The following is a 57,034-nucleotide window of genomic DNA, read 5'->3' as shown; positions in this document are numbered from 1 at the left end:
CGCATCGGCCGACACGGTCGCCGACATCAACGGCCTGCCGGTGCAGACCGTCAACGGCGCGACGACCTACCTGCGCGAAGTCGCGTCGGTGCGCGACGGCTTCGCGCCGCAGACCAACGTCGTGCGCCAGAACGGCCAGCGCGGCGTGCTGATGTCGATCCTGAAGACCGGCGACGCGTCGACGCTGAAGGTCGTGTCGGACCTGAAGGCGCTGCTGCCGAAGGTGATCCCGACGCTGCCCGAAGGGCTCACGATCACGCCGCTGTTCGACCAGTCGGTGTTCGTCAACGCCGCCGTGCAGGGCGTGATCCACGAGGCGCTGATCGCCGCCGTGCTGACCGCGATGATGATCCTGCTGTTCCTCGGCAACTGGCGCAGCACGCTGATCATCGCGATCTCGATTCCGCTGTCGATCTTCACATCGCTGATCGCGCTGGCCGCGCTCGGCGAGACCATCAACATCATGACGCTCGGCGGGCTCGCGCTCGCGGTGGGGATCCTGGTCGACGACGCAACCGTCACCATCGAGAACATCGAGCGGCACCTGCATCTCGGCACCAACCTGCACGACGCGATTCTCGAAGGCGCGGGCGAGATCGCGGTGCCTGCGTTCGTGTCGACGCTGTGCATCTGCATCGTGTTCGTGCCGATGTTCTTCCTGACGGGCGTCGCGCGCTTCCTGTTCGTGCCGCTCGCCGAAGCGGTGGTGTTCGCGATGCTCGCGTCGTACGTGCTGTCGCGCACGCTCGTGCCGACGCTGGCGATGCTGCTGTTCCGCCCGCAGCAGGCCGGCACCGGCCCCGAGCACGCGACGTCGCGTTTCGCGCGGCTCCATCACGCGTTCAACGCCGCGTTCGAGCGGCTGCGCGCGTGGTACATCGTGCTGCTCAGCATCCTGCTGGTGCGCCGCCGCTTCTACGCGACGTGCTTCCTCGGCTTCTGCGTGCTGTCGACCGGCCTCGTGTTCGTGCTCGGCCGCGATTTCTTCCCGAACGCCGATTCCGGCAACATCCGGCTGCACATGCGCGCACCGACCGGCTACCGGATCGAGGAAACCGCGCGCCTCGCCGATCAGGTCGAGCGCGTGATCCGCGAAGTCGTGCCGCCCGACGAACTCGGCGCGATCGTCGACAACCTCGGGCTGCCGGTGAGCGGCATCAACCTGTCGTACAGCAACAGCGGCACGATCGGCACGCTCGACGGCGAACTGATGATCGCGCTGAAGCCGGGCCACCGCTCGACCCAGCACTACGTGCAGACGCTGCGCGCGCTGCTGCCGCAACGGTTCCCCGGCGTCGAGTTCTTCTTCCAGCCGTCGGACATCATCACGCAGATCCTCAACTTCGGTCAGCCGGCCGCGATCGACGTGCAGGTGCTCGGCAACGATCTCGCGAGTAACATGGCTATCGCGAGCAGCCTGATGAAAAAGATCAGGCAAATCCCCGGCACCGTCGATGTGCACGTCCTGCAGCGCAACGACGAACCGACCCTGGTGGCCGACATGGACCGTACGCGCATGCAGCAGCTCAGCCTCTCCGCGCAGAACGTCGCGCAGAACATGCTGATCTCGCTGTCCGGCAGTTCCCAGACGACCCCGTCGTTCTGGATCAACCCGCGCACCGGCGTCCAGTACCCGCTGCAGATCCAGACCCCGCAATACGACATCGCGTCGATCGACGACCTGCTCGGCACGCCGATTTCCGCGAGCGGGCGCACGGGCATGCCGCTGCAGCTGCTCGGCAACCTCGTGCAGATCCATCCCGTCTCGAACCCGGCCGTGATCACGCATTACAACATCCGCCCGGCGATCGACCTGTACGTGAGCGTCGAGGGCCGCGACCTCGGCTCGGTCGCGGGCGCGATCGACCGGATCGTGTCCGACGCGCGCGCGACGCTGCCGCGCGGCACCGACCTCACGGTGCGCGGCCAGGTCGAGACGATGCGCACGTCGTACATCGGTCTCGGCGCGGGCGTCGCGATGGCGATCGTGCTCGTCTACCTGCTGATCGTCGTGAACTTCCAGTCGTGGCTCGATCCGCTGATCATCATCAGCGCGATGCCGGCCGCGCTCGCCGGCATCGCATGGATGCTGTTCATCACCGGCACGCACCTGAGCGTGCCCGCGCTGACGGGCGCGATCATGACGGTGGGCGTCGCGACCGCGAACAGCATCCTGGTCGTGTCGTTCGCACGCCAGCGCCTCGCCGCCGGCGCGCCGCCGCTCACGGCCGCGCTCGAGGCCGGCGCGACGCGGATCCGCCCGGTGCTGATGACGGCGCTCGCGATGATCATCGGGATGGTGCCGATGGCGCTCGGTCTCGGCGAAGGCGCCGAGCAGAACGCGCCGCTCGGCCGCGCGGTGATCGGCGGCCTGCTGTTCGCCACCGTTTCGACGCTGCTGTTCGTGCCGCTCGTGTTCGGCGGCGTGCATTCGCGGCTGGCCCGCCGGCGCGCGCGCCAGGCCGGACACTGATTTTCGCCCCTAGCCTTTAGACCCGGTCAATTCATGGAAGAGAAACATCACAGCTCCGTCGGCATCCAGGTGGACGAACACGGCATGCACCTGCCGACGCGCACGTCGGTGTCGCGGCGCGGGCGGGTCGTGCTGATCGTGGTCGGCGTGCTGCTGGCCGCGGGCGCCGCGCGCACGATCGTCGTCAACGTGCTGAATCGCAACCGGCTCGACGCGGTGGCCGAGCAGAACACGCGCCAGTACGTGAACGTCGTGCATCCGGTCGATGCGGCCACGGGCGGCAAGCTGACGCTGCCCGGCTCGCTGCGCGGCTTCGTCGAGGCGCCGATCTATGCGCGCGCGAGCGGCTACGTGCTGCGCTGGCAGGCCGACATCGGCGCGCACGTGAAGCAGGGGCAACTGCTCGCCGAGCTCGACACGCCCGAGCTCAACCAGGAACTCGCGCAGGCCACCGCGCAGCGTCAGCAGGCGCAGGCCGCGCTCGCGCTCGCGAAGACGTCGTTCGACCGCGCGCAGCAGCTGCGCCAGCGCGATGCGGTGTCGCAGCAGGAACTCGACGACCGGCAAGGCGCGTTCAACCAGGGCAGCGCGAACCTCGCCGCGGCCGACGCGAACATGCGCCGGCTCACCGAACTGAAGGGCTTCCAGCGCATCGTCGCGCCGATCGACGGGATCGTCACGCAGCGCAACGTCGACGTCGGCGACCTCGTCAATTCCGGCAACGCGGGCCGCTCGCTGTTCACGGTCGTGCAGGCCGACCAGTTGCGCCTGTACGTGCAGGTGCCGCAGGCGTACGCGCAGCAGGTGAAGGTCGGCCAGCACGTGAGCGTCGCGCAGGCCGAGCTGCCCGGCCAGACCTTCGACGGCACGATCACGCGCACGTCCCAGGCGATCGACGTCGCGACGCGCTCGCTGCAGATCGAGATCACGCTGCCGAACCCGGACGGACGGCTGCTCCCCGGCTCGTATGTGCAGGCGACGCTGCCGATGACACCGGTCGGCCGCCTGCAGATTCCGGCCAACACGCTGCTGTTCCGCGCCGAAGGGCCGACCGTCGCAGCCGTCGACGCGAACGGCCAGGTGCGCCTGAAGGCGGTGACGATCGCGCGCACGATCGGCCAGACGCTCGAAGTCGACGGCCCGCTCACGCCGAACGACCGCCTCGTCGCGAACCCGAGCGATGCGCTCGCGAACGGCGACACCGTCATCGTGCAGGCGCCGCCGGCCGTGAAGCCGGCGTCCGCCGCCGCGGGAGCGAAGTCGTGAGCGCGAGGTGCACCCGCCTGCGCCCCGCCGCGGTCCTGGCCGCCATTGCGGTCGTGGCCCTTGCCGGCTGCACGGTCGGCCCCGACTACCGGCGCCCCGCCGTCGAGACGCCGGCCGCGTGGCGGCTCGACCCGGCCGACGCGTACTGGCACCCGGCCGCGCCCGCCCGTGCGCCGCTCGATCCGGCCTGGTGGACCGCCTTCGGCGACGCGCGGCTGGACACGCTTGAAGCCGACGCGTTGCGCAACAACCAGAACCTGAAGGCCGTCGCCGCACGCTACGACCAGGCGAAGGCGACGCTCGCGTCGGTCGCGTCCGCGCAGTATCCGGCCGTCGGCCTGAACGCGAGCGGCCAGCGCTTCAAGATCTCCGCCGACCGGCCGCAGACCAACTACGCGACGCGCAGCATGTCGACCGTGCAGAACGACATCCAGGTCGCCGCAAGCGTCAGCTACGAACTCGACCTGTTCGGCCGCGTGCGGCGCAGCGTCGAATCCGCGCAGGCCAGCTCCGAGCAGGCGCGCGACGATTTCGCGAACGCGCGCCTCGTGCTGACCGCCGATCTCGCGTCGAGCTATTTCGCGCTGCGCGAGCTCGACAGCGAGATCGACGTCGTCAAGCGCTCGATCGACCTGCAGCAGAAGGCGCTCGACTACGTGAGCGCGCGCCACGACCTCGGCGCGGTGTCCGGCCTGGACCTGCTGCAACAACGCGCGCAGCTCGACGCGACGCGCACGCAGGCGCAGCTGCTGATCCAGCAGCGCGCGCAGGTCGAGACCGCGATCGCGACGCTGGTCGGCACGCCGGCCCCCGAATTCTCGCTGCCGCCGCGCGTGGTGCCGATCAACGCGCCCGCGCTGCCGACCGGGATGCCGAGCGACCTGCTGCAGCGGCGCCCGGACGTCGCGTCGGCCGAGCGCGCGATGGCCGCCGCGAACGCGCAGATCGGCGTCGCGCGCGCCGCGTACTTCCCGCGCATCGCGCTGTCGCCGGACATCGGCTGGGACGCGACGCGCTTCTCCGGGCTGTTCACCGTGCCGGCGCTGCTGTGGTCGATCGGCGCGTCGATCAGCCAGCCGCTGTTCGAAGGCGGCAAGCTGAAGGCCGGCGTCGATTTCGCGCAGGCCGGCTACGTGGCCGCGCAGGCCAGTTACCGGCAGACCGTGCTCACCGCGTTCCAGGAGGTGCAGAATGCGGTGACGGGCCTGGCGGTGCTGGCCGAAGCCGCGCAGCAGGCGTCGGCGGCCGTCGACGACGCGCGCAAGCTCGTGTCGCTCGCGCAGGACCGTTATGCCGGCGGCCTCACGCCGTTCATCGACGTGCTGACGGCCCAGCAGCAGTTGCTGACGAGCGAGCGCCAGGCCGTGCAGATCCAGGGTCAGCGTGCGGCGCTCGTCGTGTTTCTCGCGAAGGCGCTCGGCGGCGGCTGGGACGGCGGCGCGACAGGCGGCGCCACGCCGACCGACGTCGCGGCGGCAACCCTCCGGCCCGCCGCGAGCGTCGGCCCCTAACCCGGTTACAAGGACACACCCATGAAGGTCCTGATCGTCGAAGACGAACCGAAAGTCGTCGAATACCTGAAGAGCGGCCTGACCGAGGAAGGCTGGGTCGTCGATACCGCGCTGGACGGCGAGGACGGCGCGTGGAAGGCCGTCGAATTCGAATACGACGTGGTCGTGCTCGACGTGATGCTGCCGAAGCTCGACGGCTTCGGCGTGCTGCGCGCATTGCGCGCGCAGAAGCAGACGCCCGTGATCATGCTGACCGCGCGCGACCGCGTCGACGACCGCGTGCGCGGGCTGCGCGGCGGCGCCGACGACTATCTGACCAAACCCTTCTCGTTCCTCGAACTGATCGAGCGGCTGCGCGCGCTTACGCGCCGCGCGCGCGTGCAGGAATCGACGTTGATCTCGATCGGCGACCTGCGCGTCGACCTGATCGGCCGGCGCGCGTCCCGCGACGGCACGCGCCTCGACCTGACCGCTCAGGAATTCCAGCTGCTCGGCGTGCTCGCGCGGCGCAGCGGCGAGGTGCTGTCGAAGACGACGATCGCCGAACTCGTGTGGGACGTGAACTTCGACAGCAACGCGAACGTCGTCGAGACGGCGATCAAGCGCCTGCGCGCCAAGCTCGACGGCCCGTTCGCGGAGAAGCTGCTGCACACGATCCGCGGCATGGGCTACGTGCTCGAAGCGCGCGAGGACGCCGACAGCGAGAGGCACGCATGAAACGCTCGATCACCCTGCGTCTGTCGGCGATGTTCGGCATCGTGTCGCTGCTTGTGTTCACGCTGGTCGGCTGCGGGCTGTTCGTGATGATGGAGCGCCAGCTGTTTGCCGAACTGCGCGCGACGATCGACACGCGCGCGAAGGTCGCGCAGATGATCGTGTCGCACGCGACCACCGCCGCGCGCGGCCGCCTGATGCAGGAAAAGCTCGCCGATCTCGAACCGCCCGACGGGTCGACGCGTTACCAGATCGACAGCCCCGACGCCAACTTCCGCTTCGGTCATCCGGTCGACGGCGTGCCCGTCGGCAAGCCGTTCGGTGCGTTCCAGCAATACGCGCTCAACCACAGCAGCTACGACGTGATGACGAAGACCGTCCCGATCGCGGGCAGCGGCGAGCGCCCCGACCTGAAGCTGATCGTCGCGTCGTCGTGCGAGCGCACGCAGCGGATGCTGCGCCGTTTCGTATGGACGCTCGCCGCGCTGATCGCGATCGCCACCGTCGTCACGCTGCTGCTGAGCCGCGCGGTCGCGCGCTTCGGGCTCGCGCCGCTCGAACGGCTGTCGCAGGACGCGGCGGCGATCAATGCCACCGACCGCCGCCAGCGGCTGCACACCGACGCGTTGCCGACCGAGCTGCGCGATCTGGCCGCGTCGTTCAACGGCGCGCTCGAGCGCATCCAGCAGACCTACGCGCGGCTCGAGGCCTTCAACGCGGACGTCGCGCACGAGCTGCGCACGCCGATCAGCATTTTGATCGGCCAGACCCAGGTCGCGCTGACGAGCCGCGACCGCTCGGTCGACCGGATGCGCCAGACGCTGCAGTCGAACCTCGAGGAGTTCGAGCGTCTGCGCGTGATCATCAACGACATGCTGTTCCTGTCGCGCAGCGATCGCGGCGAGCGCGCGACCGACCTGAAGCACGTGTCGCTCGCCGACGAAGTGCGGCGCATGCTCGACTTCCTCGAGATTCCGCTGGACGAGGCGCAGTTGCGCGCCGAACTGCACGGCGATGCGCGCGCGGCCGTCGACCCGTCGCTGTTCCGCCGCGCGATGACCAACCTGCTGATCAACGCGATCCAGCATTCGGCGCCCGGGGCGACGCTGAACGTGACGATCACGCCGCGCGACACGCTCGTCGACGTGTCGGTCGCCAACCCCGGCGAGCCGATCGACCCCGTGCAGCGCTCGCACGTGTTCGAGCGCTTCTACCGGCTCGAGGAAGCGCGCGCGAACAGCAAGGAGAACCACGGGCTCGGGCTATCGATCGTCAAGGCCGTCGCGGAAATGCACGGCGGCAGCGTGTTCGTCGCGTGCTCGGGCGGCGTCAATACGTTCGGCTTCTCGGTGTCGACGCAGGCGTGCAGCGTCGGCCCGATACGCTCAGCCGAGGCCGCCGACGCGGGCGACCCGCACGCGCTGCGACCGACGCACGCGCCGCGCGCGATGCACTGACGGCACCGCGCCGCCCAGGGCAGTTTTCTTCAATACGGACACGCGCGGCTTCTTTAGTCTCGATGCGACTTTCACATTCGCATGGAGACACATGATGAGCATGCTGGTTTCGATGGCCGCGTTCGCGCTGGCGTCGTCGATCACGCCCGGTCCCGTCAATATCGTCGCGCTCGGCGCGGGCGCGCGCCACGGCCTCGGCGCGAGCCTGCGCTATGCGGCCGGCGCGACGCTCGGCTTCGTCGCGCTGTTTCTGCTGATCGGCCTCGGGCTGCACGCGGCGCTCGCGCGCTGGCCAATGCTGACCACGGCCACCCAATGGTCGGGGATCGCGTTCCTGCTTTACCTCGCGCTGCGGCTGGCGCTCGACGACGGCCGGCTGTCGACCGATCCGGCCGATCCGGACGCGCCAAACGTCGCCGGCCCGTCGGCGGCGGCCGGCGCGGCGATGCAATGGCTGAATCCGAAGGCGTGGCTTGCATGCGTGGCCGCGATGGGCGCGTATGCGGCCGATGGCGGTCGCGCGCAGGTGTGGCAATTCGCGGCGCTGTATCTGGTGATCTGCTTCGCGTCGATCTCGTGCTGGGGGTATGCGGGTGCGTCGCTGCGGCACTGGCTCACGAACGCGCGGCGGATGCGGCTGTTCAACCGCGCGATGGCGCTGCTGCTCGCGGGCAGCGCGCTTTATCTGCTCGACGTCTAGCGGCGTCGCTTCGAACGGGTGTTGCTGCGGGCGGCGGGCAGCGAGCCGTCGCCGGCCGCTGCGGCGCCGCCATCGTGCCGGCCCTTCCCCCGCTCAGTTCGCGGCGCTTCGATATTGGCCCGGCGTGGCGGCCGCGATGCGCCGGAACGCGCGCTGGAAATGCGCCTGGTCCGCAAAGCCCGCATCGAGCGCGACCTCGGCGATCGGCCGGCCGCGGCGCAGTTCCGCGCGGCCGTACTGCACGCGACGGTCGACCAGGAACGCATGTGGCGTCATCCCGTAGCGGGCGTTGAACGCGCGGATCAGGTAGGACGGCGACAGGTCGGCGGCCGCGCAGATCGCATCGAGCGTGACGGCCTGACGGCAATGCGCGGCGATGTAGTCGGCCGCGCGCGCGAGCTTCACGTTGTCGGTCCCGCGCCGCGTGTCGACGGGCAGCTCGCGATCGAGCGTGCCGTGCAGCCGCGTGAAGAATTCGACGGCCGCACTTTCCTTGCCGAGCGGATCGACGCCGGGTGCCACGAGCGTGCGGTAAAAGCCGCCGAACTGCGCGAACAGGTCGCGCCGCTCCGTCAACTTCGGCGAAAAGCCGTGAAAATCGCTGTTCGGGTCGCGTCCGAGCGCATGCTGCAGCCGCGCGAGCCAAGGCACGTCGACATAGACCATCCGGTACGCCCACGCGTCGGGGCCATACGGATTGCACGCATGCACCTGCTCCGGATCGATGATCACGAGCACGCCGCGCCCGACGTGTTCCTTCGTCGCGCCGTTCAGGTAAGTGCTCGTGCCGCCGACGATCGCGCCGAGCGAAAACGTGTCGTGCGTGTGCTTCGCGTAGCAGATCGTCCGGCCGTCGTCGACGGTGCGCGCCTCGATGAACGGCAGCGCGGCGTCGCGCCAGAACGGCGATGGCACGACGAGGGGGGTGGCGGAACGGCTCACGCGACGGGCTCCCGGATCGGATGGCGAACGCACACCGTACAAGACTGCGCGACGCGATGCAACCGCGAACCGACGCTTCGCGGCCGGATCGCCTAAGCTTTGATTTCGGCCGCCGCGGCAGACGCGGCGGGTTCCGTTTCCCTCTTCCAACCGGTACATTCATGCACATCGATCTGACAGGCAAAACCGCGGTCGTCACCGCTTCCACCGCCGGCATCGGGCTGGCGATCGCCGAAGGGCTCGCGCAGGCGGGCGCACGTGTCGTCGTCAACGGACGCAGCGACAAGTCGGTCGATGCCGCGCTCGCGCAGCTGCGCAGCGCGGTCCCCGGCGCGGACGTCGACGGCGTCGCCGCCGACCTGTCCGATGCCGCCGGCGTCGCGCGCGTCACGCAGCACACGCCGGAGGCCGACATCCTCGTGAACAACGCGGGCATCTACGGGCTGAAGGCGTTCTTCGACATCGACGACGACGAATGGGCCCATTACTTCCAGATGAACGTGATGTCCGGCGTGCGTCTCGCGCGGCACTACCTGAAGGGGATGCTCGCGCGCAACACGGGCCGCGTCGTATTCATTTCGTCGGAATCGGGCCTGAACATCCCGGTCGACATGATTCACTACGGGTTCACGAAAACCGCGCAGCTCGCGATCGCGCGCGGCCTCGCGAAACTCGCGGCCGGAACCAACGTGACCGTCAATTCGGTGCTGCCGGGGCCGACGATGTCGGAGGGCGTGCGCGCGTTGCTGAAGGAAACGGCCGACGCGACGGGCCGCAGCATCGACGACGTCGCAGTGGATTTCGTGCGCAGCGAGCGCGCGAGCTCGATCATCCAGCGGCCGGCAACGACGGAGGAAGTCGCGAATCTGGTCGTGTACGTCTGCTCGCCGCAGTCCTCGGCGACGACGGGCGCGGCGTTGCGCGTCGACGGCGGCGTGGTCGACACGATCGCGTGACGACTGCGTGACACGCGCGCGCGGCGCATGGCGGCCGCGCTATCGCGAAGCCGCCTTGTCCGACTGAAGCGTGCCCTTGCGGTCGGCGTCCATGCAGGTATCAAAGCCGTATTGCGTGACGGCCCCGGCCTTGTCGAACACGACGAAGTACGCCCGGTGATCGTTGCCGTGCTCGATGAAGTAGTTGTAGCAGACGCCGCTGCCGTTACGGACCATCCACACGCTGCGCGGGTTGCCGCCCGCGCGGACAACGTCGGCGCGCGTCGCGCCGTGCCGCGACGCGGCCCGCGCCAGCGGCGTGCGCGAATAGGAGAACGGCAGCCACGAGTCGAACCACGCGCAACCGTGCAGCATCAGGCAGCTGGCGGCCAGCGACAGCGTCGCTGCGGGACGGGACATCGGAATCAATCGCATGCTTGGAAAAATCTGCCGCGCCATGCCGGCGTGATCGAAAGCCCCATGCTACTAGACCTTTGGGTCCGGATCGAAAAGAAATGTAGAGACTTGTGTCCGACGCCGCGCTCGGCGCGGCCCGGCGCGCGCCCGATCGTCGCGAACCGTGACGGCGCCGCGCGGGCTCGCACACGCGTCGATGCCGTTGCGCCGATGGCCCGGATCGGCACAACGAGCCTCGCCGTCACGCGACCCACTCGGCCCACAGCATCGTCAGCACCGTCATCAGCGCCGGGCCGACGAACAGTCCGATCAGGCCGAACGTCTCGGCGCCGCCGAGGATGCCGAACAGCACGAGCAGGAACGGCAGGCGGGTCGAGCTGCCGATCAGCACCGGCCGCACGAAATGCTCGGCGACGAACACGACCACGAAGCCGAGCGCCAGCACCACGACGGCCCACGCGGTCGCACCCTGCACGAACAGCCAGAGCGCCGCGCCGCAGAACACGATCGGCGCGCAGAACGGCAGCATCGCGGCGACGGCCGTGACGAGGCCGAGCAGCGCCGCGTGCGGAACCCCCGCGAGCGCATACGCGACGCCGAGAATGGCGCCCTCGCCCAGCCCGACGACGACCAGCCCCGTCACCGTGCCGTACACGGCCGCGACCATCCGTTCGATCAGGTGCGCGCCGCCGCGGCCGAACGCACGCCGCGCGCCCTGCAGCAACGCACCCGACAACTTGTGCCCGGCGCGCATGATCACGAACAGCGTGACCAGCATGAAGCCGAATTCGAGCAGCGCATGCGCGAGCTTCGTGCCGAACTGCCGCCCGAACGCGATGAACTTCTCGCCGCTCGCGCCATGCATCGCGGTGCCCGCGTGCAGCGGATGACCGAGATTGGCCTGCCACCACTCGGTGACCTGCGCGGCACCGTACGGCAACCGGCCGACGACGTCCGGCAGCGGAATGCCGTTGTCCTGGATCGAGTGCAGCCAGATGCGCAGGTCATGCGCCTGCGAGATCGCCTGGCCCAGCGCGATGGCGACCGGCAGCACGACCAGCAGCGACACGCCCGCGGTGATCGCGGTCGCGATCAGGGTTGGCCGGTCGCGAAACCAGCTGTCCGATTCGAAGCGTTTCAGCAACGGCCACAACGCGATCGCGATCACGCAGGCCCACGCGATGGCGGGAAGAAAATCGCGGATGACCCACAGCGCGAGCACTAGCAGCGCCGCATACAGCACGGCGCGGGCGATCTGCTGGGCACGCGGCCGCGCGGCGGATTCCTGGGAAGGCGAGACATGTGCGCGCATGGCACCTCTGTCGAAATGAAAAAATGGCGGTTCGCGCGGCCCGAGGGCCGGTGCGAACCGCCATTCTATCCATCGATACCGCCACGGCACGCGGACGCGATGCCAAGCATTGTCAAATGCATGGCGCGAACGTCGCGCGGTGCGACGCGCGCTCAAGCCACCTTGTCGGCGACGCGATAGCGTTCGAGCCAGTGCGCGTACGGCGCAGGCAGCGTCCACGACGGACGCTCGACGCCGAGCTGCTTGGCCGCGTAGTACGGCCAGTGCGGATCGGCCAGATGCGCGCGGCCGACCATCACGAGGTCGAGCTGCTGTTCGGCGACGACGCGCTCGGCCAGTTGCGGCGTGTCGATCCCCCATGCGGACGACACCGGCAAGCCGGCCTCGCGGCGCACGCGTTCCGCGATCGGTGCGAGGAACGCCGGGCCCCACGGAATGCGCGCGTCGGGCGTCGAGAAGCCGACCGACACGCTCAGCATGTCGAGGCCTTCCTGCTTCATCCGCTGCGTGAGCGCGATGGATTCGGCGAGCGTTTCCTCATCGCGGCCGTCGTATTCGATCACGCCGAGACGCGCGGTCAGCGGCAGATGCTCCGGCCAGACCTGGCGGACGGCCTTCAGCGTGTCGACGAGGAAACGGCCGCGGTTTTCGGCGGAACCGCCGTACTCGTCGTCGCGCCGGTTCGAATGCACGGAGAAGAAGCTCTGGCCGAGATAGCCGTGCGCGAAGTGCAGTTCGAGCCATTCGAAGCCGAGGTCGCGGGCACGCTTCGCCGACGCGACGAAGTCGGCCTGCACGCGTGCGATGTCGTCGTGCGTCATCGCGCGCGGCGTCTTCGGCAAATGCGCGCCGAACGGCACGGCCGACGGTGCGATGGTCTGCCAGCCGCGCGGATCGCCGTCGGCGATGTGGTCGTCGCCTTCCCACGGACGGTTCGCGCTCGCCTTGCGGCCCGCATGCGCGATCTGGATGCCCGGCACCGCGCCGGCCGCCTTGATCGCCGCGACCGACGGCGCGAACGCCTCGGCCTGCGCATCGGTCCACAACCCGGCGCAGCCCGGTGTGATGCGGCCTTCCGGCGACACGGTCGTCGCCTCCGCGATCACGAGGCCCGCGCCGCCGCGCGCGATACCGGCCAGATGCACGTGATGCCAGTCGTTGACGACACCGTCTTCGGCGACGTACTGGCACATCGGCGGCACCGCGATGCGGTTGCGCAGCGTGACATCCTTGAGTTTGAACGGTTCGAACAGGGCAGACATCCACCACTCCTTTGCTTGGTTCTACGAAACGACTGGATGAGCCGTCGTGCGGTGCGCACGACGGAACGGTTCGGGCCGTCGCCGGGCCGGATGCGCCCGACGACGGAAACGGCCAGGTGCCGGTCATGCCGGCACCGCGCCGGCTTACTGACGGCCGAGCTTCGCGAGCAGCGCCTCGGCAGCAGGTTCCGACGACGCGGGGTTCTGCCCCGTGATCAGCAACCCGTCGGTGACGACATGCGGCGCCCAGTCGGCGCTGCGCTCAAACTGCGCGCCGTTGGTCTTCAGCATGTCCTCGACGAGGAACGGCACCACTTCCGTCAACTCGACGGCCGCTTCCTCGCTGTTGGTGAAACCCGTCGCACGCTTGCCGCGCACGACCGATTCGCCGGTCTTCGGATCCTTCACGTGGCGCAGCACGCCCGGCGCGTGGCACACGGCCGCGACCGGCTTGCCCGCCGCCAGCGCGCGCTCGATCAGGCCGATCGAGTGCAGGTCCTCGGCGAGATCCCACAGCGGGCCGTGCCCGCCCGGATAGAACACCGCGTCGTAATCGTCGACCGACACGTCGGCCAGCTTGCGCGTGGCCGCGAGCGCGGCCTTGGCCGCCGGATCGGCGTCGAAGCGGCGCGTGGCGTCGGTCTGCGCGGCCGGATCGCTGCTTTTCGGGTCGAGCGGCGGCTGGCCGCCCTTCGGCGATGCGAGCGTCAGCTCGATACCCGCATCCGTGAACGCGTAGTACGGCGCGGCCAGTTCCTCGAGCCAGAAGCCGGTCTTCTTGCCGGTGTCGCCGAGCGTGTCGTGCGAGGTCAGGACAACCAGAATCTTCATGATCGGACACTCCTTCGAAATGGGGGAACGGGGCCGCGTCGCGGCGGCAGCCCACGCGACGCACGCCGCGTGCCGGCGACGACGGCGCGCCTGCCGGTTAGGCCGCCGGCACGCGTCAACGTGCCGGCTCCGTGCCAAAAATATTGATCGGGCCTATTAGACCAGTCGTCTAGAATCGGCTCGAAAAAAAGACGGCATCTCCTGCACCACCAGCATCGCAGCGCGATATGGCATCTTCGCGTCCGTTGGCAGGAACGACGTCGCATTCATGAGGCTGGATGATAGCCCCGGATTAGACCGGTCGTCTAGAAACCTGGCATTCAGCCCTGCCGGCGTCATGGCTTTTGCGCCGGAGCGCGCCCCGCAACGTGCGTTGCCGATCGCGCCCCACGGGGGCGTGCCGCCGAAACGGCTAGCCGTGCACCGGCCCGTCCGTATCGCCTGCCTCGATCATCGGCATCTCGAGCCGATGGCCGCGCACGCCGTCGGCGAGCAGGCCCAGCATCAGGTCCGCCAGCGCACGCCCGGTCGCATGCCCGGTCGGCTGCACCACGGCCGTTACCCGATGCGGACACGCGACCTCCGGCGGCACCCCGTCATAGACGATGAGCGACATGTCCCGCCCCAGGCGCAAGCCGCTGTCGACCAGCGCCCGGAACGCGCCGCCCCCCGAAATGTTGTTGTCGACGAGCAGCGCAGTCGGCCGTTCGGCCTGTGCGAGCAGCGCCTGCGCGCCCTGCTGGCCGCCGTCGCGCGTAAACGGACACTCGACCAGCAGCGCCGGATCGGGTTCGATGCCGGCCTCGCGCAGCGCCGCGAGATAGCCGGCGCGGCGCTGCATCGCGAAATTCAGCGACAGCGGCGCACTGATCATCGCGATCCGCCGATGACCGAAGCCGATCAGGCGCCGCACCGCATCGCGCGCGCCCGCTTCGTTGTCGAAATCGAACCACGCGTAAGGCTCGGCGGTTTGCGTACGGCCATACGCGACATACGGAAACGCATTCGAGCGCAGGTACGCGAGGCGCGGGTCGTCGACCAGCGTGCGCGCGACGATCAGCCCGTCGACGAGCCGGCCGTCGACGAGCCGGCGATACGAGTCGAGTTCGGCGTTCGGCCGTGCGGCCGCGATGATGAAGTCGAGATTGCGCTCGCCAAGCCGCTCGGTGATGCCCGCAACGACTTCACCGAAGCGCGGGTCGCCCAGATCGCCGGCTCCGAACGGATACACGATGCCGATCGCATCGGCACGCCCCGTCGCCAGCCGCCGTGCGGTCGGATCCGCGACATAACCGAGTTCGCGCGCAGCCTTCATCACGCGCTCGCGGGTCGCCTCGCTCACATCGTCGTAGCCGTTCAGCGCCCGACTGACCGTCGTGCGCGACAGTCCGAGCGCATCCGACAGCGCCTTCAGATTTACCTTCACGTCGCTCCTCGCGTTGTGCATGCCATTCGTTCAATCCGCGTGCAGCGGCAATTATTTCCGAATGGTAGTTATTACCGTCAAATATTTATCTTTTGACGTCCAAACCGGTTTGAAATAGCATCCAAACCGGTTTGGATATCAACGCCACCTCAGCAGTTCCTTTTCACCGTCAACGGAAACAATGCCGACATGACTTACTTTCCTTTTTGCCGCGCGACCGCGGCCAAACGTTTGCTGTTCGCTGGCGCGGCACTGGCCGCCTTCGCGTCCGCGTCATCCGTCGCGCACGCGCAAAGCACCGGCGCCCCCACGCCCACGCCGCATACGCAGCAGGCCTACGATCCCGAAGGCAACTTCACGATGCGCTGGACCCGCGCGGACATCCGCCAGATCGTCGCGCAGTCGCACACGGCCGGCGCGGACAAGAACTCGCTGCCGCAGTCGCTGACGATGCCGGACATCCCGCAGGATTTCCCGCTGATCAACTCGAACGTGTGGGTCTGGGATACCTGGCCGCTGGCCGACCTGCGCGCGAACCAGCTCAGCTACAAGGGCTGGGAAGTGATCTTCTCGCTCACGGCCGATCCGCACGCCGGCTACACGTTCGACGATCGTCACGTCCATGCGCGCATCGGCTTCTTCTATCGCCGTGCCGGGATTCCCGCGTCGCAGCGTCCCGCGAACGGCGGCTGGACCTGGGGCGGCCACCTGTTCCCGGACGGCGCGAGCGTCAAGGTGTTCGGCACGTCGCCGATGACCAACAACGCCGAATGGTCGGGCTCCGCGCGCCTCACGCAGGGCGACAACGTCAGCCTCTACTACACCGCGACCTCGTTCAACCGTTCGGCCCCCGGCGGCGCGGACATCACGCCGCCGCAGGCGATCATCACGCGCGCCGACGGCCACATCCATGCCGACGACAAGCACGTGTGGTTCAGCGGCTTCGACGATCACAAGGCGCTGCTGCAACCGGACGGCAACTACTACCAGAGCGGCCAGCAGAACACGTATTTCTCGTTCCGCGATCCGTTCGTGTTCACCGACCCCGCGCACCCGGGCAAGACCTACATGGTGTTCGAAGGCAACACCGGCGGCCAGCGCGGCGCCCGGACCTGCACCGAGGCCGACCTCGGCTACGCGCCGAACGATCCGTACCGGGAAGACCTCAACGCCGTCATGAACTCGGGCGCAGTGTATCAAAAGGCCAACGTCGGCCTGGCGGTCGCGACGAACCCGCAACTGACCGAATGGAAGTTCCTGCCGCCGATCCTGTCGGCGAACTGCGTCGACGACCAGACCGAGCGCCCGCAGATCTATCTGAAGGACGGCAAGTACTACCTGTTCACGATCAGCCACCGCACGACGATGGCCGCGGGCGTCGACGGGCCGGACGGCGTCTACGGCTTCGTCGGCAACGGCATCCGCAGCGACTTCCTGCCGCTGAACGGCGGCAGCGGCCTCGTGCTCGGCAACCCGACCGACTTCTCCGCACCGGCCGGCGCGCCGTATTCGCAGGACCCGAACCAGAACCCGCGCGAATTCCAGTCGTATTCGCACTACGTGATGCCGGGCGGGCTCGTCGAGTCGTTCATCGATGCGATCGGCCCGCGTCGCGGCGGCACGCTCGCGCCGACGGTGAAAGTGAACATCAACGGCACGTCGACGGCGGTCGACCGCACGTACGGACGTAGCGGCCTCGGCGGTTACGGCGACATCTCGGCAAACCTGCCGGCGACGGGCGCCGACCACAACGGCGGCCCCGGCACCCGTCCGTAACGGGTCCGCTACGGACGCGGCGGGCATCGCCCGCCGGCGTCGAGGCGGCGCACATCGCGCGTGTCGCGTGCGTGCCGCCTCCCTCCTTCGCAGAATCGCGCATGCTGCCGTCGCAAGCGGCATGCGCCTCCTTTCCCGCTTCGCGCGCCGAAGCACGGAACCCCGCATGAGATCGACGTTTCTTCGCTTTCCCCGCCTGATTACCCGGCTGCTGCTCGCGTGTGCGGCAAGCGCGGCCTGCACGCACGCCGCCGCCGCCGCGCCCTGCGACGCACCGCCCGGGCACGGCACGCCGCAATGGCGGCCGGCCGTGCACTACACGCCGCAACGCAACTGGATGAACGATCCGAACGGCCTCGTCTACGAGAACGGCCGCTATCACCTGTTCTATCAGTACAACCCGCTCGGCCACGACTGGGGCAACATGTCGTGGGGCCATGCGACCAGCACCGACCTCGTCCACTGGCGCGAGCAGCCGGTCGCGATGCGCGCGAACGCGACGGAGGAAATCTTCTCCGGCTCGATCGTCGCCGACACGCACAACACGTCCGGCCTCGGCGCGCCGGGCGAGACGCCGCTGGTTGCGCTTTACACGAGCGTCTACAAGGACGGCTCGGGTCACGCACCGGGCACGCAGGCGCAATCGCTCGCGTACAGCCTCGACCACGGCGCGACCTGGCGGCCCTACGCGCACAACCCCGTGCTCACGCTCGATCCCGAATCGAAGCAGTTCCGCGACCCGAAAGTGTCGTGGTACGCGCCTGGCGGCTACTGGCTGATGACGACCGTCGTCGCGGACGCGCAGGTCGTGAAGCTCTATCGATCCGCCGACCTGATTCACTGGTCGTTCCTGAGCGACTTCACGCTGCCGGACGTGCCGCATGCGGGCGTGCTGTGGGAAATGCCCGACCTCGTGCCGCTGCCCGTCGACGACGATTCGCGACACGTCAAGTGGGTGATGATCGTCAACGTCAACCCGTGGTCGGTCGCCGGCGGCTCCGGCGCGATGTATTTCGTCGGCGACTTCGACGGTCGCACGTTCACGCCCGACCACGTCGCGCCGGCCGGTTCCGATCCCGCGCGATTCCGCTGGGTCGATCACGGCGCCGACTTTTACGCCGCCGGCACGTTCTCCGGCGCCCCGGGCGCGCGGCCTGTCGCGATCGCATGGATGAGCAACTGGGATTACGCGGCGAAAGTGCCGACGGCGCCCTGGCGCGGCGCGACGACGTTGCCGCGCGAGTTCGCGCTGAAGACGATCGGCGGCGAACCGACGCTCGTCGTGACGCCGGCCGCCGCGTTCGATGCGTGGGCCGACGGGCGGCCCGCCGTGCACGAAGGCAACCTGAACGTCGAGTCCGCCACCCGCGCGCTGTCGGACGCGACGCGCGGTGTCGTCCAGCGCATCACGGTGACGATCGCGCCGCGGCACGCGGCACGCGCGGGTCTGATCGTGCGAGGATCGGCGGATGGCTCGATCGGCACCCGGATCGTGTACGACACGGCGAAGCGCACGCTGACGCTCGACCGCTCGCGCGCCGGCTCGACGGATTTCGCCGGCACGTTCAGCCGCGAGCACATCGTCGATCTGCCGCTCGATCATGGGCAACTGCGGCTCGAAATCGTCGTCGATCGCGGGTCGGTCGAGGTGTTCGCGAACGGCGGCCGCGTCGCGCTGACGGATCTGATCTTTCCGCCGCTCGACGCGGACCGCGTCGCCGTGTTCGCCGAGCACGGCAGCGCGACGTTCTCGGGGCTTACGGTGACGCAACTCCACGGACGCGATCGGGCCGACGAGGTTCGCGACGCCTGTACATCGCGCTAGCGATGCGATCGCCCGGCGGGGCTGCGCCGCCCGACGTCGCGTCGGGTCGTGCGGCCCCGCCGTCATCCGCTCAAAGCAAGCCCATCCCGCCCGACGCGATGATTTCCGCGCCGACGATGAACGCGGATTCCGGCGCGCTCAGATGCAGCACCGTCGACGCGATTTCGTCCGGCGTGCCGAACCGGCCGATCGGGACGAGCCGCTTGATCTTCTCGGCCGTCTCGTCGAGCGTGGCCGCGTCGAGCCCGAGCTTGCCGTACAGCGGCGTCTGGACCGGGCCGGGGCTCACCACGTTCACCCGCACGCCGTGCGGCAGCAGCTCCGTCGACAACGTCTTCGCGAACGAATTGACGGCCGCCTTGCTCGCCGCGTACAAGGACGAGCCCGGCATCCCGATATGCGCGTTGATCGAGCCGTTGATCACGATCGACGCGCCGCGGTTCAGCAGCGGCACGAGCGACTGGATCTGGAAATACGCGCCCTTCACGTTCGTGTCGAACACGAGGTCCCACAACGCCTCGTCGATATCCGCGAACGGCGCGAGTTTCGCGACGCCGGCGTTGACGAACACGGCGTCGAGTCGCGCGCCGGAGGCCGCGATCGCGTCCGCCAGCGCCCGCGCCGACGCGACGCTGCCGGCCTCGTTGCGGATCGCGAGCGCGCCGTCGCCGAGCGACGCGCGCGCGGCGGCGAGCGTCTGCTCGTCGCGACCGGTGATGATGACCCGCGCGCCTTCGGCCGCGAATGCCCGTGCGGCCGCCAGGCCGATGCCGCTGTTGCCGCCCGTGACGAGGACCGTTTTTCCTTCGAAGCGTTGCATGATGTTCTCCTGTGATCCGGTGAGTTGACCGTGAACACAGGATGCGCTCGGCGCCCGCCCTTGCCGTACGACCGGCGCGGCGGACACGTTCGAAATCTTCGAACGTGTTTGTCGGGACCTGTCCGTCCGTTGCACGGCTGACGCACTCAGCCCGTCACGTCGATCCCGGCGAGCAGGCGCTGCGCGAGCCGCGGTTCGCGCAGTTGCTCCAGCCACCATTGCAGCGCGCGGCCGTCGCGGTCGCCGCGCCACGCGACGTACAGCACGTTCGGCTCGCGCGGATCGGCCGTTTCCTTCTCGACGAGCTCGCCGCGCGCGAGCAGCGAAGCAACCCGCCGGCGCGGCACCCAGCCGACGCCGAGCCCGTCGCGCTGCGCGAGGATCTTGGCGCGCATCGACGGCACCGCGAGCACCGCCTGCCCGCCGAGCAGCCCGTACGCGCGGCCGACGGCCCGCCGCGACGAATCGGCGACGACGACCGCGCGATGCGCGCAAATCGCGTCGCGGGTCAGCCGCTCGCTTGCCGCGGCCAGCGGATGGCGCGGCGATACGGCGAACACCCATTCCATCGCGCCGAGCTCGAACCATTTGAAACCCGGAATCGCCGGCGGCTCGTTGGTCGCGCCGACGACCAGATCCGCGCGACCGTCGCGCAGCGCTTCCCAGGTGCCGCCGAGCACTTCGTGCGTGAAGCGCAGCGACACGCCCGAATCGAGCGCATCGAATGCGCGGACGACCGGCAGCAGCGTATCGAACTCCAGCACCTCGTCGCTGACGATCCACAGCCGGTCCTCCCAGCCGCTCGCGACCTGCCGCACGCGCTGCGTGAGCCGCGCGACGTCCAGCGCGAGGCGCGACGCCTCGTCGGTCAGCAACTGGCCGGCCGGCGTGAGCTGCAGCCGGTAGCCGCGCCGGTCGAACAGCAGCGCGTCGAAGCGCGTTTCGAGCTGCCGCGCCGCGTGCGAGATGGTCGACGGCGCCTTGCCGAGCCGCGCGGCCGCCCGCGACAGGCTGCCGGTGGCGCGGATCGCATCGAGCAGCGCGAGTTCGTCTTCGGACAGCATGGGGGCACTCCGGTCGGGGATTGTGATGGATCGTAAGGCACCGGCGGGCGGCGGTCCAATCGAATGGCGCCGTGCCGCTGCGTTCGGCGGATGCCGGGCCGGCCGTGAACTTCCGGTATGCTCATCGGCATCAAATTTCCTTATTCGAGGTAACCACTGCGATGGACATCGCGATCCGCATCGAAGGCCGTCACGACCTCACCGGGCAAATCTTTCGGCAGCTGCGCACCGCGATCGTCGACGGGCGGCTCGAAGGCGGCGCCCGGCTGCCGTCGACGCGCGACCTCGCCAGGCAGCTCGGCGTGTCGCGCAAGACGACGCTCGACGCGTTCGAGCGTCTCGTCGCCGAGGGCTTCCTGAACACGCGCGCGGGCGACGGCACGTTCGTCGCCGACGGCCTCGCGCGGGTGCCGCACGCGGCAGACTCGACGCCGTCGCTCGTCGAGGCCGCACGGCCCGTCCATGCCGTCGACGCACGCGCACTGTGGGACGAACTGCCCGACGCGCTCGCGATGCCCGCGCCGCAGGACACGCCCGCGTTCGACTTCCGCGGCGGCGTGACCGACAAGACGCTGTTCCCGTTCGACGCGTGGCGCCGCTGCCTGCATCACGCGTTGCGCCAGCAGGCGCGCGGCCCCGGCCAGTACCACGATCCGGCCGGCGATCCGCAGTTGCGCGGCGCGATCGCGCGCTACATCGCGTTCAGCCGCGCGGTCGCGTGCGGCTGGGACGACGTGCTCGTCACGCAAGGCGCGCAACAGGCGCTCGACCTGATCGCGCGCGTGGTCGTGCGGCCGGGCGATGTCGTCGCGGTCGAGAATCCCGGCTATCCGCCGGCGCGCGCGGCGTTCGCGTCGCTCGGCGCGACGGTGATCGGCGTGCCGGTCGATGCGCACGGCCTCATCATCGAGCGGCTGCCCGACGACGCGCGCCTCGTCTACGTGACACCATCGCACCAGTTCCCGCTCGGAATGCCGATGACGCTGGACCGGCGCGTCGCGCTGCTCGAATGGGCGCAGCGACGCCGCGCGGTGATCATCGAGGACGATTACGACGGTGAATTCCGCTTCGAAGGCCGGCCGGTGGAGTCGCTGAAGAGCCTCGACCGCACGGGCCTCGTCGCGTACGTCGGCACGTTCTCGAAGACGATCTTTCCCGAACTGCGGATCGGCTACGCGATTCCGCCACGCGCGCTGCGCGGCGCGCTCGCCAAGGCGAAGCAGATCGTCGACTGGCATACCTGCACGCTCACGCAGGCGGCGCTCGCGCGCTTCATGCACGAAGGCGATTTCGCGCGACACCTGCGGCGCGTGCAGAAGCACTACGACGCGCGCCGCAAGATGCTGCTCGCGCATTTGCGCGGCAACCTCGGGCCGTGGTTCGACCCGATCGTGCCGACCGCCGGCATCCACCTCGCCGCGCACCTGAAACCGGGGCTCGACGAAACCGCGCTGGTCCGCGCCGCCCGCGAGCACGACATCGGCCTGTACGGGATCTCGGCGTTCCACGTCGGCTCGGCGGCGCGCCCGGGGCTGCTGTTCGGCTATGGCGGGATCGACGCGCTGCGCATCGACGCCGCGCTCGCGAAACTGGCCGCGCTGCTGGACTCGGGCAACATCGGCGGTGCGACACTGGTTACCTGAATTTTCCCGGAATTGGCCATTCAAGCAGGCCAGTGCCACGCTTAAAGTGGGTCCTGTCGCGCCACCGTGCGCATCAACCGGAAAAAGGACCTGCCATGCAACCGCGCCTGAACTTCTATACCGCCAGCCCGAACGCCATCAAGGTGATGCGCAACGCCGAGGAATTCATCGCGAAAAGCTCGATCGAGAAGCCGCTCGCCGAACTGGTCCGGCTGCGCGCGTCGCAGATCAACGGCTGTGCGTTCTGCGTCGACATGCACACCACCGATGCGCGCAAGGGCGGCGAGACCGATCGCCGCCTGGCGGCGGTCGTCGTCTGGCGCGAAACGCCGTTCTTCACCGAGCGCGAACGCGCGGCGCTGGAGTGGACCGAAGCGCTGACGCTGATCGCCGACAACCACGTGCCGGATGCCGTCTGGGAAGCCGTGAAGCCGCACTTCAACGACACGGAGCTGTTCGAACTGTCGATGCTGATCGCGACGATCAACACGTGGAACCGCTTCGCGATCGCATTCCGCAAGATGCCCGAGTAAGGAGATGACGATCATGCGCTCCCGCTTCACGCTCCGCCGCGCGATGCTGTGCACGTCGCTCGCGCTCGTCGCCGCGCTGCCGGCCGCCGCCATTGCGCACGACGCCGGCGACAACGTGCGCGCGATCATGCAACAGGCCGTGCCCGAAGCGCCCGGCAAGTTCGCCGTCGTCGCGACCGTCGACTATGCGCCTGGTCAGGCATCCGAAGCACACAAACACCTCGGCTCGGTGTTCGCGGTCGTGTCGAAAGGCGAAGTGCTGTCGCAGGTGAACGACGGCCCGGTGCGCCGCTATCGCGCAGGCGAAGGCTGGTACGAGCCGCCCGGTTCGCGCCACCAGGTGTCGCGCAATGCGAGCGCGACCGAGCCCGCGCAACTCGTCGTGTTCGGGCTGACGGGCGAGCACCAGCCGCTGAAGTCGCCGATCGATCAGTGACGACGTTCGGGGTGCGTGCCGTGTCGGGCACGCACCCGTGACGCACGGCGTCCTCGCCAGCCTCGGGCGCTTCTCCCCCCGGTTCCCCGTGGTTTCCCCATTAGCCGCTTCCTACATTCCGCCACTGGCATACGCCCCGTCGTCACGCCGCCGCCCCGTTCGTCCGCACCGCCGTTCGATGCACGCCTGATCTCGATCAACGCGGGCGAAAACCCTTCCTTGAAATTAACTAACCCGTCAATTAGCGTCGTCTGCATGAACGCGAAATCCACCGTCGCCAGGCCGCGCGGGCGCCGCCCGTCGGTGGACGACTTCGACCTGCGCGACCACATGCTCGACGTCGCGATGCAGTTGTTCGCCGAGCGCGGCATCGCGGCGACGACCGTCGCGCAGATTGCCGCGGCCGCGGGCGTCACGTCGGCGATGGTCCATTACTACTTCACGAATCGCGAGCAGCTGCTCGACGCGATCGTCGAGGAGCGGCTTGCGCAGGTCATCGCGTTCGTGTGGCGGCCAACCGCCCCGCAGATCGAAAACGATCCGTTCGCGCTCGTCGCCGAACTCGTCGACCGGTTCTTCGACGTCACGCATCGCATGCCCTGGCTGCCGTCGATCTGGCTGCGCGAGATCGTCCACGAAGGCGGCCTGCTGCGCGAGCGGATGATCCGGCGCATTCCGCTCGAGCACGTCGGCCGCTTTGCCGAGCGCATCCGCGCCGCGCAGCAGGCCGGCACGCTGAACCCCGCGCTCGAACCCGCATTCCTGTTCCATTCGATCATCGCGCTCGTGATGCTGCCGCTCGCCACCGCGAAGCTGTGGCAAAGCGCGCGCGGCCTGCCGCCGGTCGATCGCGACGTGCTGCATCGCCACGTCCGCGCGCTGCTCGGTTCCGGCTTGCAGCCGCCCGCCGCCGTGCCGGATGCCGGCGCACATTCGCCCCGGAGGCCGTCGTGAACGTGTCCCGCCCGCCGCCGCTCGCCCTGGCCGCCGCCGCCGTCGCGCTGCTCGCCGGCTGCGGACGGCCGGCGAACGACGTGGCGACTTATCAAGGCTATGTCGAAGGCGAATTCGTGTACCTGTCGTCGTCGCAAGCGGGCACGCTGACGCAGTTGTCGGTCGAACGCGGCCAGGCCGTCGCGGCCGGCATGTCGGTGTTCTCGCTCGAAGCCGTCAACGAAACGGCCGCATTGCTGCAGGCGCAGCATCAGCTCGCGGCCGCACGCGCGCAACTTGCCGACCTGCAGACCGGCAAGCGTGCGCCGGAAGTCGCGGTCACGCGGGCCCAGCTCGCGCAGGCCACCGCACAGGCCGCGCGTGCCGCCGCGCAACGCGCGCGCGACGAGCGCCAGTACGCGGCCGGCGGTCTGTCGAAGCAGCAGCTCGACGATTCGCGCACGTCCGCGCAGACCACCGCCGCGCAGGTGCGCGAGTTGCAGAACCAGGTCGACGTCGCGCGCCTGCCGGGACGCGCGCAGCAGGTGGCCGCCCAGGCCGCGCAGGTCGATGCCGCGCAGGCGGCCGTCACCGAAGCACAATGGAAGCTCGACCAGAAGCGCGTCGCCGCGCCCGCCGCCGGGCGCGTGTACGACACGCTGTACCGCGTCGGCGAATGGGTGCAGGCCGGCAATCCGGTCGTGCAGATGCTGCCGCCGCAAAACCTGAAGGTGCGGTTCTTCGTGCCGGAAGCCGCCCTCGCATCGATCGCCCCGGGGCGCACCGTCGCGATCCGCTGCGACGGCTGCCCCGCCGACGTCCCCGCGCACGTCACCTACGTGTCGCGCGAGGCCGAATACACGCCGCCCGTGATCTACAGCAACGAGAGCCGGACCAAGCTCGTGTTCATGGTCGAAGCGCGCCCCGCCGTCGCCGACGCGCCGAAGCTGCACCCGGGCCAGCCCGTCGCCGTGAGGATGCGATGAACGCGCCCCCCGCTCCGTACGCGATCGACGTCGACCGCCTGAACAAACGCTTCGGCGACAAACACGTCGTGAAGGACGTGTCGTTGCGCGTCGCGCGCGGCGAGATTTTCGGCTTTCTCGGGCCGAACGGCAGCGGCAAGACGACGTCGATCCGCATGATGTGCGGCCTGCTCACGCCCGACTCGGGCAGCGGCACCTGCCTTGGCTACGACATCGTGCGCGACAGCACGCAGATCAAGCGGCGTGTCGGCTACATGACGCAGCGCTTCTCGTACTGGGAAGACCTGTCGATCCGCGAGAACCTGGATTTCGTCGCACGCGTGTACGGGATGCCCGATCGCCGGGCGGCCGTCTCGCGCGCGCTCGACGGGCTCGGCCTCGCGAGCCGCGCGGACCAGCTCACGGGCGCGCTGTCGGGCGGCTGGAAGCAGCGTCTCGCGCTCGCCGCGTGCATGCTGCACGAGCCGGAACTGCTGCTGCTCGACGAACCGACGGCCGGCGTCGATCCGGCCGCGCGCCGCGACTTCTGGGAAGAACTGCACCGGCTGGCCGCGCAAGGCATCTCGGTACTCGTCAGCACGCACTACATGGACGAAGCCGAACGCTGCCACAAGCTCGCATACATCGCATCCGGCGAACTGCTCGCGCAGGGCACGTCCGAGGAAATCGTCGCGTCGCAGCACCTGTCGACACGCTCGGTCACCGGCGGGCATCTGGCCGAACTGTCCGCGCGCCTGCGCACGATGCCGGGCGTCGACCAGACGGTCGTGTTCGGCTCGACGCTGCACGTGAGCGGCCGCGATCGCGCGCTGCTCGACGCAACGCTCGCGCAGGTCGCGTCGCAGGCCGACGCACAGACGGACGGTCGCGCACCGCTGCAGGTCGCGCCGATCGACACCGGGCTCGAAGACGTCTTCATCTACATGATGGGCCGCGCGTCCGGGCCGCCCGGCGGAGCGGCGACATGAACGCGTGGACGGGCCTGCGCGAATCGTTCTCGGTCGCGCGCTGGTGGAGCATCGTGCTGAAGGAATTCCTGCAGCTGCGCCGCGACCGCGTGACGTTCGCGATGATCGTCGGCGTGCCGATCATCCAGCTCGCGCTGTTCGGCTTCGCGATCAACACCGACCCGAAGCATCTGCCGACCGCGGTGATCGTCGCCGACTCGAGCCCGTTCGCGCGCAGCTTCATCGCCGCGATGCGCAATTCCGCGTACTTCGACATCGTCGCGACGCTGCCCGACGAATCGGCCGGCCGGCATGCGCTTGCCCGTGGCGACGTGCAGTTCGTGCTGAGCGTGCCGGCCGATTTCTCGAAGCGGCTGCTGCGCGGCGAGCGCCCGGCGCTGCTCGTCGAGGCGGACGCGACCGATCCCGTCGCGACCGCGTCGGCGATCGGCGCGCTGCCGGGCCTCGTGCAACCCCTCGCCGACAAGGACCTGACCGGCCCGCTCGCGCACCTGAACGGCCGCCCGGCCGCGTTCGACGTGGTGCTGCACCGCCTGTACAACCCCGAAGGCATCACGCAGTACAACGTCGTGCCGGGGCTGATGGGCGTGATCCTGACGATGACGATGGTGATGATGACGGGCCTCGCGATCACGCGCGAACGCGAGCGCGGCACGATGGAGAATCTGCTGGCGACGCCCGTGCGGCCGCTGGAGGTGATGACCGGCAAGATCGTCCCGTACGTGTTCATCGGGCTGATCCAGGTGTCGATCATCCTCGCCGCCGCGCGCTACGTGTTCGACGTGCCATTCGTCGGCGGCGTGTTCGCGATCTACCTGTCCGCGCTGCTGTTCATCGCGGCGAACCTCACGGTCGGCATCACGCTGTCGTCGCTCGCGCAGAACCAGCTGCAGGCGATGCAGCTCGCGGTGTTCTACTTCCTGCCGAACATCCTGCTGTCGGGCTTCATGTTTCCGTTCGCCGGGATGCCGCGGTGGGCGCAATTCATCGGCAACCTGCTGCCGCTCACCTACTTCAACCGCCTCGTGCGCGGCATCCTGCTCAAAGGCAACGGCTGGGCCGACCTGTGGCCGTCCGTGTGGCCGGTCGCGCTCTTCACGCTCGTCGTGATGGGCATCGCGCTGCGCTTCTACCGGCGCACGCTCGACTAGGGGCCGCGCGATGAAACCGGCTTCGCGTCACGCCTCCCACTCCGCCCGCGGCAGCGCATTGGCGGCCGTTGCGCTGCTCGTCGCCGGATGCGCGGTCGGGCCGGATTTCCACACGCCGGACGCGCCGGCCACGCAGCGTTACACACGCGACGAAGCGCCCGCGGCGACGGCGGCGGCCAGCGACGCGCAGACGTTCGCGCTGGCCGCGCACACGCTGCAACGCTGGTGGACGCGGTTCGATTCGGCGCCGCTGAACCGGCTCGTCGATACCGCGTGGCAAAACAGCCCGACGCTCGCCGAGGCCCGCGCACGGCTCGACGAAGCGCGACAGAACCATGCGGCGCAAGCCGGCGCGACGATGCTGCCGCGCGTCGACGCGAACCTGTCCGCCACGCGCCAGAAGGTCGACGTCGCCGCGTTCGGGCTGCCCGCCAACGTGCCGAATCCGGGGCCATTCACGCTGTACGACGCGTCGGTGAGCGTGTCGTACGTCCTCGACGTGTTCGGCGGCAACCGGCGCGCGCTCGAAGCGCTGCGCGCGCAGGTCGACTATCAGGCATACACGCTCGACGCCGCGCGCCTGACGCTCGCGGGCAACGTCGTCGCGACCGCGATCCTGCGCGCGTCGCTCGCGCAGCAGATCGCGCTCACACGTCAGCTCGTCGACGCGCAGGCGCGGCAGTTGCGCATCGTCGAAGCGCGCTTCGCGGCGGGCGGCGTATCACAGGCCGACGTGCATGCGCAGCGCACGCTGCTCGCGCAGACGCAGGCCTCGCTGCCGCCGCTCGCGGCCCGCTTCGCGCAGGCCGGCCACCGGCTCGCGATCCTGCTGGGCGCGCCGCCGTCCGACGCCGCATTGCCCGACCTCACGCTCGATGCGCTCGCGCTGCCGCACACGCTGCCGGTCGCGCTGCCGTCGACGCTCGCGCGCGAACGGCCCGACATCCGCGCGGCGGAGGCCGTGCTGCACCAGGCGAGCGCGAACGTCGGCGTGGCGACCGCGAACCTGTATCCGCGTTTTTCGATTTCGGCGGGGATCGGTTCGGAACGCACGCGCATCGCGGATATCGTGAGCGGGCTCAATGTCTGGAATGTCGGTCTCGGCCTGACGCAGCCGCTCTTTCACGGTGGCGAACTGCGCGCGAAAAAGCGCGCGGCCGAAGCCGCATACGACGCCGCGTTCGCAAGCTATCGGGAAACCGTGCTGCTGGCGCTCCAGCAGGTCGCCGACGCGATGCGCGCGGTCGAACACGATGCGGCGGAACTGGAGGCGCGAGACACGGCCGCACGGGAAGCGGCGGCAGGCAACGCGATTGCCGGCGACCGTTACGCGGCAGGCGGGATCAGCACGTTCGCGCTGCTCGACGCGCAGCGGCAGGCACTGCAGACCGCGCTCGACCGCACACGCGCGCAGGCCGACCGGCTTGCCGATACGGCGGCGCTGTTTCAGTCGCTGGCGGGGAACTGGTCGGACGATTCGAGCCGCTGACGATCGGGACGGCTTGGGCATACGCCGTCGGACGCTGCTCGGCCGACGACGGCACCCGCGCCACGCGTGCGGCGCGCACCCACGAAAAAAAACCGGCCCGAAGGCCGGTTTTTTCATACCGCATGCCGTGAGCGGCGCTCGCGCGCCGCGCGACATCAGAAGCGGTGGATCAGGCCGACGCCTGCAGCGATCTGGTTCTGCTTCGAACCCGCGCCCACGCCGTCGCCGATCGACGTCGTTGCGTTGACGATGCCGCCGGTCAGGCCGCTGATCGTGTTGCCGCTAGCGTGCTGGTACGCTTCAACCGCGTACAGGCCCGTGCGCTTCGACAGGCTGTAGTACTGCGACAGCGTGACCTGGTGGTACTTGGCCGCGCTCGAGACGCCGTTCGATTGGGTCGCACGCGTGTACGAGTAGCCTGCCGCGAAGTCCCACTGCGGCGCTGCCTTCCAGTGCAGCACTGCGCCCGCCGTGTTGAAGATCGCCGTATTGTGGAATGCCGACAGGTTGCCCGGGATGTACTGGACGTTCGAGTACGACACCGAGATGTCCCACGCCGGCGTGAACTGGTAACCGGCCGTCACGGCGACACGTTGCTGCGACTGTGCCGTCTTGTAGCCGCCGTTGATCGACGACACGGCCTGCTCGGCACCGTTGCCGTTCGAATCCAGACCGTTTTGCGCGGTCGAGTTCGCGCCCCACACGCCGCCGCCGAGCGTCGCGTTGTTGATGCGCTGATAGCCGACCGCGATGCCTGCCGGGCCGTTCAGGTACTGGATCGCCGCGCTCCAGGTCGAGCCGCGGTTGAAGCTGCCTGCCACGCCGCCGAGCGAGTACGAACCGCCGACCGTGAAGCCGTAGAACTTCGGCGACATGTAGACGAGCGAGTTGTTCGCGCGGTAGCTGGTGTCCAGCGAGTCGATATCGCCCGGGTGCGCGCCGTAGTAACCGGTCAGCCAGGTCGTCGGGCTATACGGCGACAGCAGCGTGTAGTACGCGGTGTACTGGCGGCCGGCCGTCAGCGTACCGTACGTCGGGTTGGTCAGACCCACCCACGCCTGACGCGTGAAGATGCCGTTCGCCCATTGCGACGAGCCGTTGTTCGCGTTGAAGCCGGCTTCCAACTGGAAAATCGCTTTCGTGCCGCCGCCGAGATCTTCGCTGCCCTTCAGGCCGAAGCGGCTGCCTGCCCAAATGCCGGTGGCCATCTGCACCTTCGAGTGACCGCCCGTGGTCGCGCCGACCGCCGACGAGTTGTTCTGCCAGGCGATGGCGTTGTCGACGATACCGTACAGGGTCACGCTGCTCTGGGCGTGGGCGGCGGTAGCGGCTGCGAGACCCACTGCCGTCATGGCGAAAGCGACGCGCTTTTTCATTGATTCTCCGTCCTCAAAGAATGATTTCTTTTCTGGTGTGGTTTTATGACTGACACATGTGCGAGTACATGCCGGTGCGATTCTGACGGATTACCAATCGTTTCCCAACATGTGCAGTCGGTCATCGTATGATCGACGCAACGCAGGGGTTCACCAAACGGTTACATAACACCTGAAAACGCTTACGCGGTGGGCCTTTCCGGCATTTCCCGGTGAAAACCCTAGCTTTACATTTTTACTGGTGCATCGCGACCGTCCAATGTCGTCAGACGCCTTCGGCAATAACCTTCTTACAAATGCGCGACCGCGGCGGCTGCCACGATTCAACGCCGCCGCGCAGGATCGCTGACATTCATGACACCCACGTTTCGGAAAGCGAAATCGTGAAAACGTTTCAGTGCGTGTGGGGAGAATCGGACGGAAGCGGCCCGGCGAATGCGGGCCGAGGGGCGATGCCCGCGCCTGTCGCGCCGGCATCGTTCAGCGAGAATCAGCGCGCGGACGGTTGCTCGATCCGCGCGTTCACCGCATCGACGAGCGCGTTCATGCGCGCACGGATCGCCGCGTTCGAGCCGACGAGCGCGAGCGACGACGCCATGATCCGGTAGATCCGCTTGCGCGGCACCTTCGCCGGCCTCGCCGGATCGAGCCACGCGTCATGGCCGGCCAGCCGTTCGAGCGTTTCGAGGCCGATCATGATCGGCCACAGACACGCGAGCCGCAGACGCACGAAACGGCGCGGAATCGCCAGCGTGTACCGGCACGCGTCGCGATACTGATCGAGCGCCACGCGCAGCAGGTCGACCAGCACGCCGCGCGCGCGCGCCGACGCATCGGGCGACATCAGGTCGGCGACGCCCACGCGGTGCGCGGCCAGCACGTCGTCCGGCAGGTAGCAGCGGCCGATCCGCAGGTCCTTCGCGCAGTCGCGCAGGATGTTGGTCATCTGCAGCGCCTTGCCGAAACGAATGCCCTTCTCGCGCATGTCCGCCAGGTCCCAGCCGCGCGCGGCCCGCGTGTGCGCGCCGGTCATGTCGGTCCAGAATTCGCCGACGCAGCCGGCGACCAGATACGTGTAGCGATCGAGCATGTCGCGGTCCGGCAACGACGCGACCTCTCCCGACTGTTCGTCGGGGAACGTGCGCAGGTCGAACTCCATCCCCGACGTCAGCGTCGCGACGACCTTGCGGATCGATGCGCGATCCGCCTCCGGCTGCGCGCGCAGCAGCGCGAGCATCGGCTGCATCGAGCCGAGCAGCACGTGCTCGTGCGAATCCGTCTGCATTCGCGTCACGTCCTCCAGCGCACGCGACAGCGCCGCGCCGTCGCCGAGCCGCTCGACCTCGTCGCGCAGGTCGGTCAGCAGCGCCGCGCGGCGATCGGGCGCGACGAGCGCCGTGTCGGCGATCGTGTCGGCCGCGCGCGCGAGCAGGTAGGCCAGGCCGACCGGGTCGCGCATGCCGTCGGGCAGCACGCGCAGCGTCAGGTAGAAGGAGCGGGAAACGTTCTTCAGCAGGTCGCCGAGCAGGTAGGCGGGATCGGTATGAGTCGTCATGGGTCGGTAAAAATCGGCCGGCGCGGGCCCCGGACGCACACGGGCGCCGGGCGCCCGCGCCGGCCCGCGAGTCGCCGCATCGTCGCGCGGGCGGGCGTCGGCCCGGCGCGGCGATGCAAAAGTCCCGCAAGTTTAGTGCATCCGGCGCGCCGGCTCCCGGCGACGGCCGGATCGCACCGCTCGCACGGGCGCGCAATCCGGCCGTCCCGTTCACCTTGCGCAGAAACACGAAAGAAAGGCGCGAGTAATACATATGTAATTATTCGATGCGACGATCGCGTCCCGTTCGATCCCGCGCGGCCCGCCGAGACAGGCTGCGCCGCCGGAACGACGCCCCTTTCACCGACTTCCGTTTCGAAGGTTCACCGACATGCTCTTCACGCGCCCGACCGCCCTGCGCTGCATCCCGTTCGCTTGTGCCGCCGCCCTCCTGCTCGCCGCCTGCGGCGGCGACGACGTGTCGGCATCCGATCCGACGCAGCCGATCTCCGCGAAGGTCCAGGTGGTCGGCCATCGCGGCGCGAGCGCGCTGCGCCCCGAACACACGCTCGCGTCGTACCGCAAGGCGATCGAGGACGGCGCGGACGTGATCGAGCCCGACCTCGTCTCGACGCGCGACGGCGTGCTCGTCGCGCGCCACGAGAATGAAATCTCCGGCACGACGAACGTGTCGACGCTGCCGCAGTTCGCGAGCCGCAAGGCGACCAAGACGATCGACGGCGCGCAGCTGACCGGCTGGTTCACCGAGGATTTCACGCTCGCCGAGTTGAAGACGCTGCGTGCCCGCGAGCGCATTCCGCAGGTCCGCCCGGCGAACACCGCGTACAACGACCAGTTCGAGATTCCGACCTTCGACGAGATCGTCGCGCTCGCGAAACAGATGTCCGCGCAGACCGGCCGCACGATTCATCTGTATCCGGAAACCAAGCACCCGACCTACTTCCAGTCGGTCGGCCTGCCGCTCGAGGACCGTCTCGTCGATGCGCTGCTGAAGGATCCGTACACGGCACGCACGGCGACCGTCTACATCCAGTCGTTCGAGGTCGCGAACCTGAAGACGATCCGCAACCGGATCAAGTCGAGCCAGCCGAACTGGAAGCTCGTGCAGTTGATGGACGAAGCCGGCCAGCGTCCGTACGACTTCGTGATGGCGAACGACAAGCGCACCTACGGCGACCTGTCGACGCGCGACGGCATGCGCGAGATCGCGTCCTATGCGAACGGTGTCGGCCCGTACAAGACGTCGATCATCGCCGTGGCCGCGGACGGCACGCTGCAGCAGCCGACGCCGTACGTGCGCTACGCGCACGAAGCCGGCCTCGTCGTGCATCCGTACACGTTCCGTCCGGAGAACAACTTCCTGCCCGCGTCGCTGAAGGACGGCGGCACGCCGGCCACGCGCAACACAGCGGGCTCGGTGCGCGAGATCCAGGCGTACCTGCGCGCGGGCATCGACGGCTTCTTCACCGACGATCCGGCCGTCGGCCGCACGGCCGTCGATACGTTCAAACGGTGAGCGTACCGAACGTGTCGGATGCGGCATGCGATGCGCCGCTGAACGCGCGGCAACCGGGCGCGGCGCAAGGCGTGCCGCACACCGGATGCCGCGCGGCGCTCAGATCACGCGGAAGTGGTGCGTGCCGTCCCGTTTCAGTTGGTCGACCAGCCCGTATTCCCAGTCGAGATACGCCTGCATCGCGGCGGCCGCGTTGTCCGTGCCTTCATACGGGCGCCGGTAGCGGTCGACGCGCGGCGACGCCAGATGCGTCTCGCCGTGCTCCAGCGGCAGCCCCGCGTCGATCCACGCGGCCGTGCCGCCGGTCAGCACCGAGATCGCCGCGGAAGCCGGCAGCAACGCGCGCGCGTCGTCCGCCGCGAACCGCGCGAGCAGGCTCGATCCGCACGTGAACACATAGCGCTTCGCCGGCGGAATCGCGGCGAGCGCGTCGCGCAACCGCGCGCGCACGACGAACCACGCGCCGGGAATATGCCGCTTCACGTAGTTCGCGCTGGTCGTCACGTCGACGATCGCGATCTCGCCCGCCCCCGCCTCCTTCAGCCAGCCCGCGAGCGTCGCGGGCGACACCTCGGCCACCTGCGGCGTCGCGGGCACGTCGCGCGGCGGCTGGCCGCGCTCGGTGAAGGCCGCCGTGCCGGCCGGCTCGATCACGCGCACGTCCCAACCCATCTGCGCGAGCCACGACGCGGTCATGTCCGCGCGCACGCCGTCGTCGTCGGCGAGCACGATGCGCGCGCCGCGCACGGCCGCGTGATGATCGGTCTCCTGGACGAGCTGGCCGCCCGGCGTGCCCAGGAAGCCTGGCAGATGGCCGGCCTCGTATTCCTCCGGCGTGCGCACGTCGAAGCGATACAGCGTGCGGCCCGGCTCGTCGAGCGCGGCGACGTCCGCGAGCGCGATGCGCGGCACGCCGGCGCGCTCGGCCACCGCGCGCGCGGCGCGCCGGGCTTCCTCGCGCTGCGCGGGTTCGACGTCGTCGGGAAAGCGTCGCGCGGCGCCGTGCTCGAGCGTCTGGCCCGCGAGCGTCCAGCCGATCGTGCCGTTGCGCAGTGCCGCGACCGGATTCGGCAGCCCTGCGTTCACGAGCGACTGCGTGCCGATGATGCTGCGCGTGCGGCCCGCGCAGTTCACCACGACCCGGGTCGCGGGGTTCGGCGCGAGCGCGCGCACGCGCAGCACGAGTTCCGCCCCCGGCACGCTCGTCGACGTCGGGATGTTCATCGTCTGATACTCGTCGAAGCGGCGCGCGTCGACGATCACGACGTCGGCCTTCTCGTCGATCAGCGCCTGCACTTCCTGCGCCGACAGCGACGGCGTATGGCGCTCGGCCTCGACCCATTCGCCGAACGACTTGCTCGGCACGTTCACGTCGATGAACAGCTCGCCGCCCGCGGCGAGCCAGCCCGCGAGACCGCCGTCGAGCAACCGCACGTCGGTATAGCCGAGCTGCGCGAGCTTCGCGGCCGCGCGCGGCGCGAGATCCTCGCCGTCGGCTTCGCCGAACACGACGATCGGCGTGTCGCGGCGCGGAATGCGCGTCCACGCGTCGAGTTCGAGCTTCGACAGCGGAAAATTCGCGGCCCAAAGCGGATGGCCCTGCGCGTATGGATCTTCCTCGCGCACGTCGATCAGCGCGAGCTCGTCGCGGGCCAGGAGGCGTGCGCGTACGTCCTGGTACGACGCGACGGGGAAACGGGAAGTGGAATCAACGGATTGCGTCACGATGTCTCTGTCGGATTCTGTTGAAGTCGGTGAAGAAAGCAAAGAAGCTCGGGGCTGCGGGCGTGTGCGCTTGCAACGGGTTGCCCGCGACTTGCGGCGTCACACGTTCGAATAGCCGGACACGAACGGCTTCACGGTGCCGTCGTCCAGGAACACCGCGCGCTCGACCTTGCCGATGTTCGCGCCGTACACGTGGATGCTGATCGACACCTGGTCGGCGAACGCGTTGGTCACGCGATGCACGTCGCCGATATGCGGCGACACGGCCTCGACGTCGCCCGGCTGCAGCCGCACCGCATCGCCCGACGGCACCGGCTTGCCGGTCGCGTCGAACCGGTACGGCTGCGAAAACTCGCCGCCGCGCAGCATGCCGATCAGCCCCCACACCGTGTGATTGTGGATCGGCGTCGTCTGGCCGGGCCCCCACACGAAGCTGACGACGGAGAACCGCTCGTCGGGATCGAGATGCAGCAGGTACTGGCGGTAGCGCTCGGGATCGGGCTGCGCGAATGCGTCGGGCAGCCAGTCGTCGTGCGCGACGAGCGCGGCAAGCAGCGCGCCGCCCTCGTCGAGAATGCGCGCCTCGTTCGCGCCGGACGCGAGCAGCGCGCCCAGCCCGTCGACGAACGGACGCAGCGGCGTCTGATGCAACGAAAGCGTACTCATCGGCTGCCTCCTCGAATATGATGCCGAATATGATGAATCGTCATGATGCACCCGAAATACCATGCAGAACAAACATGAAAATTAGCGATATCGACGCTTTTGCAGCGGTCGTCCGCTGCCAGACGCTGAGCCAGGCCGCGGCCGAGCTCGGGATGACGCAGCCGGCGATCACGCGGCGCGTGCAGAATCTCGAGGAAGCGCTCGGCGCGACGCTGCTCGACCGCAACACGAAACCGCCGCGTCCGACCGACATCGGCCTGCAGGTGTTCGAGCAGTGCCGCGCGATCCTGCGCGAGGTCGATGCGCTGCGCGAACTGACGGCCGGCCAGCGGCCGCCCGCCGGCGAATTCCGCGTCGGCCTCACGCAGGGCCTCGGCGAACTGATGCTGCCCGGCCTGATCGCGCGGATCGCCGGGCAATGGCCCGCACTCGCCACGCAGGTCACGACCGCCTGGGGCGGCATGCTCGTCGAGCGCGTCGCGCGCCGCGAACTCGATGCGGCGCTGGTGTTTCTGGCCCGCGAAATGGTGCTGCCGCCGCACGTCGAGGGCGAACGGCTGCTGGCCACCCGGCTCGTCGCGGTCGGCCGCAAGGGCGACTGGCCGCGCCGCAGCTATCGGCTCGCCGACTGCCAAGCGCGCGGCTGGGTGCTCAATCCCGACGGCTGCGGCTTTCGCGCGGGCCTGCGCCGCGCGCTCGACGCGCAAGGGCTGCCGATGCCCGTCACGCTCGACGTGTATGGACGCGACCTGCAATTGCAGAGCGTCGCGAACGGCTTCGGCATCGGGCTGATGCCGCTGCCGCTCGTCGAAGGCAGCCCGCTGCGCGACGCGGTCGAGATCGTGCCGCTCGCCGATTTCAAGCCGCAGATCGATCTGTGGCTGCTGCACCGGCAGGATGCCGCGCGCATCAAGGCGCCGCTCGCGGCCGTGGGCGCGCATGCGCGCGCGGCATTGGCGCTGCCCGCGGATGCCGCCGCGCACGACGAGGCCGCTTGACCGAGGCCGGCGACGCCGGCACCGCGCTGTCCCGTTTGCGCCGACCGTCGTGCGGTCCCGCTCACGCATCGCTTCGACCGGATGCCGGTGCGTCGCGCGATGTCCCACCCGTCTCCGCGTTCGCGGTTGCGTTCGCGCTTCGCGCCGCGGCGTCGAGCGCCGCACGCCCGGCGGCGACCGCGATCGCATCGTCCTGCGGCGTATGCACGCGGCTGCACAGCACGTCGCGATAATGACGTTCGAGCGGATTGTGGCGGCTCAGCCCGTGATTGCCCGACAGCTTCAACGCGTGCTCGACCGTGCGGATCGCCTGCTCCGTCACGGTTCGCTTGACGAGGCCGCTCGTCGTCACCGTCGGCGCGTCACCCGCATCGGTGCGCGCAATGTGCTCGTCGAGCAGCACGCGGTTCGTGTGCAACCACCCTTCGATCTCGCCGACGGCCTCCTGAATGCGCGGCAGCGTCGCGAGCGGGGCCCCGAGCCCGCTCGGCGCGCGCGTCGTCGCAAACGCGAGCAGCCAGTCGCGTGACGCGCGCGCCACCGCATCGTAGAGGCTGCCGAGCAGCGCGACCATCCACGCCTGTTGGTCAGCCTGCGCGTCGACATCCGCATGGCTCGCGGCCGATACGGCCCACGCATCGGGCGCGCGCACGTCCACCGCATGATCGGCGGGCAGCCGCACGTCGTCGAACACGACCTCGTGGCTGCCCGAGGCGCGCAGGCCCAGGTGATTCCAGCTTTCGATCACGCAGATGCCTGCGTCGTCTTCCACATCGCGCTCGCGCCGCACGAGGAATACGCCGACACGCGGCTCGGGTTCGTCGGTGCGTGCCCACACGGCGAGCCAGCGCAGCGCCGGAATGCCGGTGCTGTACAGCTTGTGGCCGGACAGCCGCCAGCCGTCGCCGTCGCGACGCGCGATCGTTTCGGGCAGGCCGCCGCGCGACGGCGACCCGAGCGCCGGTTCGACACGCAATGCGTTGATCAGCGCGCCTTCGGCGACCGCACTGTCGAACACCGCACGCCGCACGCGCGCGGGCCAGCGGTTGTCCGCACGGCCGAGCGCGCGATGCTGCAGATACGTCATCGTCAGCACCAGCGCGGTCGCGGGATCGGCGCGCGCGACGGCGGCCACGATGCGGCTCGCCTGCGCGAGCGTCGCGCCCGCGCCGCCATGCTCGCGCGGCACGACCTGCGCGATCAGCCCGGCGCGATGCAGCCGCGCGAAGTTCTCGTGAGGGAAGCGGCCGTCGACGTCGTTACGGGCGGCGTCGGCGGCGAGTTCGGGCGCGAGGCGCTCGAGCAGCGCCGCGACGCGCGCATCGTCGGCAGGCAGGTGGCGCAGCGACGACTGCTGCGGTAGCGGCGAGGAAGCGGCAAGGCTGGCGGACATCGGTACGGATTCCCTCGGTGACTGGGTAGCTGGCTAACGGATCGGCGCTCATGGCGAAGATCCATCGGCGGATGGCGCGGCGGCGCGTGAAGCCGGCGGCACCCGGTTGCGCACTCGCGCGCCGTGCCGGTTCGCGGACGTTTGCCGCGAATGCGTGCGCACGCATCGGCATTCGCACCGCGCCGCGCATCCCGAGCCGGTTCCCGACCAGCGCGAAAGCCTCGCCCGACACGCCCCCGACGGCCCTTTCGACGCCATCGCGAGCCCACAGCGTATGCGCAACGCACACGCGGCCAAACCATGCAAATCTGATATTCAAATCGGGATTGATTATTTCCGTTCCGCATGATCCCGGCGGTAATCTGCGCTCCATTCCCGCCCCCGCCGTCCGTTGCCGGCCGCGTGGGGCCGTCCTTGCATCGGAGACCCAGATGAGCGTCGAATTCATCGGCATGATCCAGAGCCAGAAGCAGTCGGAAATCCATCCACCTGCCGGCCCCGTCGTCGACCCCGGCTACGTGCGCGACTTCGCCCGCGCACATGAAACGGCCGGCTTCGACCGGATCCTCGTCCCGCACCATTCGACCGGCCCGTCCGCGACGCTGACGATCGCGTTCGCCGCCGCCGCGACCGAGCGCATTCACTTCATGCTCGCGCATCGGCCGGGTTTCACCGCGCCGACGCTCGCCGCGCGGCAGATCGCGACGCTCGATCAGTTCAGCCGCGGCCGGCTCGCCGTGCACTTCATCTCCGGCGGCTCGGACAGCGAGCAGCAACGCGACGGCGACTTCCTCGACCACGACGCACGCTACGCACGCACCGACGAATATCTCGGCATCCTGCGCCGCATCTGGACCGAAACGCAGCCGTTCGATCACGACGGCGCGCACTACCGCTTCACGCAGGGCTTTTCGGAAGTGAAGCCGTTCCAGCAGCCGCACGTGCCGATCTACTTCGGCGGCGCCTCGGAAGCGGCGCTGCAAGTCGCCGGCAAGCACGCGGACGTCTATGCGCTGTGGGGCGAATCGCTCGACCAGGTGCGCGACCTGACGACCCGCGTGCGCGCCGAAGCCGCGAAGCACGGCCGGCAGGTGCGCTTCTCCGTGTCGTTCCGGCCGATCCTCGCGGCGACCGAGGACGAAGCATGGGCGCGCGCGCACCGGATCCTCGACGAAACGCGCCGGCTGCGCGAAGCGGCCGGCCTCGGCAGCGGCGGCCCGCAGCAGAGCGAAGGCGCGCGACGCCTGCTCGCCGCGGCCGAACGCGGCTCGCGCGTCGACAAGCGGCTGTGGACCGAGATCGCGAAGCTCACCGGCGCACGCTCGAATTCGACCGCGCTGGTCGGCACGCCCGAACAGGTCGCCGACGCGCTGCTCGACTACTACGACCTCGGCGTGACGACGTTCCTGATCCGCGGCTTCGATCCGCTCGAAGATGCGATCGACTACGGTCGCGAACTGATTCCGCGCGTGCGCAGCGCCGTCGCCGCACGCGACGCGGCGCGCCGCGCGGCCTGACGCAAAGGGAGACGCCGACCATGTCCGCCGTCCTGGCTTCGTCATCGCCCGTGCGCACCGCGTCGGGCCTCGTCCTCGCCGACACGCCGCGCCAGCATTTCTGGTTCGATCCGCCCGCGCCGCGCGTCGACGTCGCCGCCGAGCGCCGCCACCGGCAGGAGCGGCTCGCGGCCGCGTTCCGCCTGTTCGCGCGCTTCGGGTTCGCGTCGGGCCTCGCCGGCCACATCACCGCGCGCGACCCCGAACTGCCCGACCACTTCTGGGTGAATCCGCTCGGCGTGCATTTCTCGCGGATCAAGGTATCGGACCTGCTGCTCGTCAACGCACGCGGCGAAACCGCGATCGGCAACCGGCCGCTGAACAAGGCCGCGTTCGCGATCCACGCGGCGATTCATGACGCGCATCCGCACATCGTCGCCGCCGCGCACACGCATTCGACCTACGGCAAGGCGTGGTCGACGCTCGGCCGCCCGCTCGATCCGCTGACACAGGACGCGTGCGTGTTCTACGAGGATCACGCGCTGTTCGACGACTTCACGGGCATGGTCGTCGACACGAGCGAAGGCGCGCGGATCGCGGACGCGCTCGCGAAGCCCGACGGCACCACGCACAAGGGCGTGATCCTGAAGAACCACGGCATCCTGACGGCCGGCCCGACGGTCGAGGCCGCCGCGTGGTGGTACATCGCGCTCGACAACGCCGCGCACACGCAGTTGCTGGCCGAAGCGGCCGGCACGCCACAACCGATCGATCACGCGACCGCGCGACACACGCACGGCCAGATCGGCGGCCCCGACGGCGCATTGCACGCGTTCGACAGCCTGTTCGCACGCGTCGTCGCCGACGAACCCGACCTGCTCGACTGAGCGCCCTGCCGCACGACCGGAACCGGAGACCACACGATGACCGAACCCACCGCACCCGCGCCGACCGGCGCCCATGACGACAAGCGCCGCCGGCTGCTGCGCGCGGCCGGCGCCGCCGCGCTCGCCGCGCCGGCGATCACGCTCGGCCGCAAAGCATGGTCCGCGCCGCCGCTGAAGAAGCTCACGTTCGCGTGGAACCAGAACGCGTTCTGCCTGACGCCGATCGTCGTCGCGCAGGAAAACGGCTTCTTCGAGAAGAACGGGCTGAAGGTCGAGCTGATCAACTACAGCGGATCAACCGACCAGTTGCTCGAATCGATCGCGACCGGCAAGGCCGACGCGGCGGTCGGGATGATTCACCGCTGGCTGAAGCCGCTCGAAGCCGGCTTCGACGTGAAGATCATCGGCAGCTCGCACGGCGGCTGCGTGCGGCTGCTCGGCGCGAAAACGGCCGGCGTGACGACGCTGCAGGCGCTGAAGGGCAAGACGGTCGGCGTCAGCGATCTCGCGGCGCCCGGCAAGCACTTCTTCTCGATCCTGCTCGCGAAGAACGGCATCGATCCCGAACGCGACATCACGTGGCGGCAGTATCCGGCCGATCTGCTCGGCGTCGCGGTCGACAAGGGCGAGATCCAGGCGATCGCCGACGGCGACCCGAATCTCTATCTGCTCGAAAAGCGCAGCAACGGCGCGTATACGGAACTTGCGACGAACCTGTCCGGCGAATACGCGCGCAAGGTGTGCTGCGTGATCGGCGCGCGCGGCGACCTCGTGCGCAACGACCGGCCGGCCGCCGCCGCGCTCGCGCGCTCGATCGTGCAGGCAACCGACTACACGCACGACAACCCGAACGAAGCCGCGAAGGCGTTCGCGAAGTATTCGCCGAAGATCAATCCGGAAGATCTGCGCAAGCTGTACGCGACGCTGACCTACACGCACCACCCGACCAACGTCGATCTGCAGCAGGAAATCGCGTTCTACGCGGACGATTTCCGCCGGATCAGCGTGCTGAAGAAGAGCACCGACCCGCAGCGCTTCGCGCAGCAGGTCTATGCGAACGTGCTGGGGTGACGCGATGTCGACGATCGAACACGCGGCCGCCGCGCGCACCGCATCCGCATCCGCAACCGCAACCGGCGGTACCGCCGCCGCGCCTGCCACGTCCCGCGCAGCATGCACGGCCTGCGACGCGACGCTCGCGGCCGAAGCCCGCCGTGCGCGTACCTGGCCGACCGGCGTCGTCGCGGCGCTCGCGTGGGCCGCGCTCGGCGCCGTGACTGACGTGTGGCCGAATCGCGTCGTCGGTTTCACCGACTGGGCGTACACCGACACGTTCGGCATCGCCGCGTGGGGGATCGCCGCGCTGCTGCTGGTCGCCGCGACGCTCGGCCATCGCGTGCCGTCCACGCGCGCGCGGCTTGCCCGCGTGCGCCCGGCCGGCCCGTGGCTCGTCGCACTGCCGCTCGTGCTTGCCGCGTGGGAAATCGTCACGGCCAAAACCGGCTGGCTGCCGACGCCGTTCTTCGCGCCGCCGCAGGCATTGATCGAGGTCTATGTCGACGACTGGCCGCGCCTCGCCGGCAGCGCCGGCAATACGCTGAAGCTGCTTTCGCTCGGGTTCGCGTACGGCGTCGCGGTCGGGTTCGCGGTCGGCGTATCGATCGGCTGGTCGCGCCGCATCGGCTACTGGGTGCATCCGGTGCTGCGCGTGCTCGGCCCCGTGCCGGCCACCGCGCTGCTGCCGCTCACGTTCTACTTTTTCCCGACGAGCTATTCGGCCGCCGCGTTCCTGATCGCGCTGTCGACCGGCTTCCCGGTCGCGGTGCTGACGTGGTCGGGCGTCGCGAGCGTGAACCGGCAGTACTACGACGTCGCGCGCACGCTCGGCGCGAACGCGCGCTTCCTGGTGCTGCGCGTCGCGATTCCCGCCGCGCTGCCGCACGTGTTCGTCGGCATCTTCATGGGGCTGAGCGCATCGTTCACGGTGCTCGTCGTCGCCGAGATGATGGGCGTCAAGTCGGGGCTCGGCTGGTACCTGAGCTGGGCGCAGGGCTGGGCATCGTACGTGAACATGTATGCGGCGCTGATCGTGATGGCGCTGCTGTTTTCCGGGCTGATCGCGCTGCTGTTCGCGGTGCGCGACCGCGTGCTCGCGTGGCAGAAAGGAACCGTCAAATGGTAAGCGCCGCCGTTCTCGAATCGTCCGTCTCCGCGGCGCCCGCCACGCCCGATGCCACGGCGCCACGCGGCGCGCGCATCGACATCCGCCGCGTGAGCCATGCGTTCGACGGCCCCGGCGGCCCGCTGCCGGTGCTCGACGACGTCACGCTGTCGGTCGCGGCCGGCGAATTCGTCGCGCTGCTCGGCCCGAGCGGCTGCGGAAAATCGACGCTGCTGCGGCTCGTCGCGGGCCTCGATGCCGCGCGACAAGGCCGAATCGCGCAGGACGGCGTGCCGATCGAGCGGCCCGATCCGTCGCGCATCGTCGTGTTCCAGGATCCGACGCTCTACCCGTGGCGCCGCGTGCGCGCGAACGTCGCGCTCGGCCTCGAGGCGCGCGGCGTGGCTCGCACCGCGCAACATCGTGTCGACGATGCGCTCGCGCGCGTCGGGCTGCAGGAATTCTCGAACGTGTTTCCGCATCAGTTGTCGGGCGGGATGGCGCAGCGTGTCGCGCTGGCGCGCGCGCTCGTCAACGATCCGCGCCTGCTGATTCTCGACGAGCCGCTCGGCAAGCTCGATTCGCTGACGCGGTTGACGATGCAGGCCGAGTTGACCGCGCTGTGGCAACGCGACGGCTTTTCCGCGCTGCTCGTCACGCACGATGTCGAGGAAGCGCTGTTTCTCGCGCAGCGCATGATCGTGTTCGGCCCGCGTCCCGCGCGGATCGTCGCGGAACTGCGCGTCGACCTGCCCTATCCACGCCATCGCGGCGATCCGCGTCTCGCCGAACTGCGCCACGAAGCGCTGCGGCATCTCGGACTCGATGCGAGCTGGTAGATGCCGAGTGCCGCTGGCAGCATGGCCCGCGCACGGCAAAGGCCGCGCCGATGAATGCACCGCCGTTCGCCGACTGGGCGCTGCTGGTCCTGCAACTGCTGTATCGCGCGCAGATCGCGTTCGCCCGCGCGCTGCATGCGGCGGGCCTGACCGGGGACGCCGACGGACAGGCCGCGTGGCCCTGGGCACACCGGATCGCGCTCGAAACGCTGCGCATCGATGCCGGGCTCACGCGACAGCTTGCGTTCGCTTGCGCGGCAACCGTGTTCGCCGTGGCGCTGGGCGGCATCGCGCTCGTTTCGCGCAAGTGGCGGGCGGCATCGGCGATCGCCGCACTGGCCGTCGCGTGGTTCGCGCCGTGGCCGCCGGCATCGCTGTGGCTCGCACCCGCGGTGCCGACCAGTTTCCAGCGCAATCCGGTGCCGCTTTCCGTCGCGGACGTGACGCGCGGCGCGCACCTGTATGCGCGGCATTGCGCGGCATGTCACGGCGCGGACGGTCGCGGCGAAGGGCCGCTCGCGGCAACGCTCGCGCACTGGCCACCGACCTTCGCGGGCGCGCTGCTCGCCCGCCGGCTCGACGGCGAACTGTACTGGCGCGTGCGACACGGTATGCACGACGCGCGCGGCGCGGCGTCGATGCCGGGCTTTGACGCGACGCTCGGCCCGGCCGACACGTGGGCCGTGCTTGCTTACCTGAAGGCGCTGTCGGCCGGCAGCGGCGCACGCGCGGAAGGTGCGTGGCCGGTGCCCGTTCCGCTGCCCGCGCTCGACGTGCGTTGCGGCAGCGCCGCGCCGCAACCGCTCGAGCGCTGGCGCGAGGGCCAGCGCGTGCGCATCGTTGCGCTCGCGCCGGGCAGCGCGCTGCCGACGGAGGATCCGCGCTGGCAGACGCTGCTCGTCACCGCCGACGACACGCCCGCGCCCACCGCAACCGGCCCGCGCGCGAACTGCGTCGCGTCGACGCCGGGTGCCTGGCAAGCGTTCGCGACGATCGCCGGCGTGCCGCCCGAGACGTTCGGCGGCACGCAATTGCTCGCCGACCGGCGCGGCTGGCTGCGCGCGCGCGCGTTGCCGGGCAGCGCGGGCTGGTCGGCCGACGATTTGTTGTGCCGCTCGGATGCGACCGCACGTCCGTCCGCCGCCCGCGCGAACGTCGATCCGCTGACCGCGCTGCTGCTGCGTGCGGACGCTGAACCCGTGCGCGACGTGCAGGCCGGGCTCCCGCATTGAATCCCTGAACCGTTTCCTCCGATCGACCGAACTTCACAATGAATCCGACCCGACGTCACTTTCTCGCGCAAGCGAGCGCCCTCGCCGCCGCCACCCTCGCCGTCGCGCCGACCGCGTTGCACGCGCAATCGGGCACGCGACCGCTGCTGCGTGCCGGCGACCAGAAAGGCGGGCTGCGCGCGCTGCTCGAAGCGGCCGGCGAACTGAACGGCCTCGCATACGACATCGCGTGGACCGAATTCCCGGCCGCCGCGCCGCTGGCCGAGGCGCTGAACGCGGCGGCCGTCGACTGCGGACCGATCGGCGACGCACCGGTGATCTTCGCGCTCGCATCGGGCGCGCGCATCAAGGTGATCGGCGCGAACCGCTCCGACCCGTACGGCACCGCCGTGCTCGTGCGGCCCGACGCGACGCTGAAGGACGCCGCCGACCTGAAAGGCAAGCGCATCGGCACCACGCGCGGCTCGATCGGCCATTTCGTCACGCTGAAAGCGCTCGACGCCGCAGGCCTGCCGCCCGACGCCGTATCGTTCCGCTTCCTGCCGCCGGCCGACACGATGCTTGCGCTCGCAACCGGTTCGATCGATGCGTGGGCGACGTGGGAACCCTATACCGCGCTCGCCGAAACGAGCGGCCGCGCGCGCGTGCTCGTCAACGGCCGCGGCCTGTGGTCGGGCCTCAGCTACGTCGCGGCGACCGACGCGGCGATCGCATCGAAGCGCGACGTGCTGCGCGACTTCCTGCAACGCGTCGTGCGCGCGCAGGCCTGGTCGTACCGGCACGTCGACGCGTATTCGGCGGCGCTCGCGCGCATCGTCGGCATCCCGCCGGCGGCCGCGAAGCTGCAGTTCGAGCGCCGCAACACGCGTTGGCAGCCGATCGACGCAACGGTGATCGCCGGGCAGCAACGCACGGCCGACTTCTACCTGAAGGCCGGGCTGCTGCGCCAGCCGCTCGACGTGCGCACGACCTTCGACCTCGGCTTTCCGCTGGCGTGACGCGACGCGCGGCGCGGCGTGATGGCCTGCAACCGCCCAAACGGCTTTCGCATGATCTGGCACAATCGCGATTCGACCATCCCGCCTTCAGCCAGCGTCATGCCAGCCATCTCCGAACTCTTCGTCTATCCGATCAAATCCTGCGCCGGCATCGCGCTGTCGCGTGCGCAACTGCTCGAAACGGGCCTCGCGTACGACCGCCACTGGCTGATCACCACCCCGGACGGGATGATGATCACGCAGCGCACGCACCCGCGCCTCGCGCTGATCCGCACCGCGCTCGAGCACGATGCGCTCGTGCTGAACGCGCCGGGCATGCCCGAGATCCGCACGCCGCTCGACGGCGATGCGACGCCCGCCACACCGAAGATGGCCGCGACCGTCTGGCGCGACACCGTCGACGCGATCGACACGGGCGCCGAGACGGCCGCGTGGCTCACCGAATTCCTCGGCGTGCCGTTGAAGCTTGCGCGCTTCGGCGCCGAGTCGCGCCGCGGCTGCAACCGCAAATGGACCGGCGACATCGACACGCACACGCAGTTCGCGGACGGCTATCCGCTGCTCGTGATCGGCCAGTCGTCGCTCGACGACCTGAACGCGAAGCTCGTCGCGAAAGGCGCGCCCGCAATTCCGATGAACCGCTTCCGCCCGAACATCGTCGTGTCGGATCTCGATGCGTACGAAGAAGATTTCGTCGAGCATCTCGACGCCGAAGGCGACACGCCCGTGCGGCTGCGCCTCGTGAAGCTGTGCACGCGCTGCCCGATGCCGACGATCGACCAGGTGACCGGCGCGCCAAACCCGGAATGGCCGCACGAGCCGACCGACACGATGCAAACCTATCGCGCGCATCCGAACTACGACGACGCGCTGACGTTCGGCATCAACGCGATCGTCGTCGAAGGCGCGGGCGCGTGGCTCGAGGTCGGGCAGTCGCTCGAAGCGGAGATCGGGTTCGGCGACTGAGCGGATCGGTCGAAACGGCGCGACGGCGTATCGCTTTCGCCGTCGCCATTCACCGCGATTGCGTCGAGCGCGGCCCGCCTTCTACTGCGCCGCCGGAACCGTCGGCAGCATCACCGTCACGACCAGCCCGCCGCCCGCCGCATCGGTCAGCGTCACGCTGCCTTGATGCACGCGCGCGATCTCCCGCACGATCGACAGCCCGAGCCCCGTGCCTTCGACCGTCTGCGTCTTGCTGCCGCGATGGAAGCGCTCGAACACCGCGTCCCGCTCGGCTGCCGGAATGCCCGGCCCGTTGTCGATCACGTCGAGCCGCGCATGTTCGCCGTCGCGCGACACGCGCACCGTGATCACCGCACGGTCGCCCGAATAACGGATCGCGTTGTCGATCAGGTTGCCGATCATTTCGCCGAGCAGATCCGGCTGACCGTGCACGTCGACGTCGGCCTCGTGCTCGAAGCCGAGATCGATGTCGCGCGCCCGCGCCACCGGCGACCAGTCGAGCGTCACGCTGCGCGCCAGCCGATGCAACGCGACCGGCTGGTGCGCGACCGCATGGCCGCTGTCCGAATCGAGCCGCGACAGCGACAGCAGCTGCTGGACGATCTTCGCGGCCTGCCGTACCGCACCGTTCACGCGCCGCAAATGCACGTTCACGCGCGGTTGCTCGTCCGGCCGCAAGGCCAGTTCGACGCCGGCCTGCACGGCGGCGAGCGGCGTCTTCAGCTGATGGGCCGCGTCCGCGAAGAAGCGCCGCCGCGCGACCTGCATCCGCTGCGTGCGGCCGATGTACTGGTTGATCGACTCGACCAGCGGCGCGAGTTCGCTCGGCATGCCGCCGGTGTCGAGCGGCGTCGGATCGCCGTCGGTACGCGCGGCGACCTTCGCGGACAGCCGGTTCAGCGGCCGCAGCCCGCGCCCGACGCCGAGCCACACGATCCCGAGTGCGAGCACGACGAGCAAGCCTTCCTGCAGCAGCGAGCCCATCAGGATTTCGCGCGCGAGCGCCTGGCGCCCCTCGATCGTTTCGCCGACCATCACCCATACGATGCGCGTCTGCGCGGTCGGCACGTCGTGCACCGGCACGCGCAACGCGGCCATGCGCAACTGCTCGCCGCGATAGACGACGTTGTAGTAGCGCGTGACGAACAGCGCGCCGTCGCCCGACGGCAGCGGCAGGTCCGGATAGCCGGTGATCGTGTGACCGTTGTCCTCGCGGATCAGGTAGTAGATCTTGCCGCCGTCGCCCGACTCGAACATCTCGAGCGCGAGATACGGCAGGTCGACCTCGATCTCACCGTTGTTGAGCCGCACGCCTTCGCGGATCGACTTCAGCGACGACGACAGCGTGCGATCGAACGCGACGTGCGCGGCGCTCATCGCGCGCTGGTACGTGAGCCACGAGTCGAGCGCGAGCAGCCCGAGCAGCGGCAGCAGCAGCCACAGCGCGACTTGCGTGCGCAGGTTCGGACGGCGAATCATCATGTCTGCCACCGGGCCGGTCCAAGCGCGGCATGCGCCCCCTCGGCGGGCAGCGGACGTGTCGATCCGGAATAGCGCTTCAGCGCATACGCCGGTCCCGTGCAAGGCTGGCGAGCGTGGGGTTGGTTCATCCGGCGGCCTTCGCTTCGAGCAGATAGCCGAGCCCCCGCAGCGTGACGATCGCGACGCCGGTGTTTTCCAGCTTCTTGCGCAGCCGGTACACGTAGATCTCGATCGCGTCCGCGTTGACCGATTCGTCGAGCCCGAAGATCTTCTCCGACAGCGTCTCCTTGTTGATCGCGCGCCCGTTGCGCAGAATCAGCACCTCCAGCACCGAGCGCTCGCGCGGCGTAAGCGGCAACGCTTCGCCGGCGAGGTGGAAGCTGCGATCGATACTGTCATACGAAAGCGGCCCGCATTCGACCCGCGAATGCTCGTGACCGAGGCTGCGCCGGATCAGCGCGCGGGCGCGCGCCTCCAGCTCGGTCAGTTCGAACGGCTTCGCCAGATAGTCGTCGGCGCCGAGATCGAGCCCCTTCACGCGGTCCTCGACCGAGCCGTGCGCGGTCAGGATCAGCACCGGCACCGGATTGCGGCGCGCGCGCAACCGTCGCAGCACCTCGAGCCCGTCGAGCTTCGGCAGCCCGAGATCGAGGATCACCAGCGCGTAGTCCTGGGTGCGCAGCACGTGATCCGCCGCCTCCCCGTCCGCCATGTGATCGACCGCGAAACGCGCGGCGCTCAGCGCGTCGTTCAGCGACTGCGCCAGGTTCGGGTTGTCTTCGACGAGCAGCACACGCATGGGGACCTCGGGAAATCCATGACACAAAGGACGCTATTGTGAACCGAAATGAAAGCAGGCTGAAAGTGCCTCGCAATTAACATCCGCGTCACTCGAACAACACACACGCTTCACTGGAGGAAGACATGCCGTTTGCACCGAAGCAGCTCGCCGCCGCGCTGGCGATCGTCCTGGGCACCACCGCCGGCGCCGCCGTCGCGCAGGTTCCGGCCGGATATCCGGGTAACTACCAAGGCGTCGTCGACGCCGCGAAGAAGGAAGGCAAGCTGATCGTCTACTCGACGACCGACACGGGCCTCGTGCGCCCGCTGATCAAGGACTTCGAAAGCCTGTACGGCGTGAAGGTCGAGTACAACGACATGAACAGCACCGAGCTCTACAACCGCTACATCAGCGAGAACGCGGCGAGCAGCACGAGCGCCGACGTGCTGTGGAGCTCGGCGATGGACCTGCAGGTCAAGCTCGTCAACGACGGCCTGATGGCGTCGTACGATTCGCCCGAAAGCGCGAACGTGCCGCAATGGGCGCAATACCAGAAGCAGGCGTACGGCACGACGTTCGAGCCGCTCGCGATCGTCTACAACAAGCGCCTGATCCCCGAGAACGAGGTGCCGAAGACGCGCGCCGACCTGATCAAGCTGCTCACGTCGCAACCCGACAAATTCAAAGGCAAGCTGACGACGTACGACGTCGAGAAATCCGGCGTCGGCTTCAACGCGCTGACGCAGGACGCGCACCTGAACGAGAAGGTCACGTGGGAGCTCGTGAAGGCGATCGGCGCGACCGGTCCGAAGCTGCAGTCGAGCACCGGCGCGATGATGGAGCGCATCTCGTCGGGCGAGAACCTGATCGGCTACAACATCATCGGCTCGTATGCGTACGCGAAGGCGAAGAAGGACAAGTCGATCGGCTACGTATTCCCGAAGGACTACACACAAGTCGTGAGCCGCCTGGCCACGATCTCGAAGAAGGCGAAGAACCCGAACGCCGCAAAGCTGTGGGTCGACTACCTGCTGTCGAAGCGCGGCCAGACGCTGATCGCGAACCAGGCGAACCTGTACGCGATTCGCACGGACGTGACCGGCGAAACGTCGGTCGCGAGCCTCACGAAGGAACTCGGCGATTCGCTGAAGCCGATCCCGATCGGCACCGGCCTGCTCGTCTATCTGGACCAGTCGAAGCGGCTCGCATTCCTCAAGCAATGGCAGCAGGCGATCAAGAGCTGATCCGCTGATCGGCTTCGGCCGACCGACGGCCGCCCGCCGCACGCCGCGCGGGCGGCCCCCTTCCCCTTACCGACTTCCTAGAGGCGGCCATCCGGATGGCCGCAGGGGCGAACTCATGCTTTCAACCAGCACACGCGGAGCGGCGCCGGCCGTTCCGCCCACCACCGGCCCGGGCGGCGCGATTCCCGCGCTGCAGGCCAGCAACCTGCAGCCGCTCGCCGGCATGCTGCGCTGGATCGTCGTCGCGGTGCTCACCGTCGCGGTCGCGCTGCCGCTCGGCTTCATCCTGTTCCAGAGCCTGCTGTCCGCGCCGTTCTTCGATGCGAACAAGACGCTCGGCATCGAAGGCTTCCGCTTCATCTTCACCGACCCGGACTTCTGGTCGGCCGTGAAGAACTCGTTCATCATCGCCGGCGGGATGCTGTTCATCTCGATCCCGCTCGGCGGCATTCTCGCGTTCCTGATGGTGCGCACCGACCTGCCCGGCCGCCGCTGGCTCGAACCGCTCCTGCTCACGCCCGTGTTCGTGTCGCCGATGGTGCTCGCGTTCGGCTACGTGGTCGCGGCCGGCCCGGTCGGCTTCTACTCGGTGTGGTTCAAGGAACTGTTCGGGGTGCAGAACGTGCCCTGGAATGTCTACTCGATCTTCGCGATCACGGTGATCGTCGGCCTCACGCACGTGCCACACGTGTACCTGTACTCGTCGGCCGCGCTGCGCAATCTCGGTTCGGACGTCGAGGAAGCCGCGCGCGTGACGGGCGCCCGCCCGTTCCGCGTCGCGCTCGACGTGAGCCTGCCGATGACCATGCCCGCACTGCTGTTCGCCGGCGTGCTCGTGTTCTTCCTCGGCTTCGAGGTGTTCGGTCTGCCGCTCGTGCTCGGCGATCCGGAAGGCCACCTCGTGCTCGCGACCTACCTGTACAAGCTGACCAACAAGCTCGGCGTGCCGTCGTATCACCTAATGGCCGCGGTCGCCGTGTGCATCGTCGCGATCACGTTCCCGCTCGTGCTGCTGCAGCGCCGTTTGCTGAAGACCGCGAACCGCTTTGTCACCGTGAAGGGCAAGGCCGGCCGCGCGACGGTGCTGCCGCTCGGCGTATGGCGCTGGGTCGCGCTCGCGATCGTCGCGCTATGGCTGATGCTGACGGTGATCGTGCCGATTTCCGGCATCGTGCTGCGCGCATTCGTGACCAACTGGGGCGAAGGCGTCGCGCTCGCCGAAGTGCTGACGCTGTCGAACTTCATCGAGCTGTTCGAGCAGGACAACCTCGTGCGCGCGATCGTCAACACGCTCGGCATCGGCGTGATCGGCGGCGCGCTCGCGATCGGCTTCTACTCGCTCGTCGCGTTCGCCGGCCACCGCCGGCACGACTGGGCGACGAAACTGCTCGATTACCTCGTGCTGCTGCCGCGCGCGGTGCCCGGCCTGCTCGCCGGTCTCGCGTTTCTGTGGATCTTCCTGTTCGTCCCGGGTCTGCGCGAGCTGAAGAACTCGATGTGGAGCATCTGGATCGCGTACACGGTCGTGTGGCTCGCATACGGGATGCGGCTGATTCAAAGCGCGCTGCTGCAGGTCGGCCCCGAACTCGAGGAAGCCGGCCGCAGCGTCGGCGCGACGCGCAGCCGCGTGTCGCTCGACGTGACGCTGCCGCTCGTGCGTTTCGGCCTGCTCGCCGCGTGGCTCCTGATCTTCATGATCTTCGAGCGCGAATACTCGACCGCCGTCTACCTGCTGTCGCCCGGCACCGAAGTGATCGGCGCGCTGCTCGTGTCGCTGTGGGCGACCGGCGCCGTCGACCAAGTGGCCGCGCTCTCTGTCATCAACATCGCGATGGTCGGCGCCGGTCTCGGCGTGGCCCTGCGCTTCGGAGTGAAACTTCATGGATAAGCTCATCGTCGACGACCTGCATCTCAGCTACGGCGCCAACCCGATCCTCAAGGGCGTGTCGTTCGAACTGAAGGCCGGTGAAGTCGTGTGCCTGCTCGGCGCATCGGGCAGCGGCAAGACCACGCTGCTGCGCGCGGTGGCCGGCCTCGAACAGCCGTCCGACGGGCGCATCCAGCTCGACGACCGCGTGTTCTTCGACGGCGCGCGGCACGTCGACCTGCCGGTCGAACAGCGTTCGCTCGGCCTCGTGTTCCAGTCGTACGCGCTGTGGCCGCACCGCACCGTGGCCGACAACGTCGGCTACGGGCTCAAGCTGCGCCGCGTCGCGCCGGCCGAACAGAAGCGCCGCGTGCAGATCGCGCTCGATCAGCTCGGCCTCGGCCATCTCGCCGAACGGTTTCCGCATCAGTTGTCGGGCGGCCAGCAGCAGCGTGTTGCGATCGCACGCGCGCTCGTCTACAACCCGCCCGTGATCCTGCTCGACGAGCCGCTGTCGAACCTCGACGCGAAGCTGCGCGAGGAAGCGCGTGCGTGGCTGCGCGAGCTGATCGTGTCGCTCGGGCTGTCGGCGCTCTGCGTGACGCACGACCAGACCGAAGCGATGGCGATGTCCGACCGCATCCTGCTGCTGCGCAACGGCCGCATCGAACAGGAAGGCACGCCGGCCGAGCTGTACGGCGCGCCGCGCTCGCTGTACACGGCCGAGTTCATGGGCAGCAACAACCGCATCGACGCACGCGTCGCGGCCGTCGACGGCGAACGCGTGACGCTCGCCGGCGACGGCTGGGAACTGCAGGCGCTGGCCCGCGACACGTTCGCACCGGGCCAGGACGCACAGGCCGTGATCCGTCTCGAACGCGTGCAGGTCGCCGACGGCCCGGGGGCGAACCGGCTGCAGGCCGATCTCGTCACGTCGATGTATCTCGGCGATCGCTGGGAATACCTGTTCCATTGCGGCGAGATGCGCCTGCGCGCGTTCGGCCACGTGCCGCGCGCGGCCGGCAAGCACTGGATCGAATTCCCGACCAACGACTGCTGGGCGTTCGCGAAAGCAGGCTGATCCGGGCGCGGCGTGCTCTGTGCGCCGCGCACGTCGAGCAAGGCAATGACAGACCGTCCGGCGAACGCTTTCCGGCGTTGGCCTCGGCCGCTTCACACCCGTTTCACCCAACCCACAATAAATCAGGAGACACCGTCAATGAAATTTCGTGCAGCAGTCCTCACCAGCTCGGCCGCCGCGGCCTGCATCGCCGCCCCCGTCGTGCACGCGCAGTCGTCGGTCACGATGTATGGGATCATGGATGCCGGCATCGAATACACGAACCATGCGGCGCCGGAGGGCGGCAGTTCCGTCAAGCTGAAGTCGGGCAACAAGAATACGTCGCGCTGGGGCCTGCGCGGCGTCGAGGATCTCGGCGGCGGGCTGAAGGCCGTGTTCCGCCTCGAAAGCGGAATCGACCTCGCGAACGGTGCGTTCGACGACGGCCCCGACTCGATCTTCGCGCGTCGCGCGACGGTCGGCCTGAAAGGCAAATGGGGCGAGCTGACGCTCGGCCGCAACTACACCGTCACGTACGACTACATGCTGCCGTTCGATCCGATGGGTTACGCGCAGAACTACTCGTGGGCGACATCGTCGATGGCGACGAGCGGCCGCAAGGACGGCATGTTCACGCGCTCGTCGAACGCGGTGCGCTACGACGGTGAGTTCAGCGGCGTGAAGTTCGGCGCGATGTACGGCTTCGGCAACGTGCCGGGCAGCGTGAAGACCAGCTCGAAATACGACTTCGCGCTCGGCTACGAGACCGGCCCGTTCGCGGCGGTGCTCACGTTCGACCGACAGAACGGCGCGGCCGACAGCGTCACGCCGGCCGATACCGTCAATTACATCCAGGGCATTCACGCGGGCTTGAGCTACGACTTCGGCGACCTGAAGACGATGGTCGGCTATCGCAACTACAAGCGCACGTTTCGCACTGCGGCGGCGAACCAGTTGAGCGACACGTACTGGGTCGGCGGATCGTACCAGTTCACGCCGACGTTCTCGCTGATCGCGGCCGTCTATCACCAGAACGTCAAGGGTGGCAGCGATGCCGATCCGACGTTGGTGTCGGTGCGCGCGAATTACGCGCTGTCGAAGCGCACGGTGCTCTACGCGGCCGGTGCGTTCGCGATCGCGAAGCATGACCAGAAGGTCGGCGTATCGCGCGATTTCGCCGGGTATGGCACCACGCAGGTCGGCGTGACGGCGGGGATTCAGCAGCGGTTCTGATCCGGTGCCCGGGCAGGCGGGCGGCGGTCGGCCGCCCACCTGCCGCGCAATGCCATGAGCAATGACCACGGGCAGCCGGCCGTTGCCGCGGGTGGCCCCGCGCCGTTCCAGGCATCGATCCGATCGCCGCTCAGTCGCTGCGCATCGTGAACACCGGCCGCACCGAGCTGTCCGCATCGCCCCAGTGTTCGGCGACCGCCGAAAGCGGCACGATACGCGTCTCGATCGCGAGACCCGCCGCTCGCGTCGCGCCGAACACACCGCGCACCGACGCCAGCAAACGCGGCAGCGACACGCTGCCGAGCCCGCTACCCATCAGTTCGATCGCGGTGGCGCGCAGTACGGCACCGGGCAACGCCACGTTCGCGCCGCCGATCGAGCCGATCTGCACGAAGCGCAGCCGGCGGCCGTCGGGCGTCGCCTTCGCGGCGGCAATCAGCAGCGCCTGCGCACTGGTGCCCCACAGATAATCGAGGACGACGTCCACGCCCGCCCGGAAATGCGGTTCGAGCGTCCGCGCCAGATGCGCATCATCCTGCTGCAGCGACACGATGGCGTCCGCGCCGGCATTCAGCAACGCGTCCAGCGCGGCCGCGTTGCGGCCCGTGGCGATCACCTTCGCCGCGCCGAGATGCTTCGCAATCCGTACGGCCAGCCGCCCGGACGTTCCCGTCGCGCCGCTGACGAGCACCGTCTCGCCCGCCACGAGCCGCGCGCGTTCGGTCAGCGCCGCCCACGAGGACATGCCCGGAATCGCGATCGCCGCGGCCGTGACGTCGTCGAGGTCGTCCGGCAATGGCACGCACAGCGCGTCGGGCACGATCGTGCACTCCGCCATTGCACCGAACGGCGCCGGCGCGCCGAAGAAGTACACACGCCGACCGTCATCGCCGTACCCGACACCATCCACGCCGGCGACGAACGGATAGCCCGTGCCGGCCGAATAATGCGTGCCTGCCGCGCGTCCCTGAGCGAGTCGGCTCAGCGCGGATGCGCTCACCTGGATCAGCCGATGGCCGGCCATTGCTCGCGGCGCGTCGAACGTCATGTAAGCGGGACGCTCGCCGAAGCCCGTCACGACTGCGGCCTTCATGTCGATTTCCTCGCATGGGCGGCTGCCGTCGCAGGCCGTGCGTCGATCCATGCGCGCAGCGCCGGGTCGCGCACCTCGAGCAGTTCGAACAAACCGATCGCGCGTAACGCGGGCAACGCGTCGACGAGATCGGCTTCGGCCGTTGCGCGCTCGGCGGGTGATGCGCCCGGGTCGGTCAGCACGCGCGCATTGACGAGGAACGCGCCCACGGTGCCCTTGCGGATCGTCGTTGCGCCGGCCTCGATCCGGTCGGCATGGTCGGGAAGTATCTGTTCGGCTCGCATGGCCTCTCACTCCGGTTGACGTCGATGCACGCAGTGTAGGCGTGCGATTTCGGCCAATCTCCGGTATAACGGCCAATCGATACCGATATCCGGCCATGTCCGATCCGCTCCTGCCCGCCCGATTCGTCACGTCCGACGACGGCCCGTTCGTCGTCGCCGCCGTCCTGTCCCAACGCGATCCGCGCGTGACGCCATCGCACGCGCATGCGCGCGGCCAGCTCGTGGGCGCGTCGAGCGGCTTGGTGACGATCGGCCTCGACGACCAGGACTGGGTCGTGCCGGCGATCCATGCGATCTGGATTCCGCCGCATTACCGGCATTCGCTGCGCTCGTTCGGGCCGATTTCCGGCTGGTCGGCGTTCGTCGCCGAAGCGCGCTGCGCGGCGCTGCCGCCGACGCCCCGCGCGATTCGCGCATCGCCGCTGCTGCGCGAAGCCGTGCTACGCGCGGCAAGCTGGGGCGATACCGCGTTGACGGCCGCGCAAACGCGAATCGCCGACGTGATTCTCGATGAAATCGCGGCATCGAAGGCCGAAGCGCTGGGGCTGGTGCGGCCGCGGGATCCGCGGCTCGTGAAGATCACGGATGCGCTCGCCGCGGATCTGGCGGACAACCGGCGGCTGGAGGAATGGGCCGAATGGGCCGGTATCGGCGCACGAACTATGAGCCGCCGCTTCGTTGCGGAAACCGGGCTGACGTTCGCGCAGTGGCGTCAGCAGGCCCGGCTGCTGCGGGCGCTCGAGAAAATCGCCGACGGCGTGCCGGTGACGACGATCGCGCTCGATCTCGGATACGACAACGTCAGCGCGTTCATCGACATGTTCCGGCGTGCGCTGGGGACGACGCCGGGAAGATACATGCACGCGGGCCCGCTCGCGGCGGAATAGACGCGGCCATCCTCGCGCACGGCCGCGCATGACGGCAAGCGAGCACTCGCCGGGCCGACGTCCGCTGCGCGCCGCCGCCTGGCTCAATACGTCCCTGCGCCCTCTTTCGCCGCGTCATTCTTCCCGTTGAACCGCGCCGCCAGCCGCTCCGCACTTCTCGCCAGCAGCGTCGTATCGACACCCACCGCGACAAACAGCGCACCGGCTTCGAGATACCGCCGCGCCGCGGCCTCGTCCGCGCTGAGAATGCCCGGTGCCTTCCCGGCCGCCTTGATCGCCCGGATCGCGCCGTCGATCGCCGCCTGCACGTCCGGATGCGCGGGATTGCCAAGATGTCCGAGGTCGGCCGCGAGATCGGCCGGCCCGATGAATACGCCGTCGACGCCGTCGATTCGCGCAATCGCGTCGATCGCATCGAGCCCGGC

Annotated in this window: 50 protein-coding genes (2 of these 50 cut by a window edge); 32 read left to right on the top strand and 18 right to left on the bottom strand. The window is 69.1% G+C overall.

From position 1 onward, the window contains the following. The 6 genes from WS49_RS05800 to WS49_RS05775 form a co-directional block, all read left to right on the top strand. A protein-coding gene (locus tag WS49_RS05800) for an efflux RND transporter permease subunit (protein ID WP_059525292.1) crosses the window boundary here: on the top strand, positions 1–2,473 show its 3' portion. It extends 695 nt beyond the left edge of the window; the window shows 2,473 of its 3,168 coding nt (coding positions 696–3,168); its start codon lies beyond the left edge, outside the window; its stop codon occupies positions 2,471–2,473. Positions 2,474–2,506: 33 nt separating this feature from the next. Beyond that, positions 2,507–3,739, top strand: a complete 1,233-nt coding sequence (locus WS49_RS05795) for an efflux RND transporter periplasmic adaptor subunit (RefSeq protein ID WP_059525290.1) — start codon at positions 2,507–2,509, stop codon at positions 3,737–3,739. Beyond that, complete coding sequence (locus WS49_RS05790) at positions 3,736–5,250, top strand: efflux transporter outer membrane subunit (protein ID WP_059525288.1); 1,515 nt, start codon at positions 3,736–3,738, stop codon at positions 5,248–5,250. Before WS49_RS05795 ends, WS49_RS05790 begins: the two co-directional genes overlap by 4 nt. A gap of 21 nt (positions 5,251–5,271) precedes the next feature. After that, entirely contained in the window at positions 5,272–5,967 is a 696-nt protein-coding gene (locus WS49_RS05785) for a heavy metal response regulator transcription factor (protein ID WP_059450219.1), read from the top strand. After that, positions 5,964–7,421, top strand: a complete 1,458-nt coding sequence (locus WS49_RS05780) for a heavy metal sensor histidine kinase (protein WP_059525286.1) — start codon at positions 5,964–5,966, stop codon at positions 7,419–7,421. Before WS49_RS05785 ends, WS49_RS05780 begins: the two co-directional genes overlap by 4 nt. A gap of 94 nt (positions 7,422–7,515) precedes the next feature. Continuing rightward, positions 7,516–8,121, top strand: a complete 606-nt coding sequence (locus tag WS49_RS05775; protein ID WP_059525706.1) for a LysE family translocator — start codon at positions 7,516–7,518, stop codon at positions 8,119–8,121. A 93-nt stretch (positions 8,122–8,214) separates the two neighbouring features. Here WS49_RS05775 and WS49_RS05770 read toward each other — a convergent pair whose 3' ends face one another. After that, entirely contained in the window at positions 8,215–9,063 is an 849-nt protein-coding gene (locus WS49_RS05770) for an AraC family transcriptional regulator (RefSeq protein ID WP_059525284.1), read from the bottom strand. A gap of 161 nt (positions 9,064–9,224) precedes the next feature. Here WS49_RS05770 and WS49_RS05765 point away from each other — a divergent pair, with 161 nt between their 5' ends. Continuing rightward, positions 9,225–10,019, top strand: a complete 795-nt coding sequence (locus WS49_RS05765) for an SDR family NAD(P)-dependent oxidoreductase (RefSeq protein WP_059525282.1) — start codon at positions 9,225–9,227, stop codon at positions 10,017–10,019. Positions 10,020–10,058: 39 nt separating this feature from the next. On the opposite strand, the gene WS49_RS05760 is transcribed toward WS49_RS05765, so the two are convergent. From WS49_RS05760 to WS49_RS05740, 5 genes are all read right to left on the bottom strand, one after another. Further along, positions 10,059–10,433, bottom strand: a complete 375-nt coding sequence (locus WS49_RS05760; RefSeq protein ID WP_059525704.1) for a hypothetical protein — start codon at positions 10,431–10,433, stop codon at positions 10,059–10,061. Between the two features lie 223 nt (positions 10,434–10,656). Beyond that, complete coding sequence (locus WS49_RS05755; RefSeq protein ID WP_059525280.1) at positions 10,657–11,727, bottom strand: AI-2E family transporter; 1,071 nt, start codon at positions 11,725–11,727, stop codon at positions 10,657–10,659. A gap of 152 nt (positions 11,728–11,879) precedes the next feature. Then, complete coding sequence (locus WS49_RS05750) at positions 11,880–12,989, bottom strand: NADH:flavin oxidoreductase/NADH oxidase (RefSeq protein ID WP_059525278.1); 1,110 nt, start codon at positions 12,987–12,989, stop codon at positions 11,880–11,882. Positions 12,990–13,133: 144 nt separating this feature from the next. Beyond that, positions 13,134–13,820: a type 1 glutamine amidotransferase domain-containing protein gene (locus tag WS49_RS05745; protein ID WP_059525276.1), complete on the bottom strand. Its 687-nt coding sequence runs from the start codon at positions 13,818–13,820 to the stop codon at positions 13,134–13,136. 412 nt (positions 13,821–14,232) lie between these two features. Next, positions 14,233–15,267 (bottom strand): substrate-binding domain-containing protein, encoded by a 1,035-nt coding sequence (locus tag WS49_RS05740; RefSeq protein WP_059525274.1) that lies wholly within the window; start codon positions 15,265–15,267, stop codon positions 14,233–14,235. A gap of 168 nt (positions 15,268–15,435) precedes the next feature. Between WS49_RS05740 and WS49_RS05735 the strand changes: the two genes are divergently transcribed. After that, on the top strand, positions 15,436–17,022 hold the full coding sequence (locus tag WS49_RS05735) for a glycoside hydrolase family 68 protein (RefSeq protein WP_059525272.1): 1,587 nt from the start codon (positions 15,436–15,438) through the stop codon (positions 17,020–17,022). Between the two features lie 166 nt (positions 17,023–17,188). Next, a complete protein-coding gene (locus tag WS49_RS05730; RefSeq protein WP_059525270.1) occupies positions 17,189–18,847 on the top strand; it encodes a glycoside hydrolase family 32 protein in 1,659 nt (552 codons plus the stop codon). A gap of 70 nt (positions 18,848–18,917) precedes the next feature. Here WS49_RS05730 and WS49_RS05725 read toward each other — a convergent pair whose 3' ends face one another. Further along, the gene (locus tag WS49_RS05725) at positions 18,918–19,667 is read right to left on the bottom strand and encodes an SDR family oxidoreductase (RefSeq protein ID WP_059525268.1); all 750 of its coding nucleotides are present in this window, start codon (positions 19,665–19,667) and stop codon (positions 18,918–18,920) included. Between the two features lie 146 nt (positions 19,668–19,813). Further along, a complete protein-coding gene (locus WS49_RS05720) occupies positions 19,814–20,731 on the bottom strand; it encodes a LysR family transcriptional regulator (RefSeq protein WP_059525266.1) in 918 nt (305 codons plus the stop codon). Between the two features lie 161 nt (positions 20,732–20,892). On the opposite strand from WS49_RS05720, the gene pdxR reads away from it, so the two are divergent. The 8 genes from pdxR to WS49_RS05680 all read left to right on the top strand — a co-directional run bounded on the left by pdxR (position 20,893) and on the right by WS49_RS05680 (position 28,870). Then, positions 20,893–22,374 carry a MocR-like pyridoxine biosynthesis transcription factor PdxR gene (gene pdxR, locus WS49_RS05715; protein ID WP_059525264.1) on the top strand — a complete coding sequence of 494 codons (1,482 nt, stop codon included), beginning with the start codon at positions 20,893–20,895 and terminating at the stop codon, positions 22,372–22,374. 95 nt (positions 22,375–22,469) lie between these two features. Then, positions 22,470–22,907 (top strand): carboxymuconolactone decarboxylase family protein, encoded by a 438-nt coding sequence (locus WS49_RS05710; RefSeq protein WP_059525262.1) that lies wholly within the window; start codon positions 22,470–22,472, stop codon positions 22,905–22,907. Positions 22,908–22,911: 4 nt separating this feature from the next. Continuing rightward, complete coding sequence (locus tag WS49_RS05705; RefSeq protein WP_059525259.1) at positions 22,912–23,343, top strand: cupin domain-containing protein; 432 nt, start codon at positions 22,912–22,914, stop codon at positions 23,341–23,343. Positions 23,344–23,598: 255 nt separating this feature from the next. Then, positions 23,599–24,297 carry a TetR/AcrR family transcriptional regulator gene (locus tag WS49_RS05700; RefSeq protein WP_059525257.1) on the top strand — a complete coding sequence of 233 codons (699 nt, stop codon included), beginning with the start codon at positions 23,599–23,601 and terminating at the stop codon, positions 24,295–24,297. Next, a complete protein-coding gene (locus WS49_RS05695) occupies positions 24,294–25,262 on the top strand; it encodes an HlyD family secretion protein (protein ID WP_082725468.1) in 969 nt (322 codons plus the stop codon). Before WS49_RS05700 ends, WS49_RS05695 begins: the two co-directional genes overlap by 4 nt. Next, positions 25,259–26,230: an ABC transporter ATP-binding protein gene (locus WS49_RS05690; RefSeq protein ID WP_059525255.1), complete on the top strand. Its 972-nt coding sequence runs from the start codon at positions 25,259–25,261 to the stop codon at positions 26,228–26,230. The genes WS49_RS05695 and WS49_RS05690 overlap by 4 nt, the downstream gene beginning before the upstream one ends. Next, positions 26,227–27,381 carry an ABC transporter permease gene (locus tag WS49_RS05685; protein WP_059525253.1) on the top strand — a complete coding sequence of 385 codons (1,155 nt, stop codon included), beginning with the start codon at positions 26,227–26,229 and terminating at the stop codon, positions 27,379–27,381. The genes WS49_RS05690 and WS49_RS05685 overlap by 4 nt, the downstream gene beginning before the upstream one ends. A gap of 10 nt (positions 27,382–27,391) precedes the next feature. After that, a complete protein-coding gene (locus WS49_RS05680; RefSeq protein WP_059525251.1) occupies positions 27,392–28,870 on the top strand; it encodes an efflux transporter outer membrane subunit in 1,479 nt (492 codons plus the stop codon). A gap of 155 nt (positions 28,871–29,025) precedes the next feature. Here WS49_RS05680 and WS49_RS05675 read toward each other — a convergent pair whose 3' ends face one another. After that, entirely contained in the window at positions 29,026–30,246 is a 1,221-nt protein-coding gene (locus tag WS49_RS05675) for a porin (RefSeq protein ID WP_059525249.1), read from the bottom strand. A 490-nt stretch (positions 30,247–30,736) separates the two neighbouring features. After that, a complete protein-coding gene (locus WS49_RS05670) occupies positions 30,737–31,801 on the bottom strand; it encodes a phytoene/squalene synthase family protein (RefSeq protein WP_059525247.1) in 1,065 nt (354 codons plus the stop codon). 370 nt (positions 31,802–32,171) lie between these two features. On the opposite strand from WS49_RS05670, the gene WS49_RS05665 reads away from it, so the two are divergent. Further along, entirely contained in the window at positions 32,172–33,317 is a 1,146-nt protein-coding gene (locus WS49_RS05665) for a glycerophosphodiester phosphodiesterase (RefSeq protein ID WP_059525245.1), read from the top strand. Positions 33,318–33,416: 99 nt separating this feature from the next. Here the strand turns inward: WS49_RS05665 and WS49_RS05660 are convergent, their stop codons facing one another. Further along, a complete protein-coding gene (locus tag WS49_RS05660) occupies positions 33,417–35,042 on the bottom strand; it encodes a rhodanese-related sulfurtransferase (protein WP_059525243.1) in 1,626 nt (541 codons plus the stop codon). Positions 35,043–35,141: 99 nt separating this feature from the next. Next, on the bottom strand, positions 35,142–35,708 hold the full coding sequence (locus WS49_RS05655; RefSeq protein ID WP_059525241.1) for a cysteine dioxygenase: 567 nt from the start codon (positions 35,706–35,708) through the stop codon (positions 35,142–35,144). A gap of 74 nt (positions 35,709–35,782) precedes the next feature. On the opposite strand from WS49_RS05655, the gene WS49_RS05650 reads away from it, so the two are divergent. Then, a complete protein-coding gene (locus tag WS49_RS05650; protein ID WP_059525239.1) occupies positions 35,783–36,706 on the top strand; it encodes a LysR family transcriptional regulator in 924 nt (307 codons plus the stop codon). 61 nt (positions 36,707–36,767) lie between these two features. Here the strand turns inward: WS49_RS05650 and WS49_RS05645 are convergent, their stop codons facing one another. Beyond that, positions 36,768–38,099 carry an acyl-CoA dehydrogenase family protein gene (locus tag WS49_RS05645; RefSeq protein WP_059525237.1) on the bottom strand — a complete coding sequence of 444 codons (1,332 nt, stop codon included), beginning with the start codon at positions 38,097–38,099 and terminating at the stop codon, positions 36,768–36,770. A 431-nt stretch (positions 38,100–38,530) separates the two neighbouring features. On the opposite strand from WS49_RS05645, the gene WS49_RS05640 reads away from it, so the two are divergent. The 8 genes from WS49_RS05640 (at position 38,531) to WS49_RS05605 (ending at position 46,678) form a co-directional block, all read left to right on the top strand. Next, the gene (locus tag WS49_RS05640; RefSeq protein WP_059525235.1) at positions 38,531–39,616 is read left to right on the top strand and encodes an LLM class flavin-dependent oxidoreductase; all 1,086 of its coding nucleotides are present in this window, start codon (positions 38,531–38,533) and stop codon (positions 39,614–39,616) included. A 20-nt stretch (positions 39,617–39,636) separates the two neighbouring features. Continuing rightward, positions 39,637–40,482, top strand: a complete 846-nt coding sequence (locus tag WS49_RS05635) for a class II aldolase/adducin family protein (protein WP_059525233.1) — start codon at positions 39,637–39,639, stop codon at positions 40,480–40,482. Between the two features lie 36 nt (positions 40,483–40,518). After that, positions 40,519–41,553: an ABC transporter substrate-binding protein gene (locus WS49_RS05630; protein WP_059525231.1), complete on the top strand. Its 1,035-nt coding sequence runs from the start codon at positions 40,519–40,521 to the stop codon at positions 41,551–41,553. A 4-nt stretch (positions 41,554–41,557) separates the two neighbouring features. Beyond that, positions 41,558–42,664, top strand: coding sequence for an ABC transporter permease (locus WS49_RS05625; RefSeq protein ID WP_059525700.1), 1,107 nt, complete (start codon positions 41,558–41,560; stop codon positions 42,662–42,664). After that, positions 42,658–43,482, top strand: coding sequence for an ABC transporter ATP-binding protein (locus WS49_RS05620; protein WP_059525229.1), 825 nt, complete (start codon positions 42,658–42,660; stop codon positions 43,480–43,482). Before WS49_RS05625 ends, WS49_RS05620 begins: the two co-directional genes overlap by 7 nt. A 50-nt stretch (positions 43,483–43,532) precedes the next feature. Beyond that, the gene (locus tag WS49_RS05615) at positions 43,533–44,714 is read left to right on the top strand and encodes a c-type cytochrome (protein WP_059525227.1); all 1,182 of its coding nucleotides are present in this window, start codon (positions 43,533–43,535) and stop codon (positions 44,712–44,714) included. Positions 44,715–44,752: 38 nt separating this feature from the next. After that, entirely contained in the window at positions 44,753–45,712 is a 960-nt protein-coding gene (locus tag WS49_RS05610; protein WP_059525225.1) for an ABC transporter substrate-binding protein, read from the top strand. A gap of 99 nt (positions 45,713–45,811) precedes the next feature. Beyond that, on the top strand, positions 45,812–46,678 hold the full coding sequence (locus WS49_RS05605; RefSeq protein ID WP_059525223.1) for an MOSC domain-containing protein: 867 nt from the start codon (positions 45,812–45,814) through the stop codon (positions 46,676–46,678). 81 nt (positions 46,679–46,759) lie between these two features. On the opposite strand, the gene WS49_RS05600 is transcribed toward WS49_RS05605, so the two are convergent. Together WS49_RS05600 and WS49_RS05595 are read right to left on the bottom strand one after the other, a co-directional pair. Beyond that, the gene (locus tag WS49_RS05600; protein ID WP_059525698.1) at positions 46,760–48,157 is read right to left on the bottom strand and encodes a sensor histidine kinase; all 1,398 of its coding nucleotides are present in this window, start codon (positions 48,155–48,157) and stop codon (positions 46,760–46,762) included. 127 nt (positions 48,158–48,284) lie between these two features. Then, positions 48,285–48,959: a response regulator gene (locus WS49_RS05595; protein ID WP_059450182.1), complete on the bottom strand. Its 675-nt coding sequence runs from the start codon at positions 48,957–48,959 to the stop codon at positions 48,285–48,287. A gap of 125 nt (positions 48,960–49,084) precedes the next feature. Here WS49_RS05595 and WS49_RS05590 point away from each other — a divergent pair, with 125 nt between their 5' ends. The 4 genes from WS49_RS05590 to WS49_RS05575 all read left to right on the top strand — a co-directional run bounded on the left by WS49_RS05590 (position 49,085) and on the right by WS49_RS05575 (position 54,345). After that, positions 49,085–50,185 carry an ABC transporter substrate-binding protein gene (locus WS49_RS05590; RefSeq protein ID WP_059525221.1) on the top strand — a complete coding sequence of 367 codons (1,101 nt, stop codon included), beginning with the start codon at positions 49,085–49,087 and terminating at the stop codon, positions 50,183–50,185. A 115-nt stretch (positions 50,186–50,300) separates the two neighbouring features. Continuing rightward, positions 50,301–52,073: an ABC transporter permease gene (locus tag WS49_RS05585; protein ID WP_059525219.1), complete on the top strand. Its 1,773-nt coding sequence runs from the start codon at positions 50,301–50,303 to the stop codon at positions 52,071–52,073. Then, the gene (locus WS49_RS05580) at positions 52,066–53,133 is read left to right on the top strand and encodes an ABC transporter ATP-binding protein (protein WP_059525217.1); all 1,068 of its coding nucleotides are present in this window, start codon (positions 52,066–52,068) and stop codon (positions 53,131–53,133) included. The genes WS49_RS05585 and WS49_RS05580 overlap by 8 nt, the downstream gene beginning before the upstream one ends. A gap of 138 nt (positions 53,134–53,271) precedes the next feature. After that, positions 53,272–54,345, top strand: a complete 1,074-nt coding sequence (locus WS49_RS05575; protein ID WP_059525215.1) for a porin — start codon at positions 53,272–53,274, stop codon at positions 54,343–54,345. Positions 54,346–54,475: 130 nt separating this feature from the next. On the opposite strand, the gene WS49_RS05570 is transcribed toward WS49_RS05575, so the two are convergent. Together WS49_RS05570 and WS49_RS05565 are read right to left on the bottom strand one after the other, a co-directional pair. Further along, the gene (locus WS49_RS05570) at positions 54,476–55,438 is read right to left on the bottom strand and encodes a quinone oxidoreductase family protein (protein WP_059525213.1); all 963 of its coding nucleotides are present in this window, start codon (positions 55,436–55,438) and stop codon (positions 54,476–54,478) included. Then, on the bottom strand, positions 55,435–55,722 hold the full coding sequence (locus WS49_RS05565; protein ID WP_059525211.1) for a hypothetical protein: 288 nt from the start codon (positions 55,720–55,722) through the stop codon (positions 55,435–55,437). Before WS49_RS05565 ends, WS49_RS05570 begins: the two co-directional genes overlap by 4 nt. A gap of 95 nt (positions 55,723–55,817) precedes the next feature. Between WS49_RS05565 and WS49_RS05560 the strand changes: the two genes are divergently transcribed. Next, positions 55,818–56,609 carry an AraC family transcriptional regulator gene (locus tag WS49_RS05560; RefSeq protein ID WP_059525209.1) on the top strand — a complete coding sequence of 264 codons (792 nt, stop codon included), beginning with the start codon at positions 55,818–55,820 and terminating at the stop codon, positions 56,607–56,609. Positions 56,610–56,692: 83 nt separating this feature from the next. Here WS49_RS05560 and hpaI read toward each other — a convergent pair whose 3' ends face one another. Then, positions 56,693–57,034, bottom strand: the final stretch of a protein-coding gene (hpaI, locus tag WS49_RS05555; protein ID WP_059525206.1) for a 4-hydroxy-2-oxoheptanedioate aldolase. It continues 462 nt past the right edge of the window; only the last 342 of its 804 coding nucleotides appear in the window; its start codon lies off the right edge, out of view; the stop codon is at positions 56,693–56,695.

The sequence above is a fragment of the Burkholderia sp. RF7-non_BP4 genome (assembly GCF_001521935.1).
GTDB lineage: Bacteria > Pseudomonadota > Gammaproteobacteria > Burkholderiales > Burkholderiaceae > Burkholderia > Burkholderia diffusa.
This window is presented reverse-complemented; position numbering and strand designations above follow the sequence as displayed.

What these genes read in the sequence shown, in the direction of transcription:
- WS49_RS05795 (WP_059525290.1), top strand. Translation starts at nt 2,507, where the DNA reads ATGGAAGAGAAACATCACAGCTCCGTCGGCATCCAGGTGGACGAACAC.
- WS49_RS05785 (WP_059450219.1), top strand. Translation starts at nt 5,272, where the DNA reads ATGAAGGTCCTGATCGTCGAAGACGAACCGAAAGTCGTCGAATACCTG.
- WS49_RS05780 (WP_059525286.1), top strand. Translation starts at nt 5,964, where the DNA reads ATGAAACGCTCGATCACCCTGCGTCTGTCGGCGATGTTCGGCATCGTG.
- WS49_RS05775 (WP_059525706.1), top strand. Translation starts at nt 7,516, where the DNA reads ATGAGCATGCTGGTTTCGATGGCCGCGTTCGCGCTGGCGTCGTCGATC.
- WS49_RS05765 (WP_059525282.1), top strand. Translation starts at nt 9,225, where the DNA reads ATGCACATCGATCTGACAGGCAAAACCGCGGTCGTCACCGCTTCCACC.
- WS49_RS05760 (WP_059525704.1), bottom strand. Translation starts at nt 10,433, where the DNA reads ATGCGATTGATTCCGATGTCCCGTCCCGCAGCGACGCTGTCGCTGGCC.
- WS49_RS05755 (WP_059525280.1), bottom strand. Translation starts at nt 11,727, where the DNA reads ATGCGCGCACATGTCTCGCCTTCCCAGGAATCCGCCGCGCGGCCGCGT.
- WS49_RS05750 (WP_059525278.1), bottom strand. Translation starts at nt 12,989, where the DNA reads ATGTCTGCCCTGTTCGAACCGTTCAAACTCAAGGATGTCACGCTGCGC.
- WS49_RS05745 (WP_059525276.1), bottom strand. Translation starts at nt 13,820, where the DNA reads ATGAAGATTCTGGTTGTCCTGACCTCGCACGACACGCTCGGCGACACC.
- WS49_RS05740 (WP_059525274.1), bottom strand. Translation starts at nt 15,267, where the DNA reads ATGCACAACGCGAGGAGCGACGTGAAGGTAAATCTGAAGGCGCTGTCG.
- WS49_RS05735 (WP_059525272.1), top strand. Translation starts at nt 15,436, where the DNA reads ATGACTTACTTTCCTTTTTGCCGCGCGACCGCGGCCAAACGTTTGCTG.
- WS49_RS05730 (WP_059525270.1), top strand. Translation starts at nt 17,189, where the DNA reads ATGAGATCGACGTTTCTTCGCTTTCCCCGCCTGATTACCCGGCTGCTG.
- WS49_RS05725 (WP_059525268.1), bottom strand. Translation starts at nt 19,667, where the DNA reads ATGCAACGCTTCGAAGGAAAAACGGTCCTCGTCACGGGCGGCAACAGC.
- WS49_RS05720 (WP_059525266.1), bottom strand. Translation starts at nt 20,731, where the DNA reads ATGCTGTCCGAAGACGAACTCGCGCTGCTCGATGCGATCCGCGCCACC.
- pdxR (WP_059525264.1), top strand. Translation starts at nt 20,893, where the DNA reads ATGGACATCGCGATCCGCATCGAAGGCCGTCACGACCTCACCGGGCAA.
- WS49_RS05710 (WP_059525262.1), top strand. Translation starts at nt 22,470, where the DNA reads ATGCAACCGCGCCTGAACTTCTATACCGCCAGCCCGAACGCCATCAAG.
- WS49_RS05705 (WP_059525259.1), top strand. Translation starts at nt 22,912, where the DNA reads ATGACGATCATGCGCTCCCGCTTCACGCTCCGCCGCGCGATGCTGTGC.
- WS49_RS05700 (WP_059525257.1), top strand. Translation starts at nt 23,599, where the DNA reads ATGAACGCGAAATCCACCGTCGCCAGGCCGCGCGGGCGCCGCCCGTCG.
- WS49_RS05690 (WP_059525255.1), top strand. Translation starts at nt 25,259, where the DNA reads ATGAACGCGCCCCCCGCTCCGTACGCGATCGACGTCGACCGCCTGAAC.
- WS49_RS05685 (WP_059525253.1), top strand. Translation starts at nt 26,227, where the DNA reads ATGAACGCGTGGACGGGCCTGCGCGAATCGTTCTCGGTCGCGCGCTGG.
- WS49_RS05680 (WP_059525251.1), top strand. Translation starts at nt 27,392, where the DNA reads ATGAAACCGGCTTCGCGTCACGCCTCCCACTCCGCCCGCGGCAGCGCA.
- WS49_RS05675 (WP_059525249.1), bottom strand. Translation starts at nt 30,246, where the DNA reads ATGAAAAAGCGCGTCGCTTTCGCCATGACGGCAGTGGGTCTCGCAGCC.
- WS49_RS05670 (WP_059525247.1), bottom strand. Translation starts at nt 31,801, where the DNA reads ATGACGACTCATACCGATCCCGCCTACCTGCTCGGCGACCTGCTGAAG.
- WS49_RS05665 (WP_059525245.1), top strand. Translation starts at nt 32,172, where the DNA reads ATGCTCTTCACGCGCCCGACCGCCCTGCGCTGCATCCCGTTCGCTTGT.
- WS49_RS05655 (WP_059525241.1), bottom strand. Translation starts at nt 35,708, where the DNA reads ATGAGTACGCTTTCGTTGCATCAGACGCCGCTGCGTCCGTTCGTCGAC.
- WS49_RS05650 (WP_059525239.1), top strand. Translation starts at nt 35,783, where the DNA reads ATGAAAATTAGCGATATCGACGCTTTTGCAGCGGTCGTCCGCTGCCAG.
- WS49_RS05645 (WP_059525237.1), bottom strand. Translation starts at nt 38,099, where the DNA reads ATGTCCGCCAGCCTTGCCGCTTCCTCGCCGCTACCGCAGCAGTCGTCG.
- WS49_RS05640 (WP_059525235.1), top strand. Translation starts at nt 38,531, where the DNA reads ATGAGCGTCGAATTCATCGGCATGATCCAGAGCCAGAAGCAGTCGGAA.
- WS49_RS05635 (WP_059525233.1), top strand. Translation starts at nt 39,637, where the DNA reads ATGTCCGCCGTCCTGGCTTCGTCATCGCCCGTGCGCACCGCGTCGGGC.
- WS49_RS05630 (WP_059525231.1), top strand. Translation starts at nt 40,519, where the DNA reads ATGACCGAACCCACCGCACCCGCGCCGACCGGCGCCCATGACGACAAG.
- WS49_RS05625 (WP_059525700.1), top strand. Translation starts at nt 41,558, where the DNA reads ATGTCGACGATCGAACACGCGGCCGCCGCGCGCACCGCATCCGCATCC.
- WS49_RS05620 (WP_059525229.1), top strand. Translation starts at nt 42,658, where the DNA reads ATGGTAAGCGCCGCCGTTCTCGAATCGTCCGTCTCCGCGGCGCCCGCC.
- WS49_RS05615 (WP_059525227.1), top strand. Translation starts at nt 43,533, where the DNA reads ATGAATGCACCGCCGTTCGCCGACTGGGCGCTGCTGGTCCTGCAACTG.
- WS49_RS05610 (WP_059525225.1), top strand. Translation starts at nt 44,753, where the DNA reads ATGAATCCGACCCGACGTCACTTTCTCGCGCAAGCGAGCGCCCTCGCC.
- WS49_RS05605 (WP_059525223.1), top strand. Translation starts at nt 45,812, where the DNA reads ATGCCAGCCATCTCCGAACTCTTCGTCTATCCGATCAAATCCTGCGCC.
- WS49_RS05600 (WP_059525698.1), bottom strand. Translation starts at nt 48,157, where the DNA reads ATGATTCGCCGTCCGAACCTGCGCACGCAAGTCGCGCTGTGGCTGCTG.
- WS49_RS05595 (WP_059450182.1), bottom strand. Translation starts at nt 48,959, where the DNA reads ATGCGTGTGCTGCTCGTCGAAGACAACCCGAACCTGGCGCAGTCGCTG.
- WS49_RS05590 (WP_059525221.1), top strand. Translation starts at nt 49,085, where the DNA reads ATGCCGTTTGCACCGAAGCAGCTCGCCGCCGCGCTGGCGATCGTCCTG.
- WS49_RS05585 (WP_059525219.1), top strand. Translation starts at nt 50,301, where the DNA reads ATGCTTTCAACCAGCACACGCGGAGCGGCGCCGGCCGTTCCGCCCACC.
- WS49_RS05580 (WP_059525217.1), top strand. Translation starts at nt 52,066, where the DNA reads ATGGATAAGCTCATCGTCGACGACCTGCATCTCAGCTACGGCGCCAAC.
- WS49_RS05575 (WP_059525215.1), top strand. Translation starts at nt 53,272, where the DNA reads ATGAAATTTCGTGCAGCAGTCCTCACCAGCTCGGCCGCCGCGGCCTGC.
- WS49_RS05570 (WP_059525213.1), bottom strand. Translation starts at nt 55,438, where the DNA reads ATGAAGGCCGCAGTCGTGACGGGCTTCGGCGAGCGTCCCGCTTACATG.
- WS49_RS05565 (WP_059525211.1), bottom strand. Translation starts at nt 55,722, where the DNA reads ATGCGAGCCGAACAGATACTTCCCGACCATGCCGACCGGATCGAGGCC.
- WS49_RS05560 (WP_059525209.1), top strand. Translation starts at nt 55,818, where the DNA reads ATGTCCGATCCGCTCCTGCCCGCCCGATTCGTCACGTCCGACGACGGC.